The 54,477-nt window shown below is 65.9% G+C and carries 54 protein-coding genes (1 of these 54 cut by a window edge); 25 read left to right on the top strand and 29 right to left on the bottom strand.

Annotated features, from left to right (window positions below; translation table 11 throughout):
- Positions 1-31: 31 nt before the first annotated feature.
- Positions 32-2,179, bottom strand: a complete 2,148-nt coding sequence (locus HU735_RS16710) for a methyl-accepting chemotaxis protein (RefSeq protein WP_186714407.1) — start codon at positions 2,177-2,179, stop codon at positions 32-34.
- Positions 2,180-2,441: 262 nt separating this feature from the next.
- Here HU735_RS16710 and HU735_RS16705 point away from each other — a divergent pair, with 262 nt between their 5' ends.
- Positions 2,442-3,761 (top strand): Na+/H+ antiporter family protein, encoded by a 1,320-nt coding sequence (locus HU735_RS16705; protein WP_110738207.1) that lies wholly within the window; start codon positions 2,442-2,444, stop codon positions 3,759-3,761.
- Between the two features lie 156 nt (positions 3,762-3,917).
- Here the strand turns inward: HU735_RS16705 and HU735_RS16700 are convergent, their stop codons facing one another.
- The 3 genes from HU735_RS16700 to HU735_RS16690 all read right to left on the bottom strand — a co-directional run bounded on the left by HU735_RS16700 (position 3,918) and on the right by HU735_RS16690 (position 6,148).
- Positions 3,918-4,919, bottom strand: coding sequence for a FecR family protein (locus tag HU735_RS16700; protein WP_186714406.1), 1,002 nt, complete (start codon positions 4,917-4,919; stop codon positions 3,918-3,920).
- Positions 4,920-5,167: 248 nt separating this feature from the next.
- A complete protein-coding gene (locus HU735_RS16695) occupies positions 5,168-5,353 on the bottom strand; it encodes a hypothetical protein (protein WP_186714411.1) in 186 nt (61 codons plus the stop codon).
- 24 nt (positions 5,354-5,377) lie between these two features.
- Positions 5,378-6,148, bottom strand: a complete 771-nt coding sequence (locus tag HU735_RS16690; RefSeq protein ID WP_186714405.1) for an RHS repeat-associated core domain-containing protein — start codon at positions 6,146-6,148, stop codon at positions 5,378-5,380.
- Positions 6,149-6,255: 107 nt separating this feature from the next.
- Here HU735_RS16690 and HU735_RS16685 point away from each other — a divergent pair, with 107 nt between their 5' ends.
- Together HU735_RS16685 and HU735_RS16680 are read left to right on the top strand one after the other, a co-directional pair.
- Positions 6,256-6,888, top strand: a complete 633-nt coding sequence (locus HU735_RS16685; RefSeq protein WP_186714404.1) for a LysE family translocator — start codon at positions 6,256-6,258, stop codon at positions 6,886-6,888.
- An 87-nt stretch (positions 6,889-6,975) separates the two neighbouring features.
- Positions 6,976-9,150 (top strand): ATP-binding protein, encoded by a 2,175-nt coding sequence (locus HU735_RS16680; protein WP_186714403.1) that lies wholly within the window; start codon positions 6,976-6,978, stop codon positions 9,148-9,150.
- Here the strand turns inward: HU735_RS16680 and HU735_RS16675 are convergent.
- The 10 genes from HU735_RS16675 to HU735_RS16630 all read right to left on the bottom strand — a co-directional run bounded on the left by HU735_RS16675 (position 9,140) and on the right by HU735_RS16630 (position 18,750).
- Positions 9,140-11,323, bottom strand: a complete 2,184-nt coding sequence (locus HU735_RS16675; protein ID WP_186714402.1) for a response regulator — start codon at positions 11,321-11,323, stop codon at positions 9,140-9,142. The genes HU735_RS16680 and HU735_RS16675 overlap by 11 nt on opposite strands.
- A gap of 177 nt (positions 11,324-11,500) precedes the next feature.
- Positions 11,501-12,064, bottom strand: coding sequence for an NUDIX hydrolase (locus HU735_RS16670; protein WP_186714401.1), 564 nt, complete (start codon positions 12,062-12,064; stop codon positions 11,501-11,503).
- Positions 12,065-12,066: 2 nt separating this feature from the next.
- Positions 12,067-12,819 (bottom strand): GntR family transcriptional regulator, encoded by a 753-nt coding sequence (locus tag HU735_RS16665; RefSeq protein ID WP_050705996.1) that lies wholly within the window; start codon positions 12,817-12,819, stop codon positions 12,067-12,069.
- An 89-nt stretch (positions 12,820-12,908) separates the two neighbouring features.
- Positions 12,909-13,298, bottom strand: a complete 390-nt coding sequence (locus HU735_RS16660) for a carboxymuconolactone decarboxylase family protein (protein WP_186714400.1) — start codon at positions 13,296-13,298, stop codon at positions 12,909-12,911.
- Positions 13,299-13,396: 98 nt separating this feature from the next.
- On the bottom strand, positions 13,397-13,882 hold the full coding sequence (locus HU735_RS16655; RefSeq protein ID WP_186714399.1) for a flavin reductase family protein: 486 nt from the start codon (positions 13,880-13,882) through the stop codon (positions 13,397-13,399).
- 12 nt (positions 13,883-13,894) lie between these two features.
- The gene (locus HU735_RS16650) at positions 13,895-15,376 is read right to left on the bottom strand and encodes an aldehyde dehydrogenase (RefSeq protein WP_186714398.1); all 1,482 of its coding nucleotides are present in this window, start codon (positions 15,374-15,376) and stop codon (positions 13,895-13,897) included.
- Complete coding sequence (locus HU735_RS16645) at positions 15,373-16,206, bottom strand: alpha/beta fold hydrolase (RefSeq protein ID WP_186714397.1); 834 nt, start codon at positions 16,204-16,206, stop codon at positions 15,373-15,375. Before HU735_RS16645 ends, HU735_RS16650 begins: the two co-directional genes overlap by 4 nt.
- 69 nt (positions 16,207-16,275) lie before the next feature.
- Complete coding sequence (locus tag HU735_RS16640; protein WP_186714396.1) at positions 16,276-16,872, bottom strand: amino acid synthesis family protein; 597 nt, start codon at positions 16,870-16,872, stop codon at positions 16,276-16,278.
- 260 nt (positions 16,873-17,132) lie between these two features.
- Entirely contained in the window at positions 17,133-18,173 is a 1,041-nt protein-coding gene (locus HU735_RS16635) for an LLM class flavin-dependent oxidoreductase (protein WP_186714395.1), read from the bottom strand.
- Between the two features lie 91 nt (positions 18,174-18,264).
- A complete protein-coding gene (locus HU735_RS16630; protein ID WP_186714394.1) occupies positions 18,265-18,750 on the bottom strand; it encodes a flavin reductase family protein in 486 nt (161 codons plus the stop codon).
- A gap of 55 nt (positions 18,751-18,805) precedes the next feature.
- On the opposite strand from HU735_RS16630, the gene HU735_RS16625 reads away from it, so the two are divergent.
- Together HU735_RS16625 and HU735_RS16620 are read left to right on the top strand one after the other, a co-directional pair.
- Positions 18,806-19,006 (top strand): hypothetical protein, encoded by a 201-nt coding sequence (locus tag HU735_RS16625; protein WP_186714393.1) that lies wholly within the window; start codon positions 18,806-18,808, stop codon positions 19,004-19,006.
- A 59-nt stretch (positions 19,007-19,065) separates the two neighbouring features.
- Positions 19,066-20,469 carry a cytosine permease gene (locus HU735_RS16620; protein WP_186714392.1) on the top strand — a complete coding sequence of 468 codons (1,404 nt, stop codon included), beginning with the start codon at positions 19,066-19,068 and terminating at the stop codon, positions 20,467-20,469.
- Positions 20,470-20,533: 64 nt separating this feature from the next.
- Here the strand turns inward: HU735_RS16620 and HU735_RS16615 are convergent, their stop codons facing one another.
- The 3 genes from HU735_RS16615 to HU735_RS16605 all read right to left on the bottom strand — a co-directional run bounded on the left by HU735_RS16615 (position 20,534) and on the right by HU735_RS16605 (position 25,391).
- Complete coding sequence (locus HU735_RS16615) at positions 20,534-22,156, bottom strand: methyl-accepting chemotaxis protein (protein WP_186714391.1); 1,623 nt, start codon at positions 22,154-22,156, stop codon at positions 20,534-20,536.
- Between the two features lie 189 nt (positions 22,157-22,345).
- The gene (locus HU735_RS16610) at positions 22,346-23,971 is read right to left on the bottom strand and encodes a methyl-accepting chemotaxis protein (protein ID WP_186714390.1); all 1,626 of its coding nucleotides are present in this window, start codon (positions 23,969-23,971) and stop codon (positions 22,346-22,348) included.
- Positions 23,972-24,188: 217 nt separating this feature from the next.
- Entirely contained in the window at positions 24,189-25,391 is a 1,203-nt protein-coding gene (locus HU735_RS16605) for an NAD(P)/FAD-dependent oxidoreductase (RefSeq protein ID WP_186714389.1), read from the bottom strand.
- A gap of 271 nt (positions 25,392-25,662) precedes the next feature.
- On the opposite strand from HU735_RS16605, the gene HU735_RS16600 reads away from it, so the two are divergent.
- The 3 genes from HU735_RS16600 to HU735_RS16590 all read left to right on the top strand — a co-directional run bounded on the left by HU735_RS16600 (position 25,663) and on the right by HU735_RS16590 (position 27,725).
- Positions 25,663-26,205 (top strand): Rrf2 family transcriptional regulator, encoded by a 543-nt coding sequence (locus HU735_RS16600; RefSeq protein ID WP_186714388.1) that lies wholly within the window; start codon positions 25,663-25,665, stop codon positions 26,203-26,205.
- Between the two features lie 146 nt (positions 26,206-26,351).
- Entirely contained in the window at positions 26,352-27,257 is a 906-nt protein-coding gene (locus HU735_RS16595) for a LysR family transcriptional regulator (protein ID WP_186714387.1), read from the top strand.
- A 207-nt stretch (positions 27,258-27,464) separates the two neighbouring features.
- Entirely contained in the window at positions 27,465-27,725 is a 261-nt protein-coding gene (locus HU735_RS16590; protein ID WP_186714386.1) for a DUF1652 domain-containing protein, read from the top strand.
- Positions 27,726-27,727: 2 nt separating this feature from the next.
- Here HU735_RS16590 and HU735_RS16585 read toward each other — a convergent pair whose 3' ends face one another.
- Complete coding sequence (locus tag HU735_RS16585) at positions 27,728-28,015, bottom strand: hypothetical protein (protein ID WP_186714385.1); 288 nt, start codon at positions 28,013-28,015, stop codon at positions 27,728-27,730.
- A 97-nt stretch (positions 28,016-28,112) separates the two neighbouring features.
- A complete protein-coding gene (locus HU735_RS16580; RefSeq protein ID WP_186714384.1) occupies positions 28,113-28,487 on the bottom strand; it encodes a response regulator in 375 nt (124 codons plus the stop codon).
- A 256-nt stretch (positions 28,488-28,743) separates the two neighbouring features.
- Between HU735_RS16580 and HU735_RS16575 the strand changes: the two genes are divergently transcribed.
- From HU735_RS16575 to HU735_RS16555, 5 genes are read left to right on the top strand one after another with little or no spacing between them, the layout of a single operon-like run.
- Positions 28,744-32,211 (top strand): response regulator, encoded by a 3,468-nt coding sequence (locus HU735_RS16575; protein ID WP_186714383.1) that lies wholly within the window; start codon positions 28,744-28,746, stop codon positions 32,209-32,211.
- A gap of 4 nt (positions 32,212-32,215) precedes the next feature.
- Positions 32,216-33,037 (top strand): protein-glutamate O-methyltransferase CheR, encoded by an 822-nt coding sequence (locus HU735_RS16570; protein WP_050705979.1) that lies wholly within the window; start codon positions 32,216-32,218, stop codon positions 33,035-33,037.
- A complete protein-coding gene (locus tag HU735_RS16565; protein WP_186714382.1) occupies positions 33,034-33,609 on the top strand; it encodes a chemotaxis protein CheB in 576 nt (191 codons plus the stop codon). The genes HU735_RS16570 and HU735_RS16565 overlap by 4 nt, the downstream gene beginning before the upstream one ends.
- Positions 33,603-34,829, top strand: a complete 1,227-nt coding sequence (locus HU735_RS16560; RefSeq protein ID WP_186714381.1) for a hybrid sensor histidine kinase/response regulator — start codon at positions 33,603-33,605, stop codon at positions 34,827-34,829. Before HU735_RS16565 ends, HU735_RS16560 begins: the two co-directional genes overlap by 7 nt.
- 44 nt (positions 34,830-34,873) lie before the next feature.
- Positions 34,874-35,251, top strand: coding sequence for a response regulator (locus HU735_RS16555; RefSeq protein ID WP_186714380.1), 378 nt, complete (start codon positions 34,874-34,876; stop codon positions 35,249-35,251).
- Between the two features lie 42 nt (positions 35,252-35,293).
- Here HU735_RS16555 and HU735_RS16550 read toward each other — a convergent pair whose 3' ends face one another.
- Both HU735_RS16550 and HU735_RS16545 read right to left on the bottom strand, forming a co-directional pair.
- On the bottom strand, positions 35,294-35,500 hold the full coding sequence (locus HU735_RS16550; RefSeq protein ID WP_186714379.1) for a 4-oxalocrotonate tautomerase family protein: 207 nt from the start codon (positions 35,498-35,500) through the stop codon (positions 35,294-35,296).
- Positions 35,501-35,515: 15 nt separating this feature from the next.
- Entirely contained in the window at positions 35,516-36,250 is a 735-nt protein-coding gene (locus HU735_RS16545; protein ID WP_186714378.1) for an SDR family oxidoreductase, read from the bottom strand.
- A 124-nt stretch (positions 36,251-36,374) separates the two neighbouring features.
- Between HU735_RS16545 and HU735_RS16540 the strand changes: the two genes are divergently transcribed.
- The 4 genes from HU735_RS16540 (at position 36,375) to HU735_RS16525 (ending at position 39,405) form a co-directional block, all read left to right on the top strand.
- Positions 36,375-37,295: a LysR family transcriptional regulator gene (locus HU735_RS16540; RefSeq protein ID WP_186714377.1), complete on the top strand. Its 921-nt coding sequence runs from the start codon at positions 36,375-36,377 to the stop codon at positions 37,293-37,295.
- Between the two features lie 66 nt (positions 37,296-37,361).
- Complete coding sequence (locus HU735_RS16535) at positions 37,362-37,631, top strand: hypothetical protein (protein ID WP_186714376.1); 270 nt, start codon at positions 37,362-37,364, stop codon at positions 37,629-37,631.
- 99 nt (positions 37,632-37,730) lie between these two features.
- Positions 37,731-38,429 carry an MOSC domain-containing protein gene (locus HU735_RS16530; RefSeq protein WP_186714375.1) on the top strand — a complete coding sequence of 233 codons (699 nt, stop codon included), beginning with the start codon at positions 37,731-37,733 and terminating at the stop codon, positions 38,427-38,429.
- 40 nt (positions 38,430-38,469) lie between these two features.
- Positions 38,470-39,405 carry a 5'-nucleotidase gene (locus tag HU735_RS16525; RefSeq protein WP_050705958.1) on the top strand — a complete coding sequence of 312 codons (936 nt, stop codon included), beginning with the start codon at positions 38,470-38,472 and terminating at the stop codon, positions 39,403-39,405.
- A gap of 39 nt (positions 39,406-39,444) precedes the next feature.
- Here the strand turns inward: HU735_RS16525 and HU735_RS16520 are convergent, their stop codons facing one another.
- A complete protein-coding gene (locus HU735_RS16520; RefSeq protein ID WP_186714374.1) occupies positions 39,445-39,762 on the bottom strand; it encodes a DUF2388 domain-containing protein in 318 nt (105 codons plus the stop codon).
- 177 nt (positions 39,763-39,939) lie between these two features.
- On the opposite strand from HU735_RS16520, the gene HU735_RS16515 reads away from it, so the two are divergent.
- From HU735_RS16515 to HU735_RS16505, 3 genes are all read left to right on the top strand, one after another.
- Entirely contained in the window at positions 39,940-40,566 is a 627-nt protein-coding gene (locus HU735_RS16515; RefSeq protein ID WP_186714373.1) for a glutathione S-transferase, read from the top strand.
- A 141-nt stretch (positions 40,567-40,707) separates the two neighbouring features.
- Complete coding sequence (locus HU735_RS16510; protein ID WP_186714372.1) at positions 40,708-41,517, top strand: transporter substrate-binding domain-containing protein; 810 nt, start codon at positions 40,708-40,710, stop codon at positions 41,515-41,517.
- A gap of 116 nt (positions 41,518-41,633) precedes the next feature.
- Positions 41,634-42,314 (top strand): alpha/beta hydrolase, encoded by a 681-nt coding sequence (locus HU735_RS16505; protein ID WP_186714371.1) that lies wholly within the window; start codon positions 41,634-41,636, stop codon positions 42,312-42,314.
- A 1-nt stretch (position 42,315) separates the two neighbouring features.
- Here the strand turns inward: HU735_RS16505 and HU735_RS16500 are convergent, their stop codons facing one another.
- Positions 42,316-42,597: a hypothetical protein gene (locus tag HU735_RS16500; protein ID WP_186714370.1), complete on the bottom strand. Its 282-nt coding sequence runs from the start codon at positions 42,595-42,597 to the stop codon at positions 42,316-42,318.
- 372 nt (positions 42,598-42,969) lie between these two features.
- On the opposite strand from HU735_RS16500, the gene HU735_RS16495 reads away from it, so the two are divergent.
- Positions 42,970-45,057: an EAL domain-containing protein gene (locus HU735_RS16495; RefSeq protein ID WP_186714369.1), complete on the top strand. Its 2,088-nt coding sequence runs from the start codon at positions 42,970-42,972 to the stop codon at positions 45,055-45,057.
- On the opposite strand, the gene HU735_RS16490 is transcribed toward HU735_RS16495, so the two are convergent.
- Complete coding sequence (locus HU735_RS16490) at positions 45,054-45,317, bottom strand: DUF1652 domain-containing protein (RefSeq protein WP_186714368.1); 264 nt, start codon at positions 45,315-45,317, stop codon at positions 45,054-45,056. The two genes, HU735_RS16495 and HU735_RS16490, sit on opposite strands and share 4 nt — an antisense overlap.
- Positions 45,318-45,615: 298 nt before the next feature.
- On the opposite strand from HU735_RS16490, the gene HU735_RS16485 reads away from it, so the two are divergent.
- Positions 45,616-46,845, top strand: a complete 1,230-nt coding sequence (locus HU735_RS16485) for a pyridoxal phosphate-dependent aminotransferase (protein ID WP_186714367.1) — start codon at positions 45,616-45,618, stop codon at positions 46,843-46,845.
- Here the strand turns inward: HU735_RS16485 and HU735_RS16480 are convergent.
- Both HU735_RS16480 and HU735_RS16475 read right to left on the bottom strand, forming a co-directional pair.
- Positions 46,771-47,418 (bottom strand): DUF1345 domain-containing protein, encoded by a 648-nt coding sequence (locus tag HU735_RS16480; protein WP_186714366.1) that lies wholly within the window; start codon positions 47,416-47,418, stop codon positions 46,771-46,773. The genes HU735_RS16485 and HU735_RS16480 overlap by 75 nt on opposite strands.
- Before the next feature lie 92 nt (positions 47,419-47,510).
- On the bottom strand, positions 47,511-48,692 hold the full coding sequence (locus HU735_RS16475; protein WP_186714365.1) for an NnrS family protein: 1,182 nt from the start codon (positions 48,690-48,692) through the stop codon (positions 47,511-47,513).
- A 214-nt stretch (positions 48,693-48,906) separates the two neighbouring features.
- On the opposite strand from HU735_RS16475, the gene HU735_RS16470 reads away from it, so the two are divergent.
- Positions 48,907-49,821, top strand: coding sequence for a tyrosine-type recombinase/integrase (locus HU735_RS16470; RefSeq protein WP_186714364.1), 915 nt, complete (start codon positions 48,907-48,909; stop codon positions 49,819-49,821).
- 15 nt (positions 49,822-49,836) lie between these two features.
- On the opposite strand, the gene HU735_RS16465 is transcribed toward HU735_RS16470, so the two are convergent.
- The 3 genes from HU735_RS16465 to gspG all read right to left on the bottom strand — a co-directional run bounded on the left by HU735_RS16465 (position 49,837) and on the right by gspG (position 52,676).
- Positions 49,837-50,994 carry a diguanylate cyclase gene (locus HU735_RS16465; RefSeq protein WP_186714363.1) on the bottom strand — a complete coding sequence of 386 codons (1,158 nt, stop codon included), beginning with the start codon at positions 50,992-50,994 and terminating at the stop codon, positions 49,837-49,839.
- 66 nt (positions 50,995-51,060) lie between these two features.
- On the bottom strand, positions 51,061-52,239 hold the full coding sequence (locus HU735_RS16460; protein ID WP_186714362.1) for a type II secretion system F family protein: 1,179 nt from the start codon (positions 52,237-52,239) through the stop codon (positions 51,061-51,063).
- An 11-nt stretch (positions 52,240-52,250) separates the two neighbouring features.
- The gene (gene gspG / locus HU735_RS16455) at positions 52,251-52,676 is read right to left on the bottom strand and encodes a type II secretion system major pseudopilin GspG (protein ID WP_050705945.1); all 426 of its coding nucleotides are present in this window, start codon (positions 52,674-52,676) and stop codon (positions 52,251-52,253) included.
- Positions 52,677-52,861: 185 nt separating this feature from the next.
- Here gspG and HU735_RS16450 point away from each other — a divergent pair, with 185 nt between their 5' ends.
- Positions 52,862-53,461, top strand: a complete 600-nt coding sequence (locus HU735_RS16450; protein WP_186714361.1) for a lytic transglycosylase domain-containing protein — start codon at positions 52,862-52,864, stop codon at positions 53,459-53,461.
- 141 nt (positions 53,462-53,602) lie between these two features.
- Positions 53,603-54,477: the 5' portion of an ATP-binding protein gene (locus HU735_RS16445; RefSeq protein ID WP_186714360.1), read on the top strand. The gene runs 571 nt beyond the window's last position; the window shows 875 of its 1,446 coding nt (coding positions 1-875); its start codon is at positions 53,603-53,605; its stop codon lies off the right edge, out of view.

Genomic DNA, 54,477 nt, shown 5'->3' with positions numbered 1-54,477 from the left:
CCCCCCCCCCCCCCCCCCCGACGAGGAGGACTCAAACGCGGAACTGATCCATCAGCCCCTGCTGCTGGTTGGCCAGGCTGTTGAGCGACTGGCTGACTCGGGCCGATTCGTTGGCCTGGCCGCTCAGCGACTCGGTCACGTCACGGATGGTGGCGACGTTGCTGTTGATTTCCTCGGCCACCGCGCTCTGCTCCTCGGCGGCACTGGCGATCTGCAGGTTCATGTCGGTGATCACGGTCACCGCCTGGCCGATGCGCTGCAGCGCGGTGACGGCCTGGCCAACCTGCTCGACGCCGCCCTGGGCCTGGCGGTGGCTGCTGTCCATGGCGCCGACCACTTCCTGGGTACCGGCCTGCAGGGCCTCGATCACCTGGCGGGTTTCCTCCACCGACTCCTGGGTACGACGGGCCAGGTTGCGCACCTCGTCGGCGACCACGGCGAAGCCACGGCCGGCTTCACCGGCGCGGGCGGCCTCGATGGCGGCGTTGAGCGCCAGCAGGTTGGTCTGCTCGGCGATCGAGCGGATCACCTCGAGCACCGAGCCGATCTTCTCGCTGTTGCGCGCCAGCCCCTCGACCTGGGCCATGGCGCCGCTCATGTCGGCGGCCAGGGTGTCGATGCTGGTGGTGGTGCGGTCGATCACCGCCAGGCCTTCGCGGGTCGCCTGGTCGGCTTCGCGCGCGGCCTGGGCAGCCTGGGCCGCACTGCGGGCGACGTCCTGGGCGGTGGCGCTCATCTCGTGGGAGGCGGTAGCCACCTGGTCGACCTGGCGGTACTGCTGCTCCATGCCGGCGCTGGTCTCGGCGGCAATCGCCGCGGACTGGTCGGCGGTGCCGCGGGCGGCCTGCACCGAGCGTTTCACCTCGGCGATGGTCGGCTGCAGCTTGTCGAGGAAGCGGTTGAACCAGCCGGCCAGCTCGCCCAGTTCGTCCTGTTTGTCGTACTGCAGGCGGCGGGTCAGGTCGCCTTCGCCGCTGGCGATGTCCTTGAGCATGGCGGCCACGCCGAGGATCGGTTTGGTCACGCCGCGGGCCATCAGCCACACCAGCAGCAGGCCGGCGATGGCGGCGGCCAGGCCCAGGCCCAGCTCGAGCAGGGTGCCGCTGGTGTTGAGGGCGTCGAGTTCAACCTTGAGGGCCTCGGCCGGGCCGGTCAGGGCGCTTTCCGGCACGTCCAGCAGCACGCCCCAGGGCTTGCCGCCGGGAATCGGCTCGAAGGCGGCCAGCACCTTCAGGCGCTGCTGGTCGTGGAGGATCTGCAGCTTGCCGTCGGCGAGCTTGCGCACCAGCTCCGCGCCCTGGGTCCGGTCGACCTGGTCGAAGCGCTGGGCCAGCTTGCCGGCGTCGGCGCTGTAGCCGGCCAGCAGGCCCACGGGGCTGAGGATGCCCACGGTGGTCTGGCCTTCGTAGAGGCTGCGGCTGGCGGTCTGGCTCAGGGCCTGGAGGCTGTTGAGGTTGATGTCGATGGACAGGGTGGCGATGACCTTGTCACCGGCCTTGAGCGGGAACACGATGCTGGTCATCAGCACGCGCTGGCCGTCGATGTCATAGAAGTACGGCTCGACCACGCACACCGTGCCGGTGCTGCGCGGGCACACCCACCAGGTGTTGGCCGGCTGGCCGCTGGGGCCGATCTCGGTGTTGGCCATGTCGTGCTCGGGCAGGGCCATCGAGGTCAGCTGGCCGACCCTTGGCTGCGACCAGTACAGGGCGAAGCGCCCGGTCTCGTTGCTGCCCAGCTCGCTCTGGCCGGCGAACAGCTTGTCCTTGCCATCCAGCGCGCCCGGCTCGAACACCAGCGACAGGCCGAGCAGGTCGGGGTTGGCCTGCAGCGCGGCGCGCACCTGGGCGGTCATGTCCTGGCGCAGGTCGTAGGCGTCGAGGAAGCGTTTCTCGGCCTGTTCGCGCAGGAACAGCACCTGGCGGGCAAAGCCGGCGCCGTATTGGTAGGCGTCCATGAACTGGCGGCGAATGTTCAGGGCCTGGACCTCGCCCTGGGATTCGATGCGCGACTGGGCCGAGTCGGAGAGCATGCGCATGCTGCTGGCTTTCACCAGGTCCGAGCTGTGGTCCATGCGGTATAGAGAAAGGCCTACGAGCAGGGTGACGATGGCCGCCAGGCACAGGCCCGCCAGCAGGGTGATCTTCCATTGGATGGAGAGTTGTCGCAGCAAAGGCATGGGGAAAATCCCTTGTAATAGGTTTGATGCTGCCGACTGTGTCGGCCTGCTCGGATTTTTCTTTATTCAAACGTTCAATTAAACCCTGCGACTTTCGTCTATTCCCTACGCGATGTTGCGGCGCAGACGCTTTTGACTTCTGCCGGCCTGTGCTTCAGAGTGTGCGCCCTTCATAACAACATCCCCTGGTCCGGCCACTGCCTGCGCGCAGTCTGTCGCCGGAATGCCCGCTTTTTGTCTGTCGTAACGAGGTTCGCACACCATGAATGCAGTGATTGCCGCGGTCGGGCTCATGCTGATCCTGAGCCTGTCCCGCGTGCATGTGGTCATCGCCCTGATCATCGGCGCCCTGGCCGGAGGCCTGGTCGGTGGCTTGGGTATCGAGGGTACGCTCAAGGCCTTCAACGGCGGCCTGGGTGGCGGGGCCACGGTGGCCCTGTCCTATGCCTTGCTCGGTGCCTTCGCGGTGGCCATCGCCAAGTCCGGGCTGGCCCATGCCCTGGCCGACCGTGCGCTGGCGATGATCGATCGCCAGGGCCATGCCGACGGTGGCAAGGTCAAGTGGCTGCTGGTCGGCCTGATGCTGGTGGTGGCGGTGTCGTCGCAGAACATCCTGCCGATCCACATCGCCTTCATTCCCTTGCTGGTGCCGCCGCTGCTGTACGTGCTGACCCGCCTGCGCATCGACCGCCGGCTGATCGCCTGCGTGATCACCTTCGGCCTGATCACCCCGTACATGTTCCTGCCGGTGGGCTTCGGCAACATCTTCCTCAACGAGATCCTGCTGGCCAACGTCAGTCGCGCCGGGGTGGACGTCAGTGGTGTCAACGTGACCCACGCCATGGCCATCCCGGCGGCGGGCATGCTCGCCGGCCTGTTGCTGGCGGTGTTCTTCAGCTACCGCAAGAAGCGTGACTACGACCTGGAACGCATCGAGCAGGTCGAGCAGGTCAGCGTGCAGTACAACCCGGTGACCCTGCTGGTGGCCGGGGTGGCGATCGGCGCCGCGTTCATCATCCAGCTGTGGCTGGATTCGATGATCATCGGCGCGATGGTCGGCTTCCTGATCTTCTCGCTGTCGGGCATCGTGCGCTGGAAGGACACCGACGACCTGTTCACCGAAGGCATGAAGATGATGGCGATGATCGGCTTCATCATGATCGCCGCCTCCGGCTTCGCCGAAGTGATGAAGGCTACCGGCGAGGTGAAGAGCCTGGTGGAAACCTCGGCCCAGTGGATCGACCACAGCAAGGGCGTCGGCGCGCTGCTGATGCTGCTGGTGGGGCTGCTGGTGACCATGGGCATCGGCTCGTCGTTCTCCACCGTGCCGATCCTGGCGGCGATCTTCGTGCCGCTGTGCGTGCAGCTGGGCTTTGATCCACTGGCCACCGTGTGCATCGTCGGTACCGCGGGCGCCTTGGGCGATGCCGGTTCGCCGGCGTCGGACTCGACCCTGGGGCCGACCTCGGGGCTGAACGTGGACGGGCAGCACCACCATATCTGGGATACCGTGGTGCCGACGTTCATCCACTACAACCTGCCGCTGCTGGCATTTGGCTGGTTGGCGGCGATGACGCTCTGATTCTGAGGGGCAGATGCCAGCGTGGGAGCGGGCTAGCCCCGCGATCACCGGCGAAGCCGGTGCCAGTTAACGCATCGCGGGGCAAGCCCGCTCCCACGCTACCCGGTAAGATCAAACAAATACGTTTTGTTTCAGGGGCGCACAGGCCGCTTCAGGTCAGCCCCGGCTCGGCGCGGGGACGATGCGGTTGAGGACGGTGCTGCCGTCCTTGCTGCGGGTCAGGTACACCGGCAGCACCTTGGGCAGGGTGTCGACCAGGCGGGCAACCTCGCTTGTGCTGTAGACGCCGCTGATGCGGATGCTAGCGGTGCTGTCGTCGGCCACCATGAGCGGCTTGTCCAGGTAGCGATTGATCACCGGCAGCGCCTGGCCGAGGCTGAGGTTGTCCAGCACCAGCTTGCCGCTGCGCCAGGCCAGGCTGTTGGCGTAATCGTCGCTCTGGTTCAGCTCCGGTTCGAAATCACCCTTGTGGTAGCTGGCCTGCATGCCTGGGCCAAGGCGGTAGCCGCCAGCGTTGCCGCCGGCGCTGACCAGCACCGAGCCTTCCACCAGCGTCACCTTGACCTGGTCCTGGTACTTCCACACGTTGAACTGGGTGCCGGTAACCCGGGTCTGGCCGTTGGCGGCGTGGACGATGAACGGGTGGTTGCTGTCGTGGGTGACCTTGAAGAACGCCTCGCCCTTGACCAGGGTGACCTTGCGCTCGTCCTTGTAGTTGAGGAAGCGCAATTCGCTATGCAGGTTCAGCTCGACGCTGCTGCCGTCGCTCAGGCGCACCTGACGCAGGTGGTCGGTGGCTTCGAAGTGCTGGTAGCCGTTGGGCAGCCAACCTTGCTCCCAGCCGACCCAACCGGCCAGGGGCAGGGCGAGCAGGGCGATGGCCGCAGCCGAGGCGAACGGGCGCCAGTGACGCGTCGGCGGCGCTTGCCGGGTGGGCAGCGGGATTACCTGGGCGCTGCGCGGCAACAGGTCGGCGGTGTCCCAGATTTCCAGCATCGCCTGGTATTCCTCGGCGTGCCGCGGGTCGCTCGCCAACCATTGGCCGAACGCCTCGCGCTCACCCGCCGTGCAATCGTCGGCGTGCAGGCGCATGCACCAATGCGCGGCGGCATCGGTAATGGCATCTTCTTCGCTTGGAATGTGGCGGTCCTGGTTCATCGCGGCTCCCGGTTTTGCGGCATTCTACCCCCGGGCGGGTGCTTCCGAGAACGAGTTAATGGCGAATGACTATCAATTGTGCAGTTTTTCGTCGTATCTGAGGTTGGGTTTCATCTGCGACAGGGTGATTCGCCGGTTTGCGTGGGACATCGCCCGGCGCATGGCACCGGCTGTGCCGGTGTTCGCGGGGCAAGCCCGCTCCTATAGGGGGCCTGCGTGGGAGCGGGCTTGCCTCCCGATGAGGCCCTTCAGACGGTACGCAGGCGCGCCTTTTCCACCTGCTGCATTTCCACGCCATCGAGCAACGCCTCCACCACCGCCTTGGCCGCGTCCAGGCCGTGATCGTTGCCCAGCAGCAGGTCGTGGCAGGTGCCGGTCGCCAGCTCCATGGCCTTGAGGTTGGTGGCGAATGCGCCCTTGAGCAGGGTGGTAATCGGATGACAAACGTTTTAAATGGGTTAGCTGATCTCCCGAACCGGCTCCATTTTGCGCACGAGATAATCAATCAGTACCTCCTTGCCTTTGGAGTAATCATTGATTTGCTCTCGCATCGTCGCTTGGTTGGTTGTGTTTGGAGCAGCAACATAGTTACGGCTCGCCACTACTGCTCTGTGGAGCTGGCGAACTAAGTCCGCCAAGAGGTCCCGATCATCGGAGGTAATACCAGCATTGGGCAGTGTGAAACCGGCCATGGCACCGGCGATGCGATCAGGGCTGGGTAGAGTACGCGCGATGGACAGGGCGTTGTGGGTGGTGACCTCATTGATAAGGTCCGAATAACCTGGGTAGCGCAGTTGCAGTGCTTCCGTTTCAGTGTGGTGAACGGAGCTGACACGGTCGACTCGAGTGCTCTTGGGCAGGTCGCTGAGTTGGCCTAAGTCGACTGAACGGCGTTGGAGCGCCTGCTTGAAGGCACCTCTGGGATCTTCATGATTTATAGGGTCTCCGGCACAGTATCCGTATGAATTCATGCCCCCGTCAGCGAAAGGGCTCAGCCTGTCCGGTGAGCAAAACCTCATCAGTACCGTGCTGTAGGCGCGATACCCGTTGCCCAGCAGGTAGCCCCCTGCCTGTGGATCACGTATCACACCGTTGAAGCCAAGCCGCGGGTAGGTCGCCTCGCGAACCGGATCGTATCCATAGGCCAAATAGGCAAACCCATGGCTTGCCCCTCGCAACACCGAGCGTGCCAGGTCGCTCGCCAACAGCCTGGTCGCCGGACTGCTCATTGGCGTCCCCACTGTTCAGAAATGACCAATCCACGTTAACGTGCGCCCCTGGCCAGTGAAACTGGCAAAAATGCCAGGTATGGCACTACCGACAAAGAGGACTTGCAATGCCCGAACCCTCCAACCTGCTGGCCTTCGCCCTGATCAGCCTGGGCATGGTGCTGACCCCCGGCCCCAACATGATCTACCTGATCTCCCGCTCCATCTGCCAGGGGCGCGGCGCCGGTTTGATCTCTTTGGGTGGCGTGGCGCTGGGCTTCGTCTTCTACATGCTCTGCGCCGCGCTGGGCATCACCGCGCTGGTCATGGCCGTGCCGTTTGCCTACGACGCCCTGCGCATCGGTGGCGCGTTGTACCTGCTGTACCTGGCCTGGCAGGCGTTGCGCCCGGGCGGACGCTCGCCGTTCCAGGTCCGCGATCTGCCGGCCGACAGCCCGCGGCGGCTGTTCATGATGGGGTTTTTGACCAACCTGCTGAACCCGAAGATCGCGGTCATGTACCTGTCGCTGATGCCGCAGTTCATCGAGCCCGGCCACGGCAGCGTGCTGGCGCAGTCGCTGGTGCTGGGCAGCACGCAGATCGCCATCAGCGTCACGGTCAACGCGCTGATCGCGGTGATGGCCGGTTCCATCGCCGTGTTCCTGGCCGGCAGGCCGGTGTGGCAGCAGGTCCAGCGCTGGCTGATGGGTACGGTGCTGGCGGCGCTGGCGTTGCGCATGCTGGCCGAAGGGCGCCGTTGATCGTCGGCGTCGATCTGATGGAACGTTTTGCCGCCGGGCGATTTCTTACCCTCAGAGGAAAGAAAACGTGCCCGGGAAAACCGAGACATGAAAGCGCGCCAGGAGAGCAAGACGGTCAACCTGAAAACACTGCCGAGCTTCCTGGGCGGCGGTGGCGAAGTCAGCTGCCTGCTGCAGGCGATGGACTGGCGTCGATCCCCGCTCGGGTCACCGGACGGCTGGTCGCCGGTGCTGCAGTCGGTGGTGGCCATGCTGCTGCCGGCGCAGGCGCAGATCGTGCTGTTCTGGGGGCCGCAGTACATCGCGTTGTACAACGATGCCTACTGGCCGACCATCGGCAGCAAGCACCCCGCGGCCCTGGGCCGGCCCGGACAGGAGCACTGGAGCGAATTGTGGAACGACCTCGAGCCGCTGCTGCGCGGGGTGCGTGAAACCGGGGTGACCTTCTCGGCCCGCGACCGGCCGTTCTACATCGAGCGGCATGGCCCGGGCGAAACCGCCTATTTCGATGTCTCCTATTCCGCCGTGCGCGAGGCCGACGGTGGGGTGGGCGGCGTGCTGTGCATCGTTACCGATACCACCGAGCGGGTGCGTTTCCAGCAACGCCAGGCGTTTCTCCAGGAGTTGCGCCAGGCCTTGCCGGGCCTGGGCGAGGCCGAGCGCATCGAGGCCCATGCGGTGCGCCGCCTGGGGGAGGAACTGGGCGCGGCGCGGGTCTGCTTCGGCGAGGATCTGGGCGATGGCCGGCGTTATCGGGTCGCTCAGGAGTGGGCCGCCGAAGTACCGTCGATGGTCGGCTTCAACCAGTACTCGGCCCTGGACCCGGCCCTGCGCGAGGCGCTGCTGGCCGGTAAGGCGGTGCAGCGCAACTATGAGACCAGCAAGAGCGCGCCGGCCCGGTTCAAGGGCCTGTGCGCCTCGCTGCACGTTCCGGTGCTGCGCGCCGAACGCCTGGAGGCGATGCTCGCGGTGCATTTCCATACCCCCCATGCCTGGGCCGACAGCGAGTGCCTGCTGGTGGAGGAGGCTGCCCGGCAGGTCTGGGCGGCGGTTACCCACGCCCGTGCCGAGCGCGCCCTGCATGTGCTCAACGAGAACCTGGAAGAGCGGGTGGCCAACATGCTCGCCCAGCGCGAGGCTTCACTGGTGCAACTGCACGAAGCACGCAAGATGGAGATGATCGGCCAGCTTACCGGCGGCATCGCCCATGACCTCAACAACATGCTGACGCCGATCATCGCCTCCCTGGAGCTGCTGCGCCGCCATCCCCAGCCGGAGCGCGCCGAGCGCCTGATCGACGGCGGCCTGCAGGCGGCCGAGCGGGCGCGCAACCTGGTCGGCCGCCTGCTCAGCTTCGCCCGGCGCCAAACCCTCAAGCCCACCACGGTGTCGCTGGCGGTACTGGTGGGGGAGATGCGCGAACTGATCGCCCGCTCGCTGGGGCCCACCATTGCCATCGAGGTCAGTGTCGAGGCGGCGTTGCCTGGGGTGCTGGTGGATCCGCATCAGTTGGAACTGGCGTTGCTCAACCTGGTGGTCAATGCCCGCGATGCCATGGGCGAGGGCGGGAAACTGACCATTCGCGCAGGTCTCGACGGCGATGGCGCGCCCCGACCGCCTGGTTTGCAGGCAGTGCCGCAAGTGTGGCTGCGGGTTGCTGACAACGGCTGCGGCATGAACGAAGACGTGCTGGCGCACTGCATCGAGCCGTTCTACTCGACCAAGGGCGTGGGCCGCGGTACCGGGCTGGGCCTGCCGATGGTGCAGGGCCTGGCGTTGCAGTCCGGCGGCGGTTTCGGTATTCGCTCGCGGGTGGGCGAAGGCACCGAAGCGACCTTATGGCTGCCGGCCAGCGAACATGAGGTGGTTGAAGAAGCGGTGAAACCTGTCGAGGTACCTCGGGCACAGCGGCAGACCCGCGTGCTCCTGGTGGACGATGAGCCACTGGTGCGCCAGGCCACGCTCCTGCAACTGCGCGCATTGGGTTACGAGGTGACCGAGGCCGAGGGGCCGGCCCAGGCACTGGCGTTGCTGGACAAGGGCCTGCTGCCCGATGTGCTGATGACCGACCATGTCATGGCCGAGACCACCGGCGTGCGCTTCGCCCAGCAGGTGCGCGAGCGGCTGGCGCAGCTGCCGGTGCTGATCATCACCGGCTACGCCAACCTCACGCCCCGTGAACTGCATGGCTTCGAGGTGCTGCGCAAGCCGTTTCGCCAGGACGAGCTGGGGCAGAGCCTGGCACGACTGCTCAAGTCCTAGCCAATACATCCCCGAGCATCTGGCACACCTGTTCGGCGGAATAGGGCTTGGCCAGGAAGGCGAAACCCTGGTGGCCTCCTTCGGCGATCGCTTCGCTGTAGCCAGAGGTGAGGATCACCGGCAGCTGCGGCTGGCTGCGACGCAGCTCCCTGGCCAGGGCCAGGCCGCCCATGCCCGGCATCACCACGTCGGAGAACACCGCGTCGAACCCGCCCCGTGCCGACGCGATCTGGACCAGGGCGTCCTCGGCCGAAGTCGCCCAGCTGATCTGGTAACCATGGTCACGCAGGATCTGCGCGGTGAAGCTGCCGACGTCCGGATTGTCCTCCACCACCAGGATGTGCTTGCGCTGGCCATGGGGAACCAGCGGTACGGGGACCTCGGGCGCTTCACCGTCAGCCTGAGGCACCTGGGGCAGGTACAGGGTAAAAGTGGTGCCCTGGCCTTCGACGCTGACCACCCGCACATCGCCACCGGATTGCTTGACGAAGCCGAACACCTGCGACAGGCCAAGCCCGGTGCCCTGGCCGGAGGCCTTGGTAGTGAAGAACGGGTCGAAGATGCGTTCCAGCAGGTGTGGGGCGATGCCCACGCCGCTGTCGATGATCGAGATCGCCGCGAATGGCCCGTCCTGCGCCGGCTGCCCACGCAACGCCGGCAGTGGTTGATCGGCTTCCAGGCGCAGGCGCAACGTGCCCGCGACGTTGTTCATGGCGTCGCGGCCATTGATCATCAGGTTGATCACCGCGGTTTCCAGCTGGCCGAGGTCGGCGTGCACATGGCAGGGCCTGTCGGGCAGCTCCAGGCTGACCTGAATGCGTGCGCCGGTGGCGGTGTCGAGCATGTCGGCCATGGCTTCGAGCCTGGGGCCGGCCTCGAACACCTGCGGGCTCAGGGCCTGGCGACGGGCGAAGGCGAGCAGTTGCCCGGTGAGCTTGGCGCCACGGTCGACGGTATCGGACACGGTCTTGAAGTAGCGACTGCGGCGGCTCTCGTCGAGGTCCGGGCGCTGCAGAAAGTGAATGGAGGAGCGGATGATGGTCAGCAGGTTGTTGAAGTCGTGGGCCACGCCGCCGGTCAGTTGGCCGATGGCCTCGAGCTTCTGGGTCTGGCGCAGCACGGCCTCGGTGTGCAGGAGCTGGCCGGTGCGCTCCTCCACGCGCTGCTCGAGGGTGGCGTTGAGCGCTTCGAGGGCGGTCAGCGCCTCGCGCACCTCGGCGTTGGCCTGGACCCGCTGGATATGCGCCCAGCAGCGCCCGGTCACCTCGTTGAGCAGGGTCTGTTCGTAGCGGGTCCAGGTCCTGGGCAGCTTGTCGTGGATGGCCATCAGCGCGGTCAGGCGGCCTTCCTTGATCAGCGGCATGCAGACGGTCGCGGTAATGCCGATGGCCTGGAACGTCGCCGCCTCGCGGGCCGGCAACTGTGCAAGGTTGTCGTCGATCACCAACGCCAGCCCGGCGCGCAGGCGGCTGACGGCCAGCTCGCCGAAGTCGGCCAGGCGGTACTGGCCGAGCAGGCGCGGCGAGCCTGGTGCAACCCAGTCGCCGCAGATGGTGAAGCCGTCCTCGTCGGGGTCCATCACGGCATAGGCGCAGCTCGACAGGTGCAGGTGTTCGCCCAGCAGGCGCGTGGTGGTGGCCATGATCCGCTCCGGGTCGGTGGCGTTTGCCGCCGCCCGGCTGAGGGTGTCGAGAAAGTTCAGGCGCTGGTTGGCCACCACGCTGGCGGTGGTCTCGGTAACCGTATCGATCATCCCCACCACCTGGCCGTCGTGGTCGCGGATGGGGCTGTAGCAGAAGGTGAAGTAGGCGCGCTCCGGGCTGCCGTGACGCTCGATCATCAGCGGAAAGTCCTCGATGTACACGGCTTCGCCGTCGAGCGCGCGCTGGGCCAGGTGGCGGATATCGCTCCAGGCCTCCTGCCAGACCGCGCTGAAGGGCCGGCCCAGGGCCGAGGGTTTGTTGCCGAGGATTTCGCTGAAGGCGTCGTTGTGCAGGGTGATCAGCTCGTCGCCCCACAGCACGGCCTGGGGAAAACGCGAGGCCAGGCACAGGGCAACCGTGGTCTTGAGCACATCGGGCCAGCTGGCAAGAGGGCCCAGGGTGGTCGACGACCAGTCGTGGTTGCGGATGCGTTCGGCCATGAGGCCGCCGCCGTCGAGCCATTTCGCCATAAGCTGTGCGGATCCTTGTGCGTGAGAGCATCAGGGTGCACCGAGACGCGGCGCTTGGCGAGGGGTTTTGTGTCGTCTGCGGGGGCGACATCGCGGGGCAAGTCGCATCGGCGCACCGCCGCTCCCGCGCATCTGCTGCATACCGTGGGAGCTTGCCCCGCGATGGGTGCGCTGCGATCAGCGGATGAAATGCACCTTGCCGGTATCGTCGTTGCCCATGTAGATCCCGTACACGCCGGCCTGGCGTTCGAGGATGTAGCGTTCAAGGATCTGCCGGATGGCCGGGTAGTAGATCTCGTCCCAGGGAATCTCGTCCGGCGCGAAGAAGCGATAGGCCAGGGTCTCCGGCCCGAACTGCCCCGTCTCCTCGGTGGCGATGGCGCGAAAGACGATGTACACCTCGCTGATCCTGGGCACGCTGAAGATCGAGTAGGGCGAGACGATCTCGGCGCGCACGCCGCTCTCCTCCCAGACCTCGCGCAAGGCCGCCTGCTCGGTGCTCTCGCCGGCCTCCATGAACCCGGCCGGCAGGGTCCAGGTACCGGGGCGCGGCGGGATGGCGCGCTGGCACAGCAGGTATTTGCCGTCGCGCTCGATGATGCAGCCGGCGATGATCTTCGGGTTGACGTAGTGCACGTAGCCACAAGCGCCGCAGTACAAGCGTTGATGGCTGTCGCCGTTGGGGACGCCCCGGTCCAGTTCCGTGGTGCAGTGCGGGCAGTAGCGCGGGGCGGTGGGCATGGTCAGCGGCCTATGCGAGGGTCCTTGAGGGGCAGGGGAGCGACGATATCGCGGACCTTGGCGTTGTCGTCCTGCTTCTGGCGCAGGTAGTCCAGGGCCACCTTGGCGGCGGCGCGCACGTGGTCGACCGAGGCCTGGTGGGCGGCCTGGGGGTCGCCGCTCTTGATCGCCTCGACGATCTTCTCCATTTCACGGTTGCTGGCGCCCCGGCGGTTCTCCTGGGACACCGAGGTGGCGCGCAGGTAGCTGATGCGCGCCTGCAACTGGCGCAGCTGCTGGGCGGCGACCTGGTTGCCGGAGCCTTCGAGCAGCACGTCGTAGAAGCCCTGCACCGAATCGAGCACCTGTTGCAGCTCGCCGTCTTCCAGCGCATCGCGGTTGACGTCCAGCGCACGTTCCAGGGCGCGGATGTCCTTGGCCTTGGCGTTGAGGGTGAACAGCTGCACGATCAGCCCTTCGAGCACGCAGCGCAGCTCGTAGATGTCGCGGGCGTCCTCCAGGGTGATGATGGCCACCCGCGGACCCTTGGCATCGGCGAACTCGACCAGCCCTTCGGACTCCAGGTGGCGCAGCGCCTCGCGCACCGAGGTGCGGCTGACGCCCAGGCGTTCGCAGAGGTCGCGCTCGACCAGGCGGTCGCCGGGCAGCAGGTGGAAGTTCATGATTGCGCCGCGCAGCTTGTCGAGCACGATTTCACGAAGGGTGACGGGGTTGCGGTTGACCTTGAAGCTGTCGTCGAGGGGCTGGCGTTTCATCAGGGGCGCTCTTCTATGCGGCTGTTGCGCCAATATCGCGGAATGCCACGAACCCGGGCATTCCTTGCAGTGGTTCACACAGCCCGCTGTTAACGGGGGGGCTGCCCATCGGCTTCGGCGAACGCCTCGCGGGCCAGGCGGAAGCTGTCCACCGCCGCGGGCACGCCGCAGTAAATGCCGACTTGCAGCAGGATCTCGCGAATCTGTTCGCGGCTCAGGCCATTACGCAAGGCGCCGCGGATGTGCAGCTTGAGTTCGTGGGGCCGGTTGAGCGCGGAAATCATCGCCAAGTTTATCATGCTGCGCTCTTTGAGCGACAAGCCCTCGCGGCCCCAGACATGGCCCCAGCAGTACTCGGTGACCAACGCCTGGAGGGGCTGGGTGAAATCGTCGGTCTGCTCGATCGAGCGCTTGACGTAGTCCTCGCCGAGCACCTGGGTGCGGATTTGCAGGCCTTTTTCGTATTTCTCGTTGTTCATGGGCCGGGTTCCTGCCTGGTGAAGAAAAATGGGGGATCGGTGTTTTGTTCTTCGCGGGTAAACCCGCGAAGAGGCCAGCGCCGATAGCCGATAGGGCATCAACCCAGCGGCGGCAACGCGCCGAGCTTGCCCTTGTGGTACACCATCGGTATCACCGCCTGTTCGGGTAGCACCAGGTTCTTCACCTGGCCGACGATGATTGCGTGATCGCCGCCGTCGTACTCGCGCCACAGTTCGCACTCGATGATCGCCGTGGCCTTGGCCAGCAGCGGGTTGCCCAGTTCGCTCAGGTGCCAGTCGATGCCGTTGGCCTTGTCCTTGCCCTTGCCGGCAAAGGCGTAGGCCTCGGCGGTCTGCTCGGCGGACAGCAGGTGAATGGCGAACTGCTTGCTGTCGCGCAGCACCGGGTAGGTGTCGGAGGCGTAGTTGGGGCAGAACAGCACCAGCGCCGGCTCGATCGACAGCGCGCTGAACGCGCTGGCGGTGATGCCGACGATACCGCCGTCGGCGTCCAGGGTGGTGACCACGGTGACGCCGGATGGGAACGAGCCCATCACGTCTTTGTAGATGCCGGGTTCGATCATGGCGCGGGTCTCCTAGCGCATCACAAAGGGGTCGGGCATGGGCGCGGTGGACAGGTTGATCCACACCGTCTTCAGCTCGGTATAGGCCAGCACCGAGTCGATGCCGCTCTCGCGGCCGTAGCCGCTGTTCTTGAAGCCGCCGATCGGGGCCATGGCCGACACCGCGCGGTAGGTGTTGACCCAGATGATCCCCGAGCGCACGTCGCGGGCCAGGCGATGGGCGCGGCCCAGGTCGCGGGTCCAGATGCCGGCGGCCAGGCCGAACTGCGAGTCGTTGGCCATGGCCAGGGCCTGTTCCTCGGTCTTGAAACGGATCACCGCGGCGACCGGGCCGAACACCTCTTCCTGCATGATGGTCAGCGAGTGGCTGTCGCATTCGAACAGGGTCGGCTCGTAGAACCAACCGTCGCCCGCGACTTCGGCGCGCTTGCCGCCCATGCGCAGGGAGGCGCCTTCGGCCTTGGCGGCGGCCACCAGGCCTTCGATCACGGCCAGTTGCTGGGCGGTGGCGATCGGGCCCATCTCGCTATCTTCATCCTGCGGGTTGCCGATGCGGATGCTTCTGGCACGCGTGATCAGGCGCTCGACGAACTCATCGAAGATCTCGTCCTGCACCAGCAGGCGCGAGCCGGCCACGCAGCTCTGCCCGGAGGCGGCGTAGATGCCTGCCACCGCGCCGTTGACGGCGCTGTCCAGGTCGGCGTCGGCGAAGATGATGTTCGGCGACTTGCCGCCCAGCTCCAGCGACAGCTTGGCGAAGTTCTCGGCGCTGCTGCGCACCACATGGCGGGCGGTGGCGGCACCGCCGGTGAAGGCGATCTTGCGCACCAGCGGGTGGCGGGTCAGCGCCGCGCCGGTGCTCGGGCCGAAGCCGGTGACCACGTTGACCACGCCGGCCGGGAATCCGGCTTCGAGTGCCAGGCGGGCCAGCTCGAGAATGGTCGCCGAGGCATGTTCGGACGGCTTGAGCACGAGGGTGTTGCCGGCGGCCAGGGCCGGGGCGAGCTTGATCGCGGTGAGGTACAGCGGGCTGTTCCAGGGGATGATCCCGGCCACCACGCCGATCGGCTCGTGCACGGTGTAGGCGAACAGGTCGGGCTTGTCCAATGGCAGGGTGCCGCCTTCGAGCTTGTCGGCAAGGCCCGCGGTGTAATGGAAGAACTCCGGCAGGTAGCCGACCTGGCCGCGGGTCTCGCGGATCAGCTTGCCGTTGTCACGGCTTTCCAGCTGCGCCAGGTGCTCCTTGTTGTCGGCGATCAGGTCACCGAGGCGGCGCAGCAGCTTGCCCCGGGCGGTGGCGGTCAGACCGCGCCAGGCCTTGCTGTCGAAGGCGCGCTGGGCGGCCTGCACGGCCAGCTCGACGTCGGCTTCATCGGCGTCGGGCAGTTGCGCCCAGGCCTTGGCGGTGGCCGGGTCGAGGCTGTCGAAGGTCTTGCCGCTCTGGGCATCGCGCCATTGGCCATCGATGCACATCTGGAAACGAACGAGGGTCATGCAACTATCCCCTTGGCGGATTCGGTGAGGGTGCGGGCCTGCCTGAGGAAGTCCAGCAGCATCTTGTTGACTTCGCGCGGTGCTTCCACCGGCATCATATGCCGTTGCTCGGCCAGCACCACGCAGTGGGCGCCGGGTATGCGCGCCGCGAGCTGGCGGGCCATGGTCGGGGTGGAGCCAGCGTCGAGCTCGCCGGTGGCGATCAGCGTCGGCACCTGGAGGCTGCCCAGGTCTTCGGCGCGGTACATGTCCTGGGTGGCGAACAGCGCGTAGGTAGTGTGGTAGCCCTGCGGGTCGTTGCTCGCCAGCACCTGGCGAATGGCCGCGACCTGGGCCGGGTTGGCGGCCTTGTACTCGCGGCTGAACCAGCGCTCCAGCGCCGCGTCGACATTGGCATCCGGGCCCTGGGCCAAGGCCTGGGCGGCGCGGGCGATGACCCCGGCGCTCTGCTCGGGGCTGCGGTTGAACACACTGTTGAGTACCACCAGCGCCGCCAGGCGTTGCGGGTGGTTGAGGGCGAACGCACGCGCCACCAGGCCGCCCATGCTGAAACCGATCACGCAGGCTTGCTGGATCTGCAGGTGGTCGAGCAGTTCGGCGAGCTGGTCGGCGTAGCCTTCCAGCGCGGTGTCGGCGGCGGGCACGCGGCTGTGGCCGTGGCCGAGCATGTCGTAGGCGATGACGCGGTAGTCGTTGGCCAGGCCGACGAATTGCCCGCCCCACATTTCCTTGTTCAGGCCCACGCCGTGGATCAGTACCACGGGTTGGCCCTGGCCCTGGACCATGTAGCTGGTCCCGGCCGGTGTACGTTCAGCGACAGGCTGAATCATGGAGGGCGCTCCTTGAAGGACGGGCGCGGCGGGGAGTCGCCACGCCCTGGCCCGTCTTGGTCATTGTTGTTATCGAGCGTTGGCCTTTTCGGCGGCCAGTTCTTCCAGGTCGATGTAGCGGTTGCCGATGCGCGGATGCAGGCGACCGCCGTCGGCGGCGCCAAGCACCACGACGATCTCGTCGGCGCGCGGGGCGTCCTCGATCTGCATCTCCAGGGTGATGTAGTGCGAGCGCAGGCCCTCGTCGTCCTTCTGCATCATCGGGATCTGGATCGAGGTGCCCGGGCCGCCGCGCTTGTTGGTGAAGCTCAGGTAGCTCTTGGCCTGCACGGCTTCACGGTAGTGGTTGCCGAAGCGCAGGGTGTGGATCACCGCCGAGGCGTGCTCGATTTCGCCGTCGGCGCCGACCACGGCGGCCTTGCCATAGGCTTCGATCTTTTCAGCGCCGCCGATGGCAGCGGTCAGGCGCTCGACCATCAGTGCGCCGAGGTCGGAGCAGTTGGCGCGGATCTCGGGCTTGAGGTCCTCGACGAAACCGCGACCGGCCCACGGATTCTTGATCACCACGGCCAGGCCGACCATGGTCACCGGTTTGTCGGTGGCCTTGCCGCCTTCGATGCGGGTCTCTTCGGAGTAGGTGACGATCTTGCGGATTTCGAAACTCATGACGGGCTCCTGGGTAGGGTGATCAGCTTTTGTTGTCTGATGGTATACCATAATATTTGATGTGCAATAGCCGTTTGAAAAAACACTGGATGGTGTGTCTGGCCATGCCAGCCCTTTCGCGGGGCAAGCCCGCTCCCACGATACCGACGGCGTGGGAGCGGGCTTGCCCCGCGAAAGGGTCCTGAAAAAAAGCCCGCTCCGATGAGCCAGGACGACCCACCGGAGCGGGCCGATCCCGCAATCAATCAGGCAAAGGGAATTCAGGCGAACGCCGGCACCACTTCCTTGATGAACAGCTCCAGCGACTTCTTCTTCTCGCTGTGGGGCAGGCTGTTGTCGCACCAGAAGCTGAACTCGTCGACGCCCAGTTCCTGGTAGTAGCGGATGCGCGCGATGATCTCCTCGGGGGTACCGATCATGGTGTTCCTGCGGATGTTCTCCAGCTCGAACGCCGGCACCTCGGCGAACTTCGACGCCGGGCTCGGTTCGAGGAAGCCATTGACCGGGACGGTCTTGTTGCCGAACCAGGCATCGAAGGTGCGGTAGAAGCGCGAGATGGCCTGGGCGCCGACCTTCCAGCCGTCCGGCTCGGCCGGGCTGTGCACATGGGTGTGGCGCAGCACCATCAGTTGCGGGCGGGGTACGCCGGGGTTGTTGTCCAGGGCAGCCTGGAACTTGTTCTTCAGGTCCAGCACTTCTTCGTCGCCCTTCATCAGCGGGGTGACCATGACGTTGCAACCGTTGGCCACGGCGAAGTTGTGCGAGTCCGGGTCGCGGGCGGCGATCCACATCGGCGGTGCGGCGTTGAACGGCTTCGGCACGCTGGTGGAGGTGGGGAACTTGTAGACCTCGCCGTCGTGGGCGTAGTCGCCCTCCCATAACTTGCGCACCACCGGGACCATCTCGCGCAGGGCCTTGCCGCCGTCGGTGGCCGGCATGCCATTGGCCATGCGATCGAACTCGAACTGGTAGGCGCCGCGGGCCAGGCCCACCTCCATGCGACCGTTGCTGATCACGTCGAGCAGGGCGCATTCGCCGGCCACGCGGATCGGGTTCCAGAATGGCGCGATGAGGGTGCCGGCGCCCAGGCGGATCTTCTCGGTGCGGGCGGCCAGGTAGGCCAGCAGCGGCATCGGGCTGGGCGAGATGGTGTACTCCATGGCGTGGTGTTCGCCGATCCACACGGTGCTGAAACCGCCGTCTTCGGCCATCAGGGTCAGTTCGGTGAGGTCTTCGAACAGCTGGCGGTGGCTGACCTGCTCATCCCAACGTTCCATGTGCACGAACAGCGAAAATTTCATGGGGTTTTCCTCGGAGCTTGTTGTTGTCTCGTTGTCGCCTGTCGGGGCAGGTTTCAGTGTGGAAGTGGCCAATCGATCGACAGGCGTTCTCTCAGGCGAAAGCGGGCAGGCTGGCCATCTTGCCGCGGCAGTAGACCATCGGGCGGGGCGCCTCCTCGGGCACGATCAGGTTGTGTACCTTGCCCACCATGATCGCGTGGTCGCCGCCTTCGTATTCGCGCCACAGTTCGCACTCGATCACGGCGGTGGCCCCGGCCAGGATCGGGTTGCCCAGGGCGCTCAAGGTCCAGTCGATGCCAGCGGCCTTGTCCTTGCCTTTTTTCGCGAAGGCGTAGGCCTCGGCCTGCTGCCCGCCGGAGAGCAGGTGAATGGCGAAACGCTTGTTCTTCATCAGTACAGGGTAGGAGTCGGAGCTGTAGTTGGGGCAGAACAGCACCAGCGGCGGGTCCATCGACAAGGACGAAAAGGCGCTGGCGGTGAGGCCGACGATCGAACCGTCGTCGTCCAGGGTGGTGATGACGGTGACGCCGGACGGGAAGGAGCCCAGGACGTGCTTGTAGACGGTTGCGTCGATCATGGTGTGATCCTCGAGGGGCTGCGGTGGTCCGCGGTTTTTATCGTTGATGTGTCTGATGGTATACCGTAATACCTTCTTTGCAAGCGGAATTTTCCAGGCCGCGCAGAACACGATGAACGGCACAGTCCCCGAATTCACTGGTCTTGCTGCTGTAAACGGTGTGCGCAGGGAAGGTGCGGAGCAGATCAGCTACGCCGAAAAAGCACGGGGCAGTGTTGTCAAAAAGTTGGAATACCATAATATGGTGCGCAGCTGAGAGGCCGCCCCGAGCGGTTTCCTTACAACGATAAAAACGACCTTTCGAGCTGAAATCCTATGTCCCAACCGTCGTCGCAACACGCGTTTGTCGAAAATCACACGGTCGATTACGTGCCACCCGCCGAGCGCCATGGGAAGGCGCGTGACCTGTTCACCCTCTGGTTCAGCACCAATATCGCGCCACTGCCCATCGTCACCGGCGCCATGGTGATCCAGGTGTTCCACCTGAACCTGTTGTGGGGGCTGGTCGCCATCGTGCTGGGGCACCTGGCCGGCGGCGTGGTGATCGCCCTGGCCTCGGCGCAGGGGCCACAACTGGGCATTCCGCAGATGGTGCAGAGCCGGGGCCAGTTCGGCCGTTACGGCGCGCTGCTGATCGTGTTCTTTACCGCCCTGATCTATGTCGGCTTCTTCATTTCCAATATCGTCCTGGCGGGCAAGACCATCCACGGCATTACCCCGAGCGTGCCGATGCCGGGCGCGATCGTGATCGGTGCGTTGGGCGCGACGGCGATCGGCGTGATCGGATACCGCTTCATCCATATCCTCAACCGCATCGGCACCTGGGTGATGGGTTCGGCACTGCTGGCCGGTTTCATCATGATGTTCGTCCAGGACCTGCCGGCCGACTTCTTCAGCCGTGGCGCCTTCAACCTGTCGGGCTTCATCGCCACCGTGTCGCTGGGCACCATCTGGCAGATCAGCTTCTCGCCGTACACCTCCGATTATTCGCGCTACCTGCCGCGTGAAGTGGGTATTGCCAGGCCGTTCTGGGCCACCTATTTCGGAGCCACGCTCGGTACCATCCTGTGCTTCAGCTTCGGGGCGGTGGCGGTGCTGTGCGTGCCCGAAGGCACCGACGCGATGGATGCGGTCAGGCAGGCCACCGGTTGGCTGGGGCCGATCCTGATGGTGCTGTTCCTGCTCAACATCATCAGCCACAACGCCCTCAACCTGTACGGCGCGGTGCTGTCGATCGTCACCGCGATCCAGACCTTCGCGGCGCAGTGGACGCCGAGTATCAAGGTGCGGGTGGTGTTGGCTTCGGTGATCCTGGCGGGTTGCGGGCTGGTGGCGCTGAATGCCTCGGCGGGCTTCATCGGCCAGTTCATCGGGCTGATCCTGGCGCTGCTGCTGGTGCTGGTGCCGTGGGCGTCGATCAACCTGGTTGACTTCTATGTGATCAAGAGGGGGCAGTACGACATTGCCTCGATCTTCCGTGCCGACGGCGGGATCTATGGCCGCTTCAACCCCCACGCGATCATTGCCTACACCTGCGGCATCCTGGTGCAGTTGCCGTTTGCCAACACGTCGCTGTATGTCGGGCCTTACTCGAACATCGTCGAAGGAGCGGACTTGTCGTGGCTGTTCGGCCTGTTGGTGACGGTGCCCCTTTATTATTGCCTGGCGACGCGCAGCCAGCCGGCGAAGGCGGGGCAGGTGCTCGGGGTGAGTGACTGACCTTCGCAGGCTGTTGTGCAGCCCACCGCCGGCAAGCCGGCGATGGGGCGTACAGCGACCTCACTCAGACCTTGAACTGCGCCACCAGCCCATTGAGTTCCAGCGCCAGGTGCGACAGGTCCTGGGCCGATGCGCTGGTCTGGTTGGCCCCGGTCGTGGTCTGCATCGACAGGTCGCGGATGTTCATCAGGTTGCGGTCCACTTCCCGCGCCACCTGGGCCTGTTGTTCCGAAGCACTGGCGATCACCAGGTTGCGCTGGTTGATCGAGGCGATGGTCCGGGCGATCAGTTCCAGGGCCTGGCCGGCCGACTGCGCCACCTCCAGGGTGCCGCTGGCACGGCCCTGGCTGCTGTGCATGGCACTGACCGCGCGCTCGGTGCCGACCTGGATGCCACCGATCATCTGTTCGATCTCGGCAGTGGACTGCTGGGTGCGATGGGCCAGCGCCCGCACCTCGTCGGCGACCACGGCGAAGCCGCGCCCGGCTTCACCGGCACGGGCGGCCTCGATGGCGGCGTTGAGGGCCAGCAGGTTGGTCTGCCCGGCGATCGAGCCGATCACATCGAGCACCCGGGTGATCTCGTTGGCGCTGCTGGCCAGTTGCTCTATCTCCCCGGCGGTACCGGTGACGTCGTCGACCAGGTGCTGGATCGAGGCCAGCGCCTGGTTGACCTGGTCACGGCCGTCGCGGGTGGTCTGGTCCGCGCCCTGGGAGGCCTCGGCGGTGCTCACGGCATTGCTCGCCACTTCCTCGACGGCGCTGGTCATCTGGTTGACGGCGGTGGCGGCCTGGTCGATCTCGGTGCTTTGTTGCTGCAGGCCGCGGCTGGTGTCCTCGGTGACGCTGTGCAGCTCTTCGGAGGCCGAGGCCAGGCGGTCGGAGGACGCGGCGATCTTGCCGATGGTGTCGCGCAGGCTCTGCTGCATACGCTGCAAGGCGTGCAGCAGCAACGCTGGTTCGTCGTGGCCGACCACCGTGATCTCGCGGGTGAGGTCACCGGTGGCGATGCGCTCGGCCACCATGACGGCGTCGGCCAGCGGTGCGACGACGCTGCGGGTGAACAGGGTGGCGATGGCGATCAGCGCCAGGACGATCAGCACCAGCGCGGTGATGATCACCGCATACGCCTGGTCGCTGACCGTGTCGCTGCGGTGCGAGGCCGCTTCCGCGCCCTTGTAGTTGTAGGCCTCCAGGATTGCCATGGCGTCCATCATACGGTCGGCGCGCTGGATCAGCGGGCCATTGATCAGGCGCCTGGCTTCGGCCATGCGCCCGGCGCCGATGTTCGCCAGCACCTGTTGCTGCTGCTGGACGTATTGCTGGCGCGCCGCGAGGAAGGCATTGAACAGACTGCGGTCCTGGGCGTCGGAAATGGTCTTCTCGTAATCCTTGAGGTCCTGCTGGATCGCTTCCTCGATACTGTTGAGCAGATTGACGCTGGCGTTCTCGTCGGTATCTTCCTCCAGCGCCGCGCGCAGCGTGGCGGCGCGTTCCTGGGCCAGGGTGCCGCCAATCTCGTTGAGGGCGATCACGGCCGGCAGCCAGTTGCGGCGGATCTCGTTGGTGGCATCGTTCATCTGCCGGGTTTCGTACAAGGCCACCAGGCCCATGGCCAGGACCAGGCCGGCCAGCAGCGTGAACAGGCTGGTCGCCCGTTTGCCGATCTTCATGTTTCTCAACAGCATGGATGTTCCTTGACGTCAGAATGCAAACGTCCGGAGCATGATCCCGGGGGCTGCGGGGAGATAGTCGCCAGGTCGCACGTGTTGCGGCGGATTTTCCTATTTGCCGGTCCCTGTCCCGGCGTAGGCGGGCTCCCAGCGGACGGTGTCATCCGCCGGGAGCCCGGTTGAGCGGCAATGTAATGCGCTTGCTCAGACTTTGAACTGCGCCACCATCCCGTTCAGCTCCACCGCCAGGCGTGACAGGTCCTGGGCCGCCGCGCTGGTCTGGTTGGCGCCGGCCGAGGTCTGCATCGCCAGGTCGCGGATGTTCACCAGGTTGCGGTCCACCTCCCGGGCCACCTGGGCCTGCTGTTCGGAGGCGGTAGCGATTACCAGGTTGCGCTGGTTGATGGTGGCGATGGCCTCGGCGATCAGTTCCAGGGCCTGGCCAGCCGACTGGGCCACGGCCAGGGTGCCGTTGGCGCGGCCTTGGCTGCTGTGCATGGCGCTGACCGCACGCTCGGTGCCGGACTGGATGCCGCCGATCATCTGCTCGATTTCAGCGGTGGACTGTTGGGTGCGGTGGGCCAGGGCGCGTACCTCGTCGGCGACCACGGCGAAGCCTCGGCCAGCCTCACCGGCGCGGGCGGCCTCGATGGCGGCGTTAAGGGCCAGCAGGTTGGTTTGCCCGGCGATCGAGCCGATCACATCCAAGACCTGGCTGATCTCGTTGGCGTGGCTGGCCAACTGCTCGATCTCCCCGGAGGTGCCGGTCACGTCATCGACCAGGTGCTGGATCGAGGCCAGTGCCTGGTTGACCTGGTCGCGACCGTCGCGGGTGGTGCGGTCGGCGCCTTGGGAGGCGTCGGCAGTGCTCACGGCATTGTTGGCCACTTCTTCGACGGCGGCGGTCATCTGGTTGACCGCCGTGGCGGCCTGGTCGATCTCGGCGCTCTGCTGGTGCAGGCCGCGGCTGGTGTCCTCGGTGACGGTGTGCAGCTCCTCGGAGGCCGAGGCCAGCTGGTCGGAAGATGCGGCAATCCTGCGCAGGGTGTCGCGCAGGCTATGCTGCATGCGGCTCAGGGCGGCCAGCAGCAAGGCCGGTTCGTCGCGGCCGAGCACGACGATCTCGCGGGTCAGGTCGCCGGTGGCGACCCGCTCGGCCACGGCAACGGCGTCGGCCAGGGGCACGACGATACTGCGGGTGAGCAGGGTGGCGATGCCGATCAACGCCAGGGTGATCACGGCAATGGCGGCGATGATCAGGCTGAAGGCTTCGTCGGATGCCGCGCTGCTGCGCAATGAGGCTTGCTCGGCGCCCTTGGTGTTGTAGTCGATCAGCGCGGCCAGGGCCTTCATCATGCTGTCGGCGTACTCGGCCAGCGGGCCGTTGACCAGGCGTCGGGCCTCGTCCAGTCGGTCATTGCCGGCGGCGGCGCGGATGGCTTGCTGCAATGCGTGATAGCGTTCGCTCAGGCCCATGAAGGTGTCGAACAGGGCGCGGTCATCCGCGGCGAAGATGGTGCGCTCGTAGGCCTTGAGGTCGTCTTCGAGCTGCTGGTTGACCTGGACGATCTTGTCCAGCGTGGCATGGCGGGCGCTGCTGCTGTCCTCCAGGACACTGCGCAGGGTCAGGGCGCGGGCCCGGCCCAGGTTGCTGCTGACCTCGCCCAGGGCGAGCACGGCGGGCATCCAGGTAAGACGGATTTCGTCGGTGGCGCTGTCCATCCGCCGGGTTTCGTAGAGGGCGACCAGGCCCAGGGCCAGGACCAGGACCCCGAGCAGGGTGAACATTCCTGCTGCCCGAATACCGATCTTCATGTTCCGTAATTGCATGCGACGCTCCTTGACGGTGGCTGGCAGGCGTCAAGAGCGCGGACTGACCGGGCTCGGCTGGAAAGGCTCTCGATGCACTGCGAAAGGGGTTATATCCTCACGGTTCATGTTGTTTTTTCTGAATGATGACATAACGCCACTATTATTGACCAGTCGTTCAATGTAATGACGCATACAAACAGGCCCGTCACTTCCGGGACGGGCCTGTTGTTTTCGTTCACTCGACGATCGGAATCAGCGGGTCGGCTGCCGCCAGGGCCTGGGCGCGGTCGGCGGCCGGCGGGTAGATCCAGACCGAGTTGATCTGGCGCTTGAGGTTCTTGCCTTCCTGGCCCTGCAGCTTCAGTTCGCGGGTCCAGCCTTCGCTGTACGCGGCACCCCAGTCGCCCAGGTCCAGGCAGGTGACGTACTTGGGCTGGCGGTACGCTATCGGTGCCTGGCCCAGCAGGTCGGCCATGGCGTTGTTGCCGCTGTGGCGACCCATGGGGATGGCGTGCTGGCAGGTCATCAGGGCGTGGTTGCCCAGTTCGTCGACCGCGGCCCAGGCCACGTCGCCGGTGGCGTAGATGTGCGCCTGGCCGATCACCTTGAGGTGGTCGTCGACCCGCAGGCGACCGAAACCGTCACGCTCGCCGGCGACCTGCGCGGTCAACGGGCTGGCCTTGACGCCGGCAGTCCAGATCACGGTCTTGCTGGCGATGTACTCGCCGTTGTCCAGGGTCACGCCGCCGGCATCCACCGCCACCACCGAGGTGCCGGTCAGCCATTCGACGCCCGCCTGCTCGCTGGCGGCGACGATGGCCGGGGTGATCCCGGCGCCGAGGGCGGCACCGACGCTGGCGCCACGGTCGATCAGTACCACGCGGGCATGGCCTTCGCCGAGGATGGCGCGCAGGCGCGGCGGCATTTCGGTGGCGGTCTCGATGCCAGTGAAGCCGCCGCCGCAGACCACCACGGTGTTGCGCGCCGGCGAGGCCGGCAGGCTGGCCAGGCCGTGCAGGTGCTGTTCCAGGCGCACGGCCGATTCCATCTGGTCGACATCGAAGCTGTGCTCGGCCAGGCCCGGCACGGCAGGGCGGGCCACCTGGCTGCCGGCGGCGAGGATCAGGCGGTCGTAGGCGAGCTGCTGCGGCAGGCCATCGGCATCGCGGTAGCCGACCTGGCGGGCGGCGCTGTCGATGCTGTCGGCGGTGCCAGGGATGAATTCCACGCCCACCACGTCGAACAGGGCCTCCAGCGGCGCCTGCAGCGTGTGGACGTCGGCCTCGTAGAAGCGTGGACGGATGCGCAGTTGCGGCTGCGGGGCCAGCACGCTGATGCGCACGTCGCCGCGTTGTGCCTGGTCGAGCAGGCGGGCGGCGCTCAGGGCGCTCCAGACACCGGCAAAGCCGGCACCGATGATCAGGATACGAGAGGTCATGTGGGTGCTCCGCAAGGATAGGAAAAGGGTCTTCGATGAGGCGTTCACTGCCTGTCGAATAACTACGACTGTATTGGTCGTAGTTTTGATCGGCAAGTGTTTTTTTTCGGGGCGTGCGTTCGCAAGCGCTGGTGCATCGGCTGTAGCCAGCGTGTTTATTGGCTTCTGTTGGGGTGTTGATGTGCCTGTGCAGCGACGGACGGCGACGACTGGCTTTGCCTGTCACCGATGAAGGGCGTACTATTTGCGACAGATCTAGTCGGAGATTGATATGTCCCTTTACAGCGCCGGTGTCGAATACGGCATCCACTGCCTGCTGTTCCTGGTGGACGAGCGCGGCGACAGCCGCGAGTCCAGCGTGCGCGACCTGGCCGAGTTGCAGGGCGTGCCCCAGGAATACCTGGCCAAGGTCTTCACCAAGCTGGCCCGCGCCGGGCTGGTGGCGGCGACCGAAGGCGTGCGTGGCGGGTTCCGCCTGGCGCGGCCTTCAGACGAGATCACCGTGCTGGATATCGTCACGGCCATCGACGGACCGAAGAAACTCTTCGACTGCCGGGAGATCCGCGAGCGTTGCGCGGTGTTCGAGGGCGCCGCGCCGGCCTGGGCCACCGAAGGCACCTGCGCGATCCATGCGGTGATGCTGGGGGCGCAGAAGCGCATGGAGGAGGCGCTGGCCCAGCAGACCATCCTCGACCTGGCGCGGCGCTTCGGGCGCAAGGCGCCGGCCGAGTTCGGGCAGAAGGTCAATGACTGGATGAGCGAGCGCCGCGACGGCAAGGGCGCGGGCGGGGATATTCCGCTGCAGGCCGTCTGATCAATCGGCCCTGGCTGGCGGTGCAACGGAAAATTGTGCTCAGGACCCAGGTAAATCCTTGCCTGGGTGACCGGCCCACAGGGGCCAAGCCGAGGTAAGCTGACAGAAAAATTCCGTGCGCCACCCCCGGCGCCAGAGAGGTCAGCGTGGCTTCCTACACCTTGCGCCAACTCAAGTACTTCGTCACCACCGTGGAGGCCGGCAGCGTCGCCGAGGCCTCGCGCCAGCTGTATATCGCCCAGCCGTCGATCTCCACCGCGATCAAGAGCCTGGAAGAAAGCTTCGGCGTGCAGCTGTTCATCCGCCATCACGCCCAGGGCGTGTCGCTGACGCCTAGCGGCAAGCGCTTCTACGCCAAGACCCGGGCCCTGCTGCAGATGGCCCATGAGTTCGAGCAGAACGCCCTGGCCGACAACGACACGGTGGCCGGGCAGATCGACATCGGCTGTTTCGAAACCGTGGCGCCTTTGTACCTGCCGCGGCTGATCGCCGGTTTTCGCCAGCGTTACCCGGGGGTGGACATCCGCCTGCGCGACGGCGAGCAGCAGGACCTGATCCAGGGCCTGACGGCGGGCACCTTCGACCTGGCGTTCCTCTACGACCATGACCTGGACGGCACCATCGAGACCGAGCCGTTGATGCCGGCGCAGAAACCCTATGTGCTGCTGCCGGAAAAACACCGTTTCGCAGGGCAAACCCAGGTGTCGCTGCGCGACCTGTGCCCGGAACCGATGATCCTGCTCGACGTGGCGCCGAGCCGCACCTATTTCGTCAGCCTGTTCAACGAGCTGGGGCTGACGCCGAACATCGTCTTCAGTTCGCCGTCGATCGAGATGGTTCGGGGCATGGTGGGGCAGGGCTTCGGTTTCTCGCTGCTGGTGACCCGGCCGCACTCCGAGTTCACCTACGACGGACAGCGCCTGGTGACCCTCGACATCACCGAGCCGGTGGCGCTGTCGGGCCTGGCGGCGGCGCACCTCAAGCGTGTGCAACTGACCAAGCCGGCGCAATTGTTCGTCGAGTTCTGTCGCGAGGAGCTTGCACGGTTTTAAACCCCGACCACCCGTCGCCAAGATGGTCGCATCGATCGAACAATCCCATGCCGGTGGTTTCTTCCACTAAGGTGCTAGAGGCACTTCGACGTTGTCATTGCCTGGGCGAATGGACCTGCACCCGGGCATGGGCAATATCAATTGGCAGCCTGCCAGTCGAGGGCGTACCACACCCAACAGGCCATCCAGTACAGAGAGGGTCGTACCATGTCGTTGATTGGCGTTTCGATGCTTGAGATGCGGCAAATGATCGAACAGGCCTGCCTGCCTGACCGCTGCGAGGTGAGCTGCCCGGATGGCGAACACCTTACTATTCGTCTGGGGCAGGGCGAGAGCCTGGACGACTGCCTGACCGTGACCGGCGTGCCGGTTGCCGAGCTCAACAGCTGCCATGATCTGCTGGGTTTGGTGGCAAGGGTCAAGGCGCAGCGCAATGCCCCGGCCGCTGTACGCAAGGTCAGCGCCTGAGCTCATAAAAGCTCGAGCAGCAGGTTGATGCCACCGTCACCGCATTTGACATGCTCGCGGACCACGCCGCGGTAGTTGCGTCCTTCCCAGGCGAAGGCGACGCTGTGGGCTTTCTCCACCTTGCCCGGCAGCGGCGGCTCGATATGCAGGCGCAGTGCCGGGCGGCCTTGCAGGCTGAGGGCCGCCAGTTGCACCTGGCACTCGGCGCGCTGGGCCACCCGGCCGAACAGGGTGTCGCGGACGAAGTCCAGTTCCAGAAGGACGCAGGGGGCGCGGCAGGGCATCTTCATGGTGGCTTTCCGGCGAAAGAGGCATACCTCGAACGTTGGAAGCTTAAAAGCGCAAGACGTTCAAAATATTTCAGCCTGTGCCTTTCGCTGGCCGCTCCTACAGGGGCTTCGGGCCAGGCGTGGACGGCGCACCGAGAATCTCCAGTACTTTATCGCGCAGCTGATCGATGCTGAACGGCTTGCCGATCAGGTGCATGCCCTCGGGCACAGTGAAACTCTCGGCATAGCCGCTGGCGAACAGCACCGGCAGCAGTGGCCGGGCCTCGCGGGCCTTGGCGGCCAGTTCCTCGCCGCGCAGGTCGGGCAGGCCGACGTCGGTCATCAACAGCGCCAGCGGCTGGTCGGGATCCTCGATGATCTTCAGGGCCGCGCCGGCACTGTCGGCCTCGATGGCGGTGTAGCCCAGTTCGCCGAGCACTTCGACTATCAGCATGCGTACGATGTCGTCGTCTTCGACTACCAGAAGGTGCATGGTGCGGATCCTGTTTCGATGGATTGTCTCTACTCTGTGCGCAAGGCGGTGGCAGAAGTTCCCAAGCTTACCGGCACGGGCAAATAGATGGAACGATTGCCGTAGACAGGCTTCAAATACTGGCTAAATGCCCTGCCAGATCCGCCAAAGCTGGTTAGACTCGCTGTATTCCCCCCGGTCGGTCTGGCACAGGTAGCACTTACAAGACGTAGCCGTCGGACTGTTCAATGGACTTTTTTCACTCGGGCACTTTCAGATGATTCAAGCAGCCTCGATGGACCAACGCAGCTTTCGCAAACTGCTGAGCCGTAACGTCGGCCTGCCCCTGGGCGTAGGGCTCCTGGGCGCCGTGGCGTTTGTCGCGGTGATCAACTACCTGCTCTCGGCCATGCAGTGGGTCGAGCACACCGACCGGGTGATCGGCAATGCCAACGAGACGATCAAGCTGTCGATCGACATGGAAACCGGCATGCGCGGCTACCTGCTGACCGGCGAGGAGCGTTTCCTCGATCCGTACGAGGTGGCCAAGCCGCGCATCTTCGGCAGCCTGGACAGCCTGAAGGAAATGGTCGCCGACAACCCCCAGCAGGTCGACCGCATCGACCGCATCGCAGCCTTGCAGCGTGAATGGAACACCTTCGGCAACGAGATGATCAGCCAGCGCCGCAGCCAGGGCGATGTGCAGGCGTCGATCGGCCGTGGCCGCGGCAAGCGCCTGACCGACGAGATCCGCAAGGAGTTCGACACCTTCATCAACACCGAGCAGCAACTGCGCACGACGCGCAACGAGACGGTGAGCAGGGTGACGGTCACCGCGATCTCGGCCTTCGTGCTGTTCATCGTCGCCCTGAGCGCCTTGCTCGCCTACCTGGGGCGTCGTGACCTGCTGGCATTGTCGTCCAGCTACGTGTCGAACCTGGAGGCCCAGCAACGCGCCGCCGAGCGCCTGGAACACCAGGCCTGGCTGCGCGCCGGGCAGACCCAGCTGGCCGAGCAGGTGCTGGGCCAGCTGACCCTGCCCATGCTCGGCGACAAAATCCTGCGCTTCTTCGCCGGCTACCTGGGCAGCGTGGTTGGCGCGCTGTACGTGCGCGATGAGCATGGCCAGCTGGTGCGGGTCGCCACCTATGGCCTGGATGCCGAGCAGCAGGGTAGCGAACCGCGTCTGGGTGATCATGCCGGCCTGCTGGGCGAGGCGGTGGTCCAAGGGCGCCTGCTGCGTCTGGACGCGCTGCCGGAGGACTACTATCGCTTGAGTTCGGGCCTTGGCAGCGGCCTGCCGCGCAGCGGCGTGCTGGTGCCGTCCCAGGACGACGGGCGGGTCAACGGCGTGCTGGAGCTGGGTTTCCTGCGTGCGCTGCAGGAGCGCGACGTGGAGCTGCTGGAGCGGATCACCGAGAACCTGGGCATCTCCATCGAGAGCGCGCGCTACCGCCAGCGCCTGCAGGAGGTGCTGGCCGAGACCCAGCAGCTCAACGAGGAACTGCAGGTGCAGCAGGAGGAGCTCAAGACCGCCAACGAGGAGCTCGAGGAGCAGTCGCGGGTACTCAAGGAGTCCCAGGCTCACCTTGAGACCCAGCAGGCGGAGCTGGAGCAGACCAACGAACAGCTGGCCGAGCGCACCGACGCCCTGGACCGCAAGAACGGCGAGCTGAACCAGGCCCAGGTCGAACTGCAGGCCCGCGCCGACGACCTGCAGCGCTCGAGCAAGTACAAGTCCGAATTCCTCGCCAACATGTCCCACGAGCTGCGCACGCCGCTCAACAGCTCGCTGATCCTGGCCAAGCTCTTGTCCGAGAACGCCGAGGGCAACCTCAGCGAGGAGCAGGTCAAGTTCGCCGAGTCGATCTACTCGGCCGGCAACGACCTGCTGAACCTGATCAACGACATCCTCGACATCGCCAAGGTCGAGGCCGGCAAGCTCGAGGTGCGTGCCGAGAGCACGCCGCTGGAACGCCTGGTCGAGGGCCTGCGGGGCATGTTCCAGCCGCTGGCCCAGGACAAGGGCCTGGCCTTCGAGGTCAAGCTCGAGCAGCCGCTGCCGGCGAGCCTGTTCACCGACCGCCAGCGCCTGGAGCAGATCCTCAAGAACCTGCTGTCCAACGCCATCAAGTTCACCGAGCGCGGCCAGGTCAGCCTGGGCATCAGCCACCAGGCCGGCCTGGGCATCGTCTTCGCCGTGCGCGACACCGGCATCGGCATCGCCGCCGACCAGCAGCAGGCGATCTTCGGCGCCTTCCACCAGGTCGATGGCACCAGCAACCGTCGCTACGGCGGCACCGGCCTGGGCCTGTCGATCTCCCGCGACCTGGCGCACCTGCTGGGCGGGCAGATCAACGTCGACAGCAGCCCGGGGCAGGGCAGCGTGTTCAGTCTGATCCTGCCGGAGCACTTCGAGCCATCGGCGCAACAGGTCGAGGTGCACAGCCTGCGCCCGGCGGTCGACGAACTGCCACCGGCGCCGCCGGTACCGGCGCCGGTGCGCACCGAGCGTCCGGCCCCGGCCTTCGCCGACGACCGCGCCCAGGCGCCGTTCGCCAATCGCTGCATCCTGGTGATCGAGGACGAGCCGAACTTCGCCCGCATCCTCTTCGACCTGGCCCACGAACTGGGCTACAGCTGCCTGGTCGCGCATGCCGCCGACGAAGGCTTCGAGCTGGCCGCGCAGTACCTGCCCGACGCCATCCTGCTGGACATGCGCCTGCCCGACCATTCCGGGCTCACCGTGCTGCAGCGCCTGAAAGAGCAGGCCGGCACCCGGCATATCCCGGTGCACATCATCTCGGTGGAGGACCGCGTCGAGGCGGCCATGCACATGGGCGCGGTGGGCTACGCGGTCAAGCCCACCAGCCGCGAGGAGCTCAAGGCGGTGTTCGGCCGCCTGGAGGCCAAGCTCACGCAGAAGCTCAAGCACATCCTGCTGGTGGAGGACGATGACCTGCAGCGCGAGAGCATCGCCCGCCTGATCGGCGACGACGATATCCAGATCACCGCCGTGGCCATGGCCCAGGACGCCCTGGCACTGCTGCGCGAGAACATCTACGACTGCATGATCATCGACCTCAAGCTGCCCGACATGCTCGGCAACGAGCTGCTCAAGCGCATGACCGCCGAGGACATCCGCAGCTTCCCCCCGGTGATCGTCTACACCGGACGCAACCTTACCCGCGAAGAAGAGGCCGACCTGCTCAAGTATTCGCGCTCGATCATCATCAAGGGCGCGCGTTCGCCCGAGCGCCTGCTCGACGAAGTCACGCTGTTCCTGCACAAGGTCGAGTCGCAGCTGTCCAACGAACGCCAACGCATGCTCAAGACCGCGCGCAGCCGCGACAAGGTGTTCGAGGGGCGCAAGGTCCTGCTGGTGGACGACGACGTGCGTAATATCTTCGCCCTGACCAGTGCCCTGGAGCACAAGGGCGCGATCGTCGAGATCGGCCGCAACGGGCGCGAGGCCATCGAATGCCTGGAGGCCAACGACGACATCGACCTGGTGCTGATGGACGTGATGATGCCGGAGATGGACGGCTACGAGGCCACCCGCCTGATCCGCCAGCAGCCGCGCTGGCGCAAGCTGCCGATCATCGCCGTGACCGCCAAGGCGATGAAGGACGACCAGCAGCGCTGCCTGCAGGCTGGTGCCAACGACTACCTGGCCAAACCGATCGACCTGGACCGCCTGTTCTCGCTGATCCGGGTCTGGCTGCCGCAATTGGAGCGAATCTGAAATCTTGACCAGTGAACGCAACACCGATATCGAGATCCGGCTGTTGATCGAGGCGATCTACCTCAAGTACAGCTACGATTTTCGCGATTACTCCGGCGCCTCGATCAAGCGCCGGATCCTCCACGCCGTGCGTCAGTTCGACTGCCGCACGGTGTCGGCGCTGCAGGAGCGGGTGCTGCACGACCCGGGCATGTTCCTCGAGCTGCTGCAGTACCTGACGATCCCGGTCAGCGAGATGTTCCGCGACCCCGGGCATTTCCTCGCGCTGCGCAACGAAGTGGTGCCGCTGCTGCGCACCTGGCCGTCGCTGAAGCTGTGGATCGCCGGCTGCAGCACCGGCGAGGAGGTGTACTCCATGGCCATCCTGCTGCGCGAGGAAGGCCTGTTGGAGCGCACCATCCTCTACGCCACCGACATCAACCCGCACTCGCTGGAGCGCGCCAAGCAGGGCATCTACTCGATGCAGAGCATGCGCGAGTACGAGGAGAACTACCGCAAGGCCGGTGGCCGGCGGGATTTCTCCGAGTACTACACCGCCGCCTACGGCAACGCCATCATGGACTCAAGCCTGCGCGACAATGTGACTTTCGCCGACCACAGCCTGGCCACTGACAGTGTGTTTTCCGAGACTCAGCTGGTGTCATGCCGCAACGTACTGATCTATTTCAACAAGGATCTGCAGGACCGCGCCCTGGGCCTGTTCCACGAGTCGCTGTGCCACCGTGGTTTCCTGGTGCTGGGCAGCAAGGAGTCGGTGGATTTCTCGGCATACAGTGAAGGCTTCGAGCCGCTGGTGCGGCCCGAGCGGATCTACCGCAAGACATGAACGGCGTGCGCGCGATCGTCATCGGCGCCTCGGCGGGCGGCGTCACGGCGCTGTTCAGCGTGCTTGGCGCATTGCCGGCCGATTTCGCCATCCCGGTGCTGTGCGTGCTGCACCTGCCGGACGACCGCCACAGCCAGCTCGCTGAGGTGCTGCAGCGCCGCCTGCGCCGGCCGGTGCGCGAGGCCCTGGACAAGGCGCGGATCGAGCCGGGGCTGATCTACGTGGCGGGACCGGGTTATCACTTGTCGGTCGAGCGCGACTTCAGCTTCTCGCTCAGCCAGGAAGCGCCGGTGCATTTCTCGCGCCCGGCGATCGATTTTCTCTTCGAGTCGGCCGCCGATGCCTACGGCCCGGGCCTGCTCGGCGTGCTGCTCACCGGGGCCAATGAAGACGGTGCCCGGGGGCTTTTGCGCATCAGACAAAGCGGTGGCCGGACGGTTGTCCAGGACCCCCGCGACGCACAGGTGGCGTTGATGCCGGAGGCCGCCCTGGCCCTGCACGACCCTGACCATATTCTTTCCCTTGGCGGTATCGGGCAGTTGCTCGCTACCCTGGAACCCAGCGCATGCTAAGCCACATCACCGCGAAACTGCTGATCGTCGACGACCTGCCGGAGAACCTGCTGGCCCTCGACGCCCTGATCCAGGGCGAGGACCGCGAGGTGCATCAGGCGCAATCTGCCGAGCAGGCCTTGTCGCTGCTGCTCGAACACGAGTTCGCCCTGGCCATTCTCGATGTGCAGATGCCGGGCATGAACGGCTTCGAGCTGGCCGAGCTGATGCGTGGCACGGAAAAGACCCGCAACATTCCCATCGTCTTCGTCAGCGCCGCCGGGCGCGAGATGAACTACGCCTTCAAGGGCTACGAGAGCGGCGCCGTGGACTTCCTGCACAAGCCGCTGGAAACCCTGGCGGTGAAGAGCAAGGTGTCGGTGTTCGTTGACCTGTTCCGCCAGCGCAAGGCCCTGGATCGTCAGTTGCAGGCCCTGGAGCAGAGCCGCCAGGAGCAGGAGCTGCTGCTGGCCCAGTTGCAGGCGGCGCGGGGCGAGCTGGAGCACGCGGTGCGCATGCGCGACGACTTCATGTCGATCGTCTCCCATGAGGTGCGCACGCCGCTCAACGGGCTGATCCTGGAAACCCAGCTGCGCCGCCTGCACCTGTCCCGCGGCAACCTGGCGGCGTTCAGCGAGGACAAGCTCAAGGCCATGGTCGAGCGCGACGAGCGCCAGATCAACAGCCTGATCCGCCTGGTCGAGGACATGCTCGATGTGTCGCGGATCCGTACCGGCAAGCTGTCGATCCGCCCTCGTACCTTCGACCTCGGGCAACTGGTGCGGGGCCTGGTGGAGAACTTCGCCGCCCAGGCCGGCGCCGTGGACACGGCGCTCGAACTGCAGCGCTGCGACCCCTTGCAGGGCGAGTGGGACGAGTTCCGGATTGAACAAGTGGTGGCCAACCTGTTGTCCAATGCCTTGCGCTACGGTGACCGCAAGCCGGTGCAGGTGCGGGTGTTCGAGGAGGGCGACATGGCCTGCGTGCAGGTACAGGACCATGGCATCGGCATCGATGCCCAGCACCTGCAGCGGATCTTCCAGCAGTTCGAGCGCGTCGCCGCGCAGCAGGCCACGGGCGGCCTGGGCCTGGGGCTGTACATCTCCGAGCAGATCGTCCTCGCCCACGGCGGGCGGATCCAGGTCGACAGCCAGGCCGGCGTCGGCTCGACCTTCACTGTACGGTTGCCGATGTCGGCACAGTTGCAACATTGCGATCCGGCCCGCGCAACCTCTGCGTAGTGCTGGGGTCTGATGGCCAACCTGTTGAATGCGAAGGCGTTGTCATGAGTGAAGATGCACAAGACGTGGTACTGGTGGTCGAGGACGAACCGGCGATCCGCATGATCCTGCGCGACTACCTGGCCGGCGAGGGTTACCACGTGCTGGTGGCCGAGGATGGCGAACAGGCGTTCGCGATCCTGGCGAGCAAGCCGCACCTGGACCTGATGGTCACCGATTTCCGTCTGCCAGGGGGGATTTCAGGAGTGGAGATCGCCGAGCCTGCGGTGAAGCTGCGCCCGGACCTGAAGGTGATCTTCATCAGTGGCTACCCGGCGGAGATTGTCGAGTCGGGCAGCCCGATCGCGCGCAAGGCGCCGATCCTGGCCAAGCCGTTCGACCTCGACACGCTCCACGAGCAGATCCAGGCGCTGTTGCGCTAGGCGCATGCGAACCGGCCAGTTGTCCAGGCCGGTGGTGGCTTTTTATCGCCGTTCGCGTGCTCTCAATGTGCTCACTGACTCGCCGCCGACGCCCCAGTTGTCGGTGGGCACTTCCTCGATCACCACGAAGGTGCTCGCCGGCGGCTTGTTGAGTACCTGCTCAAGCAGGTGGGTGGTGCCCTCGATCAGCTGGCGCTTGTGTTCGGCCGTGACGCCTTCATCGGTCACGCGGATATGGACATAAGGCATGTGCGTCGCTCCAGTTCAGTGCCAGGTGCCGGCGGTGCTGCCACCGTCGACGGGGAGGATGACGCCGCTGACGAAACGGGCGTCGGTCAGGTACAGCACGGCGTCCACCACATCCTCGGGCTTGCCGGTGCGACCGCTCGGCGACAGCGCGCCGAGCCCTTCGGCATGGCCGCTGTGCAGCGGGGTGTCGATGATGCCCGGGGCCACGGCGTTGACCTGCACGCCGCTCGCTGCCAGCTCCAGGGCCAGGCCCTTGACCGCCTGGTTCAGCCCGCCCTTGACCAGCACCGGCAGCAGCGCCGGGACGCGGGTGTCCGGCTGCAGGGCCACTGAGGCGGTGATGGTGACGATATGCCCGTGGCCTTGGGCCTTCATGATTTTCGCCGCAGCCTGGGCGGGGTAGAAGAAACCCTTGAGGTTGGTGCCGACCAACGCGTCGACGTCGGCCTCGGTGTAGTCGGTCACCGGCTTGGGAATGAAGATCCCGGCGTTGTTGACCAGGATATCGACCCGGCCGAAGGCTTCCAGGGCGGCGGCGAACAGCCGTTCGGCGGTGGTTTTCTCGGCGATGTCGCCGGCCACGCCGATGAAACCGGCCGGGTTGCCCAGGCGGGCGGCGGCCTCGTCGAGGCGGGCCTGGGTGCGGGCGTTGCCGACCACATTGTCGCCACGCTCGAGGTAGGCCTGGGCCAGGGCGAAGCCCAGGCCGCTGGAGGCGCCGGTGATGATGACGGTTCTTGCCTTGCTCATGGGAGTATCTCCGGTGGTGCGAGCCGTTGCTCGGGTGTGGAGCCACTCTAAGTTGAAACGGCAGCTTGAAAAATGAGGTGTATGGCATTTCAATCGATACATTATGTAATTAATTGAGCCCGCCATGACCCGCCATTTCGATGACCTGCAACTGGGCAGCCTGGAGTTGTTCTGCCTTGCCGCCGATGCCGGCAGCTTTACCGAGGCGGCCACCCTGGCAGGGGTCACGCCCGCTGCGGTTAGCCGCTCGGTGGCGCGCCTGGAGGAGCGCCTGGGCGTGCGTCTGTTCGTGCGCACCACCCGGCAGATGCGCCTGAGCGAAGCCGGCCAGGCTTATTACCAGCACTGTCGGCAGGCGCTGGGCCAACTGGTCGAGGCCGAGCGCCAGGTCACCGGTGGCCAGCTCGAACCCGCTGGCCGACTGCGCATCAGCGCACCGACGCCCTATGCCCATCACCGCCTGTTGCCGCTGTTGCCGCGTTTCCGCCAGCGCTATCCAGGGGTGCAGGTGGATGTGCATGTCAGCAACCGCAACGTCGATTTCGCCGAGGAGCACTTCGACCTGGCGATCCGCGGCCGGGCGCCGGCCGATTCGCGGCTGGTGGCCCGACGCCTGGAGGACGCCGAACTGGTGGTGGTCGCCACCCCCGGCTACCTGGCCCGGGCCGGTACGCCACAGACCCTGGAGGACCTGGCCGGGCATGAGTGCATCCAGTTCGAGCTGCCCAGCAGCGGCAGGCGACCGACTTGGAGCTTTCGCCGTGATGGACAGCTGGTCGAGTTGCAGACCCAGGGTGCGTTCACCTGCCTGGGTGATTTCCTCGCCACCACGACCCTGGCGCGCCACGGTGGCGGCCTGATGCAGGCCTACCGTTTCACCGTGCAGGATGCGCTGGACAGTGGCGAGTTGGTCGAGGTGCTGGCCGGGCATGGCGGGACGTCGAGGCCTTTTTTGCTCGTGTACCCGCAGGTCTGGCACATGCCGTTGAAGGTGCGGGTGTTCATCGACTTTCTGGTCGGCGAGGTTGCACTACCGTTGGGCTGAAGCCCCGGCGGGCATGCGCTGGCGAACTATGCTCTGTGCTGCATCGGTTTCCCAGGAGAGCACGCCATGAAATCCATGACATTGTTAGCGATCACCTGCGTACTGAGTTTCGCCGCCCACGCCGAGGATGGTCCTGCGACCAACTGCGATGCCAAGATCAAGGACCTGGAATACATCAGCAAGAGTGATGGCCAAGCGCTGCATGGCGGCATGGCCCATGACTATCACGAGTTGCTCAAACAGGCGAAGGACGCCCAGGCCAAGGGGGATATGGAAACGTGCCAAGCCTCGGCCGACCGCGCCAAGACCATCTACAACAAGGCGCGGGGCAAGTAACGCTCGGTACAGCTTTGCAGGAGCGGGCTTGCCCGCTCCCTGAGGTATTACCCAGCGCTCTGGTGTAAGCTCTGGCGGACCTTTCCACGAGACCGCCGCATGACCTCGCCCAGCCCGTGCCTCGACAGCCTGCTCACCGGCCGCGCCCGGCCGTTCACCCGCCCGGGTTCGCACAGTGCCATCGACAAGCAGCCTCGCCAAGGCCCTCTGGCAGTCACCTTCCTCGGTATCGCCGGCGACCAACAGGGCGATCTGCGCGTACACGGTGGTGTCGAGAAAGCCGTTCACCATTACCCCCGCGATCACTATCCCGACTGGACCGCCGAACTGGGCGAGCACCCCTTGCTGACGCGGCCTGGCGCCTTCGGCGAAAATTTCAGCAGCAGCGGCTGGCGCGAGGCTGATGTCTGCCTGGGCGACCGGATCCGCGTCGGCACGGCGTTGCTGGAAATCTCCCAGGGGCGCATGCCGTGCTGGAAACTCAACGACCGTTTCGACGTGGCGCAGATGGCGTTGCGGGTGCAGCAGAGCGGGCGTACCGGCTGGTACTACCGGGTGCTGGAGGAGGGCGTGATCGAGGCGGGCGATGCCCTGCAACTGGTCGAGCGTCCGCACGGCGACTGGTCGGTGGCGCGACTTTCGGCAGTGCTGTTCGACAAGCGACTGGAGCCCGACCTGTTGCGCGAGTGCCTGGCGCTGCCGCTGGTGCCGAACTGGCGTCGGACCCTGGAGAAGCGCCTGGAGCAACACCAGGTCGAGGACTGGACCTCGCGCCTGCAGGGCCGCAGCGAAGGCTGAGCGGCGTCGCGTACAACGTTATCAATACAAGGAAAGCCCCATGGCCTTCGAACTGGATGATCGGCTGGTCATCGGCGTCGCCTCCAGCGCGGTGTTCGACCTCAGCGAGTCGGACGCGGTGTTCCGTCGAGAGGGCGAGGCGCAGTACCGCAAATACCAGGAGCAGCACCTGGACGTGCCGTTGGGAAAAGGCATTGCCTATCCCTTCATCAAGCGTCTGCTGGCCCTCAACGACCTGCGTGGCGATCCCGAGGACCCGCTGGTGGAGGTGGTGCTGTTGTCGCAGAACGACCCGGACACCGGCATGCGGGTGATGAAGACCATCGGCCATTACGGCCTGAACATGACCCGGGCGATCTTCACCCAGGGCCGCTCGCCGTACGAGTACATCCCGGCGTTGAACATCGCCCTGTTCCTCTCCGCTGACAAGCAGCACGTCGATGCGGCAATCAAGGCCGGCTATCCGGCAGGGCAGGTGCTGGATTCGAAGTTCGATGACGACGAGAGCGACGACAACCTGCGCATCGCCTTCGACTTCGACGGCGTGCTGGCCGGGGACGAGTCGGAGGCGGTGATGCAGTCAGGCGGGCTGGACAGTTTCCACGCCCATGAAGTGATCAACGTCACCCAGCCGCACAACCCTGGCCCGCTCAAGGAGTTCTTCGTGCGTATTGCCCGTATCCAGGCGGCCGAGGAGCAGCACAAGCTGGCCCATCCCGGCTACGAGAACCGTCTGCGGGTATCGATCGTCACGGCGCGCAACGCGCCCTCCCATGAACGGGCGCTCAACACCCTGAAAAGCTGGGGGGTGATGGCCAACGATGCATTCTTCCTCGGGGGCATCGAGAAACGGCGGGTGCTGCAGGTGCTCAAGCCGCACATCTTCTTCGACGACCAATCGGGGCATCTGAAGAGCACCAGCACCGTGGCGCCGTCGGTGCACATCCCGTTCGGGGTGACCAACCGGGCGCGCTGAGCAGGCAGGGGCCGCATGGCGGCCCCGGGTTTCTTGCGCTCAGTGATCCGCCAACCCGTCATCCTGCGACAGTAGCGCCCGGGCCAGTTCCTCGTCACTGACCTGCAGCCCGGGATTGGCCTGGCGTACATGGGCCAGCGCCGACTCCAGGTAAGCCCCGCGAATGGCACCGCCACTGGCGACGAAGGCCGACAGTTCGTCACGGGCCGGAATGATCCGTTTGTCGTCCTTGAAGGTCGAGTACAGCGATGCGGAGATCCCCGCCGAGGTGGCGACATCCCCGGCATCGACGCGAGCCAGGGCGAAACCTGTGGGGAGCAGGAGCAGCAGTGAGGGAACGAGCAGTAAATGGCGCATGGCGAGTCCTCCGGAAAGGTAATGCCCAAGGGAGTTACTGCATGATGTTAAGAGCGCAAAGGGTCGCCGGGAGTTCCACTGTGACGCCAAGGCAAACGGCTGTAGCGTTCACAGCCGTTGCAGGATTAGGATCTGGTCATTCTGCTGACCTGCATTGATCAAGGGAACCTGACACTCATGGCCGAATACACGCTCCACTGCTTTGCCGAATCCGGCAACGCCTACAAGGTCGCACTGATGCTGGAGCTCACCGGCCAGGACTGGGCGCCGGTGTTCGTCGATTTCTTCCACGGCCAGACCCGTGGCCAGGACTGGCGTGATGCGGTCAATGAACAGGGCGAGGTGCCCGTGCTGGAGCATGCCGGCGAGAAGCTCACCCAGTCGGCGCTGATCCTCGACTACCTGGCCGAGCGCACCGGCCGCTTCGGCCCGCGCGACGATCATGAGAAGCGCGAGATCTGGCGCTGGATGCTGTTCGACAACCACAAGTTCACCAGCTATTACGCGGCATTGCGTTTCATCTACTGCCTGAAGAACATGGGCGAGTCGGATGTCACCCGCTTCTTGCGCGAGCGGGCCAGGGCGGCCTACCAGATCGTCGATGCGCACCTGGCAGACACGCCATTCATGGTGGGCGGGCGCCTGACTATCGCCGACCTGTCCCTGGCGGGATATGTGTACATGCCCGAAGACACGGGTTTGGCGCTGGACGAGTTCCGCCATATCGAAGCCTGGAAGGCACGGATACAGGCGGTTCCTGGCTGGAAACACCCCTACGACCTGATGCCGCGAGCTGCCGGCTGAGACAGCCCGGCACGTTCAGGGGCAGGCGTGACGACGTACCGCAGCACGGATCACGACAGTGCACGTGGCGATCGGTCATTTCTCGTGCACACTGTGTAAGGCCACGTTGTCAGTGGCGTAATCCATAGCGCGAGGAACGCAATGAGCGGACGTTGTCTGGGCCTGTCTGTGATGTTGTCGTTCGCCCTGGCGATGGTGCCCAAGATCACCGTCGCCGCTGACGCCTGTCAGCATCTCACCGCCACCGGCAATCCGGAGTATCCCCCTTATCTCTGGCGAGACCCGCAGGACCCCGAGCGCCTGATCGGCGCCAATGCCGACCTGCTCAAGCAGGTGGCCAAGGAACTCGGCCTGGTGGTGGACGTGGTGTATGTCGGACCTTGGTCCAGGGCCCAGGAAGAGGTGAGCAGCGGGCGCGTCGACATGCTCGCCGGGTATTTCCGCACCCAGGCGCGAGAGCGGCTGGTGGACTTCGTCAGCCCGCCGTTCCTGTTCAACTCCAGTGTGGTCTGGGTGCGCAAGGGGGAGGGCTTCGTCTACAGCGACTGGTCCGACCTCAAGGGGCGACGTGGCGGAACGCTGGTCAACAACAGCCACGGCCAGGCCTTCGACGACTACGCTCGGGCGCAGCTCAACCTCGAGGCCGTGCCCAGCGTCACCCAGGCTTTCCAGAAGCTGCTGCTCAAGCGCAGCGATTATGTGATCTTCGAACACTATCCCGGGCTGGCCCTGGCTCGCACGCTGGGTAAGGAGCAGGCGCTAGAGGTACTTGAACCACCAATCTCCAGCGAAGGGTTGTACCTGGCGTTGTCACACAAGTCCGGCTGCAACAAGCCGGCGCTGCGCGAGCAGCTGGCGCGCAAGATGAAGGCGCTGGTTGCAGGCCCGCTGCCCGAGCAGCTGGTGGTCGAGAACCTGCAACGCTGGCAACGCCAGCAGGCGGGTCAATAGGCTTTTGCGTCATTTGCGGGGGTGCCGTCCAATGCCTTTGATCTAAGGCGCGGTAATCGGTGGCCTATGCTGTTGCGGCGAATCACATCCCTGTTCCCTAGCGAAGGTCTTCATCCATGAGCAAGCCTACTGTCGTATTGGTACATGGTTTCTGGGGCGGTGCCGCCCATTGGGGCAAGGTGATCGTCGAGCTGGCGCGCAAGGGCATCAAGGATGTCCGCGCCGTGGAGCTGCCGCTGACCTCCCTGGCGGATGACGCCGAGCGCACGCGCAAGATGGTGGCGCAGGTTGGCGGGCCGGTACTGCTGGTCGGGCATTCCTATGGCGGGGCGGTGATCACCCAGGCGGGCAACCAGGGCAATGTGACGGGGCTGGTCTACATCGCGGCCTTCGCACCCGATGCGGGCGAGAGCCCAGGCGCACTGACCCAGCAGCATCCACCGCTGGCGGCAGCGAACCTGGCGCCGGATACCGACGGCTACCTGTGGATCAAGGTCGACAAGTTCCACGAGAGCTTCTGCCAGGACCTGTCGGCGGACGAGGCGCTGGTCATGGCGGTGACACAGAAGGCGCCGCTGGCGAGCACCTTTGGCGATACCATCGTTGATCCTGCGTGGAAGCACAAACCGTCGTGGTACCAGGTCTCCAGCCAGGATCACATGATCGCGCCGGCCAACCAGCAGATGATGTCGGCGCGGTTGAAGGCGCGCAAGGTCATCACCCTGGATGCCAGCCACGCGTCGCTGGCCTCGCGGGCCAAGGAAGTCGCCGCGCTGATCGAGGAGGCGCTGGGCTAGCTCAGCCCTTGCACTTGGCCACGACGACCTGGCAGGTATGCGGCGTGCCGCCCGACCTGCCGGCGTAGCGCACGCAACTGGCCAGCGATTTCTTGCTGGCCATGGCGAGGGTGGGGCCGAAGGCCAGGCCGCCTTCACCGCTGCTGGGCAGGGCCTTGGCGTAGCAGGCGGAGCCTTGCGCTGCGTAGCGGGTGGTGGCGTGTTTGCTCGAACAGCCAGTAGTCAGCGACAGTGCGAGGACGAGCAGGGAGAGTAACGCTGCCCGATGGGGTGCTGTGGCCATTGCGAGCTCCTGGGACAGCGTGATTGCAGGGTGTCAGCCTGTTGAGAATAGCTGGAGTCGCTTGGCTTGGCTTGGCTTGGCTTGGGTTTTGTCGTGACGCTATCGCGGGGCAATCCCGCTCCCACGTTGATACAAGCCTGACTGAGCTGGGTGATGGCGTGGGAGCGGGCTTGCCCCGCGATGAGGCCCGAGACGACCAATGGCAATATGCCTTCAATTGCTGGGCAATGTGCTCTAGCCCAGTCCCTGCGGTGCCTGGCACCGATCATTGGATCCATTCAGACGCACGAAAACCCCGTGCGTTTCGCCAAAGCTTGAGTACAATTATCGGCTTTTCCCGGGCCGTCCTTCGGCCTGCTCCTGGAAGTGCGAATGCTGATCGGTAGTTACTCCTCCTCGCTGGTGTTGATTTCGCTGTGCGTGGCCATCCTTGCCTCTTATACGGCCCTGGACCTTACCGGGCGCATCGCCACGGCCAAGGGGCGGGCGGTGTACCTGTGGATGGGGGGCGGGGCGTTCGCCATGGGCATCGGCATCTGGTCGATGCACTTCATCGGCATGCTGGCGTTCAGCCTGCCGATCGAGCTGGGCTATGACACCGCCCTGACGGCCTTGTCGCTGCTGATCGCGGTGGCCTCCTCGGGCTTTGCCCTGTGGCTGGTGAGCCAGCCGAAGCTGCCGTGGCTGCAGCTGGCGTTCGGCGCCTTGATCATGGGCACCGGCATCGCCTGCATGCACTACATGGGCATGGCCGCGCTGCGCATGCAGCCGGGTATCGACTACGACCCGACGCTGTTCGGCGCGTCGCTGGCCATCGCCGTGGGCGCGTCGGCGGCGGCGCTGTGGATTGCCTTCCGCCTGCGCCAGCACACCCCCTATGTGCGCCAGATCCGCGGCGTCGCGGCAGTGGTGATGGGCATCGCCATCGTCGGCATGCACTACACCGGCATGGCCGCGGCCAACTTCCCGGTGGGCAGCTTCTGCGGCGCGCTGACCACCGGCCTTGCCGGCGACGGCCTGGACTACCTGGTACTGATCACCACCCTGGCGGTGCTGGCGGTGGCCCTGCTCACCTCGGTGCTGGATGCGCGCCTGGAAGCGCGCACGGCGGAGCTGGCGCGTTCGCTGACCCTGGCCAACCAGGAACTGACCCAGCTGGCCCTGCACGACACCCTGACCGGGCTTCCCAACCGCACGCTGCTGGCTGACCGTATCGACCAGGCCATGGGCCGGGTGGCGGAGCAGGGCGGCTGCTTCGCCCTGATGTTCATTGACCTGGACGGCTTCAAGCCGGTCAACGACGCCTTCGGCCACCATGTCGGCGATCTGTTGCTCAAGGCCGTGGCGGCCCGCCTGCGCGGCCATCTGCACAGCCAGGACACCCTGGCGCGGATCGGCGGCGACGAGTTCGTGCTGCTGGTGGAGCTGGACGAGCCGGACGACGCCATGAACGTCGCGGTCAAGCAGGTCAACCTGATGGCCAGGCCGTTCCGCGTGGCCGAGCACGACCTGCAACTGTCGGCAAGCCTGGGTATCGTGCTGTACCCGGGCAACGGCCTGGACCAGCACGAGCTGCTGCGCAATGCCGACGCGGCCATGTATCACGCCAAGAGCGCCGGCAAGAACGGCTACAGCTTCTTCGACGCCTCGATGAACAGCAACGCGCGCCAGCAACTGCAATTGCTGCAGGATTTGCGCACGGCCCTGGAGCACAGGCAGTTCCGCCTGTACTACCAGCCCAAGTTCGACGCCGTGCAGCGCCAGCCCATCGGCGCCGAGGCTCTGCTGCGCTGGGAGCACCCGCTACATGGCCTGATGCTGCCGGACCGCTTCATCGGCCTGGCCGAGAAGACCGGCCTGATCATTCCGATCGGCGAGTGGGTACTGGGCGAAGCCTGCCGACAGATGCGCCAGTGGCTCGATGAGGGCAACGACGACTGGCGCATCGCGGTCAACCTGTCGGCCATCCAGTTCTGCCATGCCGGGCTGGTCGACAGCGTGGCCCAGGCGCTGAACGAGAACGGCCTGCCGGCCAACCGCCTGACCCTGGAAATCACCGAGACTACCGCCATGCGCGATGCCGACGCCAGCCTGCATGTGCTGCAGCGCCTGTCGGACATGGGCGTGGACCTGTCCATCGACGATTTCGGCACCGGCTACTCCAGCCTGATGTACCTCAAGCGCCTGCCGGCCAACGAGTTGAAGATCGACCGCGGCTTCGTGCGCGATCTGGAACAGGACAGCGATGACGCGGCGATCGTTTCGGCCATCGTCGCCCTGGGCCAGGCGCTGGGCTTGCGGATTGTCGCCGAAGGGGTGGAAACCGACCGCCAGCAGGACTTCCTGACCCGCCTGGGTTGCGACTCGCTGCAGGGCTACCTGCTTGGCCAGCCGGTGCCGCCCGAGCAGTTCATGAAGGGCTTGCAGGCGTTGAAGGCACGCCAGGAACAGGCAATCTAGACGGCGCTGCGCATGGGGCCGGCCAGCAGGTCGAAGGTTTCCATCTCGGCCTCCACCGCCTCGATGATCCGCTCGACATCGGCGGCGGGCATGATGGTGGCGCAGGGAATGCCGGCGATCGCCAGCAGGGTTTCGCCTGTGGCCCGGTCGAACAGCCGGGCGACCATGCTGCGCGGGGCATCCATGCTGGCCTCGAAGCCCAGCGGATGGAAATGCCAGCGCATCACCTGGCAGGCGTTGGGGAACGTCATCTTGTTCATGCCAGCCTCCTTGTTCGTGTCCTGAACGCGGTGATTCCGTAGCAGTAGCACTGCGGCCGTCCTGGCCTGTCGGGACTGTAACCATAGCACCTGCCATGGCAGCAATCGCCAGAAAATATGGCAGATGTACTAATGCATGACGGCGGTCACAGTCCTGTCACGATGAACGGTGGGTGTATATAGGCCGGGGCAAACGTTTTCCCCGTGGGCGGGCGGCTGGCAGCGATGGTTGCTCTGCTATGTTTATCGGCAGCGCTTTTCGGACCAACGGTGCCGGCCGGCAGACAGGGAGACAGTCATGCGTTATTCCACGCTCACCCAACGTATTGCCGGCCATGCAGTCACCGCCTGGGACATTCACTACCAGGCCCTGGAGCAACGCCGCCAGGGGCGCGAAATCTTCCTGCTGTCGGTGGGCGACCCCGACTTCGATACCCCGGGCGCGGTGGTCGAGGCCGCCGTGGCCAGCCTGCGGCGTGGCGACACCCATTACAGCGACGTGCGCGGCAGTCTCGCCTTGCGTGAGGCTGTGGTGCGCCACAGCCAGCTACCTCTGGATCCCGCGCAGGTCGTGGTGACCGCCGGCGCCCAGTGCGGCCTGTTCGCGACTTTTCAGTGCCTGTTCGAGGCCGGTGACGAGGTAATCGTCGCCGAGCCCATGTACGTGACCTATCACGGCGTGTTCGGTGCCTGCGGTGCACGGGCGGTACAGGTCGCGGTGCGGCCGGAGCAGGGGTTTCGCCTGGATCCTGCGGCGGTGGCCAGGGCGATCACCCCGCGCACCCGGGGCCTGCTGCTCAACAGTCCGCACAATCCGACGGGTGCGGTGATCGACCAGGCCGACCTGGAGCGCCTGGCGCAGTTATGCCGGGAGCATGACCTGTGGTTGGTCTGCGACGATGTCTACCAGTCACTGCTGTACGACGGCGAGGCGCCCAGACCGTTGAGCCAGCCGGGCATGGCCGAGCGCTGCGTGTCCATCGGCAGCCTGTCCAAGTCCCATGCCATGAGCGGCTGGCGGGTCGGCTGGGTGATCGGCCCGCCGCTGTTTGCCAGGCACCTCGGTACCCTGGTCATGAGCATGCTGTTCGGCCTGCCGGAGTTCGTCATGCAGGCCGCCTGCGTGGCCCTGGATCAGGCAGGGGATGACGTGCGCCACATGCGCGAGATCTACCGGCAGCGGCGTGACCGGGTATGTGCGGTGCTGGAGGGTTGTCCAGGCATTCATGCTCATCGGCCGGCCGGTGGCATGTTCGTGATGCTCGACATCCGCAGCAGCGGGCTCGGCGCCCAGTCGTTCGCCCAGCGCCTGCTGGACGAAGAGGGCGTGGCGTTGTTGCCGGGCGATGGTTTCGGGCCGAGCGCGGCGGGGCATCTGCGCCTTGGGCTGGTGCTGGAGGCTGCTGTGCTGGAGCAGGTGTGTCGGCGCATCGCGGCCTGCGCGCAGCGGGTGCTAGCCGAGCAATCCGGCGGCGATGTTGATGGTAAAACCGAGGATCGCCGTGTTGAACACGAAACCTACCAGTGAGTGGGCCAGCACCACCCGGCGCATGGCCCTGCCGGCAACGCCGATGTCCGAGGTCTGCACGGCGACGTTGATGGTGAACGAGAAGTAGTGGAAGTCCCAGTAGTCCGGGTTGCGCTCGCCGTCGGCGAAGCGCAGGGGCGGTTCATGGCGGTCGCCGGTGTAGAACAGCCGGGCGTAGTGCAGGCTGAAGATGCAGCCGATCAGCAGCCATGAGCCAGCCACGGTCAGCCCGGTGTACAGGTAGTGCAGGGCCAGGGCGCCGCCCTCCAGGCCGCGGCTGGACACCAGTTGCAGGGTGACGGCGGCCAGGCTGGCGATGGCCGAGACGCAGACGGTGATCAGTACCAGGCCGGCGTTTTCATCCTCGATACGGGCAACCTTGCGTACCCGCTCGGCATTGGCCCGCAGGCTCAGCCACAGGACCATACCCAGGTACAACCAGACGCCGAGGTTCCAGCCGGCGAGGATATGCTGCACGGTGTCGCCGGCGGGGATCAGCCAGCCACCGAGCAGGCCGGCCAGGGTGGCGATACTGAGACGGGGGTGGGTGCGGGTGAGGTGGTGGAAGGCCATGCGGTCCCTTGGCGGATGGGCGTGGGTTGAACTGTAGACTATCGCGGGGCAGGCCCGCTCCCACGCAATGCGCGAAAGCCGAGGCGGGGCGTTCAGCCCGGCATGCCATCCACCCGTGCCCGCAGCAGGATCGGCAGGTAGTGCCAGAGGAACAGCAGCAGCGCGGCGCTGCCGAACAGCACCGACAAGCCCAGCCCCAGCGCCGTGAACGGCACCACCACGACCCGGGCCAGCGCCGCCAGCTGGATCAGCGCGAACGCCCAGCCAATGCTGCGCGGCACCGTCAGAGGCCGCCCGGTATGCCCCAGGCTGACCCGGGCCATCATCGCCACGATCAGCCCGGTCATGGCGCCGACCGTCAGGGCGTGGGCGGCCAGGCTCGGATTGATCGCCACCCCGGCATGCCACAGCGCCAGGCCCAGGCAGGCCGGGATCAGCCAGGCGTAGGCCAGGTGCAGTGACCACAGCAGCGGCACCCGCCACAGGCCACGGTCATGCCACAGCGCCAGGCGCACGCCGTGCAGCACTGCCAGGGCGGCGAACAGCGCGGCCATCAGTGGCTGCGGCTCATCATTGAAGCCCAGTACGTAGGTGAGCGGCAGCGTCACGCTGCCCAGCAGGCAGGCACGATCCAGCCAGGGCCGGGCCGGTGCCGGGCTCATGTTGCCCAGGCCGCGACGGGTGAAGAACGGGATCACCCGCCCGCCGATCACGCTCATCATCGCCGCCACCAGCCACAGCCCGGCCAGCACGCCGCGCCGTTGCCATACCTCGTCGCCCTGCAGCCCGCCGGCCAGGGTCAGCCACTGGCAGGCGGCGATCAGTAGCACCAGGACCACGATGGGGTAGTTGTTGCGCAGCCGCCGTTGGATGATCGGCCGTGCCAGGGCCAGCGCCACCAGAGGCAGGAAGGCGCCTTCGATGAGGACCAGCAGCCAGGCCGGCAAGGGCAGGAACCAACTGACCCGGCCCAGCAGCCAGAGCAGGAACAGCCCCTGCAGCGGCCGGCCGCTCAGGCCCGGGATGCCGCTCCAGTTCTGTACGGCGGTGAGCAGGAAGCCGGCGACGATGGCCACCGCGAAGCCGAACAGCATTTCATGGCGGTGCCAGGCGAGCATGCCGCCCGCCGGGTCGAGCTGGAACGCGCCGGCCAGCACGCCGGCCCACAGCAGCAGGGCGAGCAGGGCGAACAGGCTGCCGCCGAGGAAGAACGGACGAAAACCCAGGGCCCAGAGGGGCTGGCGTGGGCGAGCGGTGATCGGCTGGACGAGCATGGCGGGGACCTTGGTTCGATCGGAGCGGTTGAATGGGGTACCATCACGAACCATGCCAGCGTTCAAAGGCCTTGAATATCAAGGTGATGGCACTGCGTGAAGTCATTATGACTCTTTTTGGTTGTAGTCTTTTTGACCTTGATCAGGGTCAAAACGACTCGCTTTGCGCCGTCTTGCGCCGCCGCGCATTCGGCTTTGCTACAGGATCCCCGCTGTGACCGACCTCCTGCGCAATCCGCTGCCGCAGTACCTTGCCCGCCTGGCCCCGTCCAGCCAGCTGACCATGCGCTACATCCTGCAGGATGCCGCCGACCGCCTGGGCTTCGCCGATGGCGATATCGCCGAGGTGCCCTGGCACCGACTCGAACCCGGCCATGTGATCGCCCTGGTCGCGGCGCTGCGCGCCGATGGCTACGCGCCCAATACCTCATCGCTGTACGTCAATGCCGTGCGCGGGGTGATGAACGAGGCCTGGCGCCAGGGACTGATCGACCACGAGCAGTTGCTGATGATCCGCGAGGTCAAGCCGGCCGGCGGCAGCCGCCTGCCGCCGGGGCGCAACCTGCGGCGCAACCTGATTCGTGAACTGATGGATGTATGCGCCGCCGACCCGCGCCCCCAGGGCGTGCGCGACGCGGCGATCCTGGCGCTGCTCTACGGAACCGGCATGCGCAAGTCGGAATCGGTGGACGTCGACCTGGACCAGGTGGACTTCCAGGAGCGCAGCGTGCAAGTGCTGGCCAAGGGCAACCGCCAGCTGGTCAAGTACGCCCCGGCCTGGGCCTTCGACAAGCTGCAGGCCTGGCTCGACCTGCGCCGTCAGCACTTGCCCGCCGGCGAGCGCGACGACAGCTTCCTGTTCAACCGCATCCGCCGCGGCAGCCATATCACCCGTGCGCGCATCACCAAGCACGCGATCTACTACATCGCCCGCCAGCGCGGAGCGCAGGTGGGGGCCAAGATCATGCCCCATGATTTTCGCCGGGCGTTCATCACCCGGGTGATCGAAGAGCATGACCTGTCGATCGCGCAGAAGCTCGCCCACCATGCCAACATCCAGACCACGGCGAGCTATGACCGGCGTGATGACAACGAGCGGCGGCGGGCGGTGGAGCGTTTCGATTACTGAATGGAATCGAGGCCGTCAGCACACCTCGGCATAGCGCAACACCCGGCCACGCCCCTGTTGTTTAGCCGCATACAAGGCCCGGTCGCCCATCGACAGCAGCCGCGACAGCTCACCTTGCGCGGCCGGCTGGCTGACGATGCCGATGCTCACGCCCAGCAGCCCCGGCTCCAGCAGCGCCAGCCCGGAAAACCCGGCGCAGATCCGCTGCGCCACCCGTTCGGCCTCGGCTTCGCTGGCGCCACGCAGCAGGCAGGCGAACTCCTCGCCACCGATGCGCGCAAACAGGTCGTCCCGGCGCAGGTGACGAGCGGTTTCCCGGGCGAACGCCAACAGCACCTCGTCCCCTACGGGGTGGCCGAAGCGGTCGTTGATGCGCTTGAAGTGGTCCAGGTCGCACAACAGCAACGCCACCGGTGCCTGGCCTGCCGCGCAGTCATGCAGCAACCGTGCGCCGCGCTCCATGAACGCCCGGCGGTTGTCGATGCCGGTCAGTGGGTCGCTGTAGGCCGCGACGCGGAGCAGGATCTCGGCGCGTTCGCGGACCATCGCCAGGGTCACATAGGAGATGCCGATGGCGAACAGCATCGACTCGAACAGGATGAAGGCGAAGAAGCCCGGGCTGGCGCCGCCGTTGTTGATGGCCTGGTCGAGGGCTACCCCCTCCTCGATGAGCGTGCGCATCAGGTAGAGCGCTGCATGCAGGGTGGTCAGGATCAACGCCGGGGTATAGGACACCTGCAGGCGAACCCGGGGACGCAGCAACTCGCCGATGCTCAGGCAGGTGTAGCCCAGGGTCAGCAGCGAATACACCTTCACCCGCAGGCCGAGATCGCCGTAAAAGCCCGGCCACAGGCTGAACAGCCCCCAGAACACGGCGCCGGCCAGCAGCAGCGGCCAGTGCGGTTTGCGCCCGCCGAGCACGCGCATGGCCGTCCAGCCCAGGCCGGTGCCGACCAGCAGGACGATGTTGCCCAGCACCAGAGCCAGGTAGTCCACGCCAATCCCACGCAGGGCGTTCAGGCAGACCCCCAGGCCCGAGATCAGCAGCATCGCGCCCAGGTAGCCCAGGCTCGGGTCGCTGGCGCAGCGCCGCCAGGCGTGCAGGGTCAGGATGCCCATCAGGGCCAGGATGAAAACGGCGACCAGGATCAGGGTCGGCAGGCTAAGCGGCACGATACAAGGGCTCAGAAGGGCATACCGGCGATGCTAAGCCATGAGCATGGCCATTTGCTACCTCGCTCAGTGAATGCTCGACGCCAGCTCGAAGATCGGCATGTACATCAGGATCACGATCAGTCCGATCAGCAGGCCGATGAAGGTCATCAGCAAGGGCTCGAACAGTTTGACGAACCACTCGACCCAGCGGCCGATCTCCTGGTCGTGGAAGTCCGCGCAGCGCTCGAGCATTTCGCCCAGGTTGCCCGATTGCTCGCCGGCGCGCAGCAGGCGCAGCGAAACCGGCGTGACCAGTTGCCCGGCCTGCAGTGCATCGGACAGCGGCAGGCCCTCGGCGACCCGCCGGCTGGCCTGCTCCAGGCCTTCGGCCGCGCTGCTGCCCAGCAGCCCGCGGGCCATGCCCAGGGCGGTGAGGATGGGAATACCGCCTTGCAGGAGGATCCCCAGCGAGCGGTAGAAACGCGCCAGCTCGTACATCACCAGGCGCTGGTGCAGGGCCGGTACCCGCCGCAGCAGACGGCCGGCGCCGCGGCGCAGCGCCGGGTGGCGGCGCAGGGCGACCAGCGCGCCGATGCCGGCGAGCGTGCCCAGGCCCAGGGGCAGTTGCTGGGCATGCAGGAACAGGCCAATCTGCATCAGCACCCGCGACAGCCAGGGCAGCTCGCTGCCCATGCCCTCAAACACCAGGCTGAAGCGCGGCACCACATAGCCCAGCAGGAACAGCACCACGCCGCCGCCCACCAGCAACAGCAGCAGCGGATAGACCGAAGCGCCGACCAGCTTCTGGCGCACCAGGTCCAGTCGCTGGCGATAGCCGATGTAGCGGTTCAGGGCGTCGCCCAGGGCGCCGGTGCGTTCACTGGACTGCACCAGGGCCACGTACAGGGCGGGGAACACCCGTGGTTGCTGGGCCAGGGCCTGGGACAGCGAGCGCCCCTCATACAGCTGGCGCACCAGCTGCTCCAGGGTCTTGCGCGTGGCGCCGCCCGGGGCTTTCTCGGCCAGGCTCTCGAGGGCGTCGATCAGCGGCAGGCCGGCGCCGAGCAGGGTGGCCAGCTCCTGGCTGAACAGCATCAGGTCGAACGCCGTCGGGCGGCGGCGCAGGGCCAGGCCCGGGCTGCGCACGCTGAGCACGCGCAAGCCCTGGTCTTCGGCCAGGCGCCGGGCCTGTTCGCTGTCCTCGGCCTCGACCTGCAATTGCACCACGCCCTGGCTGCCCAGGGCCTTGAGCTGATAGCGCATGGCCGGGCTCCTCACTGCCAGCTGGTGATTTCGGCGTTTTCCCCGTCACCGCCGGGCTGGCCGTCCTTGCCCATCGACAGCAGGTCGTACTCGCCGCCGTTCTCGCCGGGCTGCTTGTAGATATAGGGGCGTCCCCAAGGGTCCTGGGGCACCGCTTTCTGCAGGTACGGCCCCGACCAGCGCGCCTCGCCGCCGGGGGCGACCACCAGAGCCTGAAGGCCTTGTTCGCTGCTGGGGTAGTGGCCCACTTCCAGGCGATAGAGGTCCAGGGCCTTGCCCAGGCCTTCGATCTGCGCCCGTGCCACCTTGGCCTCGGAACGGCCCAGCTGGCTGAAGTACTTGGGCGCGACGATGCCGGCCAGCAGGCCCAGCACCACCAGCACCACCAACAGTTCGAGCAGGGTGAAGCCGCGTTGGCCGTGGATGTTGCGCTGCATGGTGAAACCCTCCAGTGCGTTTGCCTCTGTCATGCAACAGCCGTGCACGTCTGCGCCGGGCCCTTGCACCATGCGCGCTGGCGACCGGCACGGCGCTTGCGTCATAACCGAAAAGCCCGGATCGACGGGGCATTTCCCCCACATCGGGGGCCACTCTTGATCTTCTGCGGCGGGAGGCGACCGACATGCGTGGACTGATCCTGGGACTGGCGGCAGGGCTGATGGCATTCGGCGCCCAGGCCGATATCTACATCGCCAGCGATGGCAAGGGCGGCTTCGTGTTGTCCAATGTGCATCGGCCAGGACGGCACTATGAACGGGTGATCAAGGAGCGCGGGGTGGCTGGCGGGCCGGTCAACGCCCAGTTGGTCACCGGGCGGCCCTATGCCGACCTGGTGGCGGCCGCGGCCCTGGCCAACGATGTGTCGCCGGCGCTGCTGCATGCGCTGATCAAGGCCGAGTCCGGCTACAACCCCAAGGCCCGTTCGGCCAAGGGGGCGGCGGGATTGATGCAGCTGATGCCGGACACGGCGAAGGAGATGGGCGTCGCGGATGTGCTGGACCCGGCCTCCAACGTGCAGGGCGGGGCGCGCTATCTCAAGCGCATGCTCAAGCTGTTCGACAACGACATCACCCTGGCGGTAGCGGCCTATAATGCCGGGCCCGACGCGGTACTCAGCCGGGGGCGGGTGGTGCCGCCGTTTGCCGAGACGCGGCGATATGTGCCGGCGGTGTTGCGTGAGTATCGGTTGTTGCGGGGGTTGGCCGAGGATGCGCCGCTTTGAGGGGGTGGGTTTCCAGGTGTCCGCCGCGAGCCTTGCAGCGAACACCTGGCAGCCTTCACGCGACTAATAGCCCACCCGACACCCCTGCTTCCCCCAACTCTGGGCTATAACCTCTAGAGGTGCCCAGCCGCGGAGCCCGCCATGGACCTCGCCCCCCGTCCCGACACACTGCTGCCCGCCGACAGCGGCCCGGCGCGCAAGCCATTCAACCTGCTGCGCTGGTACGCCTGGGTGAGCCTGGCCATCATCCTCTCGGTGGGTGTCGGCCTGGGCCTGATCTCCAGCCGCTTCATCATCGACGAGAGCGTCGAGCGCGATGCCTTGCTCACCGCGCAGTTCATCACCTCCATCGCCGACGCCGAAGTGCGCCATGTGTCGATCCCCAACGTGCGGACCATGGGCGAACTGCTCGACCCGCGCACCGACCACGCCTTGTCGGACGTCGATCCCGAGGCCCGGCGCCGGGCCCGGGGCGAGTTCCTCGACCATATCGCCCACCTGCCGGACATGCTCCTGGCCAACATCTACGCCCCCGACCGCACGGTGATCTGGTCGAGCAACCCGGCGCTGATCGGCAAGCTGATCGAGTCGGACGACGACCTCGACCGGGCGTTCGAGTACAAGATGCGGGTGTCGGCCAGCTACCACGATTTCGAGCAGGCGCGCAGCGAACAGAAGTTCGTCACCCCACCTGAACAGCTGTTCATCGAGAACTACATCCCCCTGTTCGATGCCGACGGCGAGCAGGTCACGGCGATGGTCGAGATCTACAAGGAGCCCCACGACCTGATCGTGCGCATCGAGCACGGCCTGCTGCTGATCTGGCTGGCCATCGCCGTGGGCGTCGGCCTGGTCTATGTCGGCCTGTACGGCATCATGCGCCGCGCCGCCCGGTTGATGGCGGTGCAGCAGAAGCGGCTGATCGGCAACGAAACCTTCATCGCCCTGGGCGAGGTGTCGTCGGCGGTGGCGCACAGCCTGCGCAACCCGCTGGCGAGCATCCGCTCCAGCGCCGA

The organism is Pseudomonas sp. BW16M2 (assembly GCF_014268865.1).
GTDB classification, from domain to species: domain Bacteria; phylum Pseudomonadota; class Gammaproteobacteria; order Pseudomonadales; family Pseudomonadaceae; genus Aquipseudomonas; species Aquipseudomonas peradeniyensis.
Note: the sequence above shows the minus strand (reverse complement) of the source record. Positions and strands in the feature narration are given on the sequence as shown.

Excerpts from the sequence above, each read along its gene's own strand:
- HU735_RS16690 (WP_186714405.1), bottom strand. The coding sequence starts at position 6,148 with ATGAGCAGTCCGGCGACCAGGCTGTTGGCGAGCGACCTGGCACGCTCG.
- HU735_RS16660 (WP_186714400.1), bottom strand. The coding sequence starts at position 13,298 with ATGAACAACGAGAAATACGAAAAAGGCCTGCAAATCCGCACCCAGGTG.
- HU735_RS16540 (WP_186714377.1), top strand. The coding sequence starts at position 36,375 with ATGACCCGCCATTTCGATGACCTGCAACTGGGCAGCCTGGAGTTGTTC.
- HU735_RS16460 (WP_186714362.1), bottom strand. The coding sequence starts at position 52,239 with ATGCGCTATCAGCTCAAGGCCCTGGGCAGCCAGGGCGTGGTGCAATTG.
- HU735_RS16605 (WP_186714389.1), bottom strand. The coding sequence starts at position 25,391 with ATGACCTCTCGTATCCTGATCATCGGTGCCGGCTTTGCCGGTGTCTGG.
- HU735_RS16675 (WP_186714402.1), bottom strand. The coding sequence starts at position 11,323 with ATGGCGAAATGGCTCGACGGCGGCGGCCTCATGGCCGAACGCATCCGC.
- HU735_RS16500 (WP_186714370.1), bottom strand. The coding sequence starts at position 42,597 with ATGGCCACAGCACCCCATCGGGCAGCGTTACTCTCCCTGCTCGTCCTC.
- HU735_RS16600 (WP_186714388.1), top strand. The coding sequence starts at position 25,663 with ATGTCCCTTTACAGCGCCGGTGTCGAATACGGCATCCACTGCCTGCTG.
- HU735_RS16700 (WP_186714406.1), bottom strand. The coding sequence starts at position 4,919 with ATGAACCAGGACCGCCACATTCCAAGCGAAGAAGATGCCATTACCGAT.
- HU735_RS16575 (WP_186714383.1), top strand. The coding sequence starts at position 28,744 with ATGATTCAAGCAGCCTCGATGGACCAACGCAGCTTTCGCAAACTGCTG.
- HU735_RS16550 (WP_186714379.1), bottom strand. The coding sequence starts at position 35,500 with ATGCCTTATGTCCATATCCGCGTGACCGATGAAGGCGTCACGGCCGAA.
- HU735_RS16640 (WP_186714396.1), bottom strand. The coding sequence starts at position 16,872 with ATGAGTTTCGAAATCCGCAAGATCGTCACCTACTCCGAAGAGACCCGC.
- HU735_RS16450 (WP_186714361.1), top strand. The coding sequence starts at position 52,862 with ATGCGTGGACTGATCCTGGGACTGGCGGCAGGGCTGATGGCATTCGGC.
- HU735_RS16705 (WP_110738207.1), top strand. The coding sequence starts at position 2,442 with ATGAATGCAGTGATTGCCGCGGTCGGGCTCATGCTGATCCTGAGCCTG.
- HU735_RS16490 (WP_186714368.1), bottom strand. The coding sequence starts at position 45,317 with ATGAACAAGATGACGTTCCCCAACGCCTGCCAGGTGATGCGCTGGCAT.
- HU735_RS16515 (WP_186714373.1), top strand. The coding sequence starts at position 39,940 with ATGGCCGAATACACGCTCCACTGCTTTGCCGAATCCGGCAACGCCTAC.
- HU735_RS16565 (WP_186714382.1), top strand. The coding sequence starts at position 33,034 with ATGAACGGCGTGCGCGCGATCGTCATCGGCGCCTCGGCGGGCGGCGTC.
- HU735_RS16650 (WP_186714398.1), bottom strand. The coding sequence starts at position 15,376 with ATGACCCTCGTTCGTTTCCAGATGTGCATCGATGGCCAATGGCGCGAT.
- HU735_RS16525 (WP_050705958.1), top strand. The coding sequence starts at position 38,470 with ATGGCCTTCGAACTGGATGATCGGCTGGTCATCGGCGTCGCCTCCAGC.
- HU735_RS16560 (WP_186714381.1), top strand. The coding sequence starts at position 33,603 with ATGCTAAGCCACATCACCGCGAAACTGCTGATCGTCGACGACCTGCCG.
- HU735_RS16615 (WP_186714391.1), bottom strand. The coding sequence starts at position 22,156 with ATGCTGTTGAGAAACATGAAGATCGGCAAACGGGCGACCAGCCTGTTC.
- HU735_RS16680 (WP_186714403.1), top strand. The coding sequence starts at position 6,976 with ATGAAAGCGCGCCAGGAGAGCAAGACGGTCAACCTGAAAACACTGCCG.
- HU735_RS16520 (WP_186714374.1), bottom strand. The coding sequence starts at position 39,762 with ATGCGCCATTTACTGCTCGTTCCCTCACTGCTGCTCCTGCTCCCCACA.
- HU735_RS16645 (WP_186714397.1), bottom strand. The coding sequence starts at position 16,206 with ATGATTCAGCCTGTCGCTGAACGTACACCGGCCGGGACCAGCTACATG.
- HU735_RS16475 (WP_186714365.1), bottom strand. The coding sequence starts at position 48,692 with ATGCTCGTCCAGCCGATCACCGCTCGCCCACGCCAGCCCCTCTGGGCC.
- HU735_RS16505 (WP_186714371.1), top strand. The coding sequence starts at position 41,634 with ATGAGCAAGCCTACTGTCGTATTGGTACATGGTTTCTGGGGCGGTGCC.
- HU735_RS16510 (WP_186714372.1), top strand. The coding sequence starts at position 40,708 with ATGAGCGGACGTTGTCTGGGCCTGTCTGTGATGTTGTCGTTCGCCCTG.
- HU735_RS16530 (WP_186714375.1), top strand. The coding sequence starts at position 37,731 with ATGACCTCGCCCAGCCCGTGCCTCGACAGCCTGCTCACCGGCCGCGCC.
- HU735_RS16625 (WP_186714393.1), top strand. The coding sequence starts at position 18,806 with ATGGTATACCGTAATACCTTCTTTGCAAGCGGAATTTTCCAGGCCGCG.
- gspG (WP_050705945.1), bottom strand. The coding sequence starts at position 52,676 with ATGCAGCGCAACATCCACGGCCAACGCGGCTTCACCCTGCTCGAACTG.
- HU735_RS16485 (WP_186714367.1), top strand. The coding sequence starts at position 45,616 with ATGCGTTATTCCACGCTCACCCAACGTATTGCCGGCCATGCAGTCACC.
- HU735_RS16480 (WP_186714366.1), bottom strand. The coding sequence starts at position 47,418 with ATGGCCTTCCACCACCTCACCCGCACCCACCCCCGTCTCAGTATCGCC.
- HU735_RS16590 (WP_186714386.1), top strand. The coding sequence starts at position 27,465 with ATGTCGTTGATTGGCGTTTCGATGCTTGAGATGCGGCAAATGATCGAA.
- HU735_RS16710 (WP_186714407.1), bottom strand. The coding sequence starts at position 2,179 with ATGCCTTTGCTGCGACAACTCTCCATCCAATGGAAGATCACCCTGCTG.
- HU735_RS16610 (WP_186714390.1), bottom strand. The coding sequence starts at position 23,971 with ATGCAATTACGGAACATGAAGATCGGTATTCGGGCAGCAGGAATGTTC.
- HU735_RS16670 (WP_186714401.1), bottom strand. The coding sequence starts at position 12,064 with ATGCCCACCGCCCCGCGCTACTGCCCGCACTGCACCACGGAACTGGAC.
- HU735_RS16535 (WP_186714376.1), top strand. The coding sequence starts at position 37,362 with ATGAAATCCATGACATTGTTAGCGATCACCTGCGTACTGAGTTTCGCC.
- HU735_RS16580 (WP_186714384.1), bottom strand. The coding sequence starts at position 28,487 with ATGCACCTTCTGGTAGTCGAAGACGACGACATCGTACGCATGCTGATA.
- HU735_RS16630 (WP_186714394.1), bottom strand. The coding sequence starts at position 18,750 with ATGATCGACGCAACCGTCTACAAGCACGTCCTGGGCTCCTTCCCGTCC.
- HU735_RS16495 (WP_186714369.1), top strand. The coding sequence starts at position 42,970 with ATGCTGATCGGTAGTTACTCCTCCTCGCTGGTGTTGATTTCGCTGTGC.
- HU735_RS16620 (WP_186714392.1), top strand. The coding sequence starts at position 19,066 with ATGTCCCAACCGTCGTCGCAACACGCGTTTGTCGAAAATCACACGGTC.
- HU735_RS16635 (WP_186714395.1), bottom strand. The coding sequence starts at position 18,173 with ATGAAATTTTCGCTGTTCGTGCACATGGAACGTTGGGATGAGCAGGTC.
- HU735_RS16585 (WP_186714385.1), bottom strand. The coding sequence starts at position 28,015 with ATGAAGATGCCCTGCCGCGCCCCCTGCGTCCTTCTGGAACTGGACTTC.
- HU735_RS16685 (WP_186714404.1), top strand. The coding sequence starts at position 6,256 with ATGCCCGAACCCTCCAACCTGCTGGCCTTCGCCCTGATCAGCCTGGGC.
- HU735_RS16545 (WP_186714378.1), bottom strand. The coding sequence starts at position 36,250 with ATGAGCAAGGCAAGAACCGTCATCATCACCGGCGCCTCCAGCGGCCTG.
- HU735_RS16555 (WP_186714380.1), top strand. The coding sequence starts at position 34,874 with ATGAGTGAAGATGCACAAGACGTGGTACTGGTGGTCGAGGACGAACCG.
- HU735_RS16665 (WP_050705996.1), bottom strand. The coding sequence starts at position 12,819 with ATGAAACGCCAGCCCCTCGACGACAGCTTCAAGGTCAACCGCAACCCC.
- HU735_RS16655 (WP_186714399.1), bottom strand. The coding sequence starts at position 13,882 with ATGATCGAACCCGGCATCTACAAAGACGTGATGGGCTCGTTCCCATCC.